The organism is Oleiagrimonas sp. MCCC 1A03011, from assembly GCF_003267965.1.
In the GTDB taxonomy this organism is placed as follows: Bacteria; Pseudomonadota; Gammaproteobacteria; order Xanthomonadales; family Rhodanobacteraceae; genus Oleiagrimonas; species Oleiagrimonas citrea.
On record NZ_MSPY01000004.1, the window covers coordinates 226,475 to 283,471 of the forward strand.

The following is a 56,997-nucleotide window of genomic DNA, read 5'->3' on the forward strand; positions in this document are numbered from 1 at the left end:
AAAAGCAGAGGGGGCCAATCGAAACCGGAAGGAACCTCGACGCCAAGACAGCGCCGGGGCGAGCGCACCCATCACGTGTTGCCGGGACCGCCTGTGCGCTGAAGCTCGCGTGCCGCCATGATGACCAGACCCACGCCGCACAAACCCATGGCGGACAGGTACCAGGACGGAATCCGCCCACTCGCGACCGCGTAGATCACGCCGGCAGCCAGCAGCGTGACCAGAGGCGTGCCCATCACCGCCAGTGCAATACCGATGAACTGACGCTTCCGGACCAATTCCACCAAGGCAGGCAAGGCGACCAGCATTCCGACAAGGACCACCAGAACCATGATGGTCATGAAGAAGCCGGCCTGCGAAAAGTCGAGCGGCCGCAGCCCTTCGATGAGCGATGCCAAAGTGATGACGGCAATGCCCAGAAACAGCGAACGGCCGGCGAACAGCGGCTTCCTGCTCCCCGGCACACCCGGTTCGCCCTGAAGCTCGATCAACTGGATCTCGAAGGTCGCCGCTAGGCTCACGGCCGAAGCCATGGAGGTGATGCCTTCGGCCTCCACGCGCTGGATCGTGCGAAGGCTGAGCCCTGATGCGATGGCCAGCTGATCCTGGGACCATCCGCGCTCAGTACGCAGTCGACGAACGGTGGAGGGCGAAATCTTCATGTCATGTTCCATGGCAAGGCTCCGGCGGCGGTTGGACCACCGGAAGTTTGCTGCTCCTGCCGGTTTACCGTGACGACACGTTGCCGCCAGTGGCCGCCGGCGGCCCGCCAGACTGCCGTGGCGGCCCTGCGCGCGGCACCCGGACACGGGGTCACGTCAACGCATCAAGCGCCGCTTCGGCTTGATCGGAAACTTGCCGCGCCAGTACTGGATCAGCAGGAACCCGCCCAGCATGCCGCCCAGATGCGCGAAATGGGCGATGCCGGCCTGCGTGCCCAGCACGCCCTGGATCAGTTCGATGGCACCGTAACCGGTGACGAACATCCAGGCCGGCAGTTCGATGGGCGGGAAGATCAGCAGCAGGCGTTCGTGCGGGAACATCATGCCGAACGCCAGCAGGATGCCGAAGATCGCACCCGAGGCGCCGATGGTCGGGTAGAACCCGCCGGTGAAGAAATGCACCACGGCCAGTTGCGCCAGCGCCGCCACGATCATGCAGACGAAGTAGTAGATGACGAAGTTGCGCGTACCCAGCGTGCGCTCGATCGCACCGCCGAACAGGAACAGGCCGTACATGTTCAGCAGGATGTGCATCACGCCGCCATGCAGGAAGCCGTACGTCACCAGTTGCCAGACCTGGAAACCGACATGCACCACATTGCCGGCCGGCGTCATGCCGGTCTGTTCGGGCCCCAGCGGCCACAACGCGAAATATTGCGACAGCATCAGGCTACTGTTGTCTTTCGCCAGCAATTGCAGCAAAAAAACCGCCACATTGGCGATCAACAGGGCCCGAGTGGCCTTGGGCAGGTCGAAGGACATGGAATCTCCAGTTGCAAACGGCCGCGAAGAGCGTATCTTGCGCGCCCACGCCGCGCCATCGCGAGGCAGGATATCTTTCATAGATGGGCACGACACCCTCGAAGTTCCAGCCCCTGGCCGACGCCATCGAGCGCGACGGCTGGTGCGTATGCGACCATCTGTTCGACCCGGCCCTGATCGATGCCCTGGCCGACGAATGCCGCGAACTCGATGCGCAATCGCGCCTCAAACCCGCCGCCGTCGGTCGCGGCGATCATCGCCGCTTCGCCACCGCCGTGCGCAGTGACCGCACCCGCTGGCTGGACGACACATTCAGCGAGCCGCAGAGCGCCTATCTGGCACGCATGCTGGAGCTGCGCGACGCACTCAATCGCCGCCTTCTTCTGGGTCTGCACGAACTGGAAGCGCATTATGCCGTCTACCCGGCGGGCGCCCGCTACGATCGACACCGCGACCGCTTCCGCGATGACGACGCACGCGTGCTTTCCGCCGTGCTCTATCTCAACCGGGAGTGGACGCCGGCCGATGCCGGCGCGCTGCGGCTGTACCTGACCGAGAACGAGCATCGCGACATCCTGCCCGCCTTCGGCCGCCTAGTGCTGTTCCTGTCGGCCGAGTTCGACCATGAGGTGCTCGCGCCAACGCGTCCGCGCATGAGCATCGCCAACTGGTTCCGGCAACGGGATGTCGGCGCGGCCTGAACCACCCGCATGACCCAGTCGTTCTGCGCGGGACGCTACGTCAATGCGCCTTGCTGGCGGCTCGCTGGGGCAGCAGCGCCACCAGCATAACGATAGCGGCCAGCAGCAATCCGGTCGCGGTGTATCGGCTGAAGTCGAGACCGCCGTGCGCCAGCGGCTTGTCGAGAAAATCGCCGACCACCGCACCCAGCGGCCTCGTCAGCACGAAGGCGAACCAGAACAGCGCGGTGCGGTTGGCCCGCGTAAAAAAGTAGGCCAGCGCAAGGACGGCCAACAGACCGGTGAAAATCAGGATGCCACCGGCATAGCCGATCCGGGCGCTGTCCGCCGTCCAGTCCCCCAGCGCCGTGCCCAGCGTCTGCGAGAACATGATCGTCAGCCAGTAGAACGTCTCGGCTCGCGGTGTGCGCACGGTGGCGACATTGATCGAACCCAGCGCGCGATGCCACACGACAAGAGAGGCGACCAGCAGGCTCGACAGCAGCAGCGTCCCACCGAGGTAGCCGATGCCCAGCGAACGATCGGAGAAATCGGCCAGTGTGGTGCCGACGGTGGTCGAGGCGATGATCGCGAACCAGTACAGCGCCGGCTGGAAACCCTTCGCCCGGATCTGCGCCACCACCGCCACCACGAAGACGCCCGCGAAGATCAGGGTACCGAGCAGGTAGCCCAACCCCATCGACATCGTCACCGCATCGCCTCCGGTCTCACCCAGGGTGGTGGCGAGGATCTTGATGATCCAGAAGCCGAGAGTGACCTCGGGCACCTTGCTCAGGGTTTGCTGCAGCGAGCGGGACATGTACATCTCCGGGACAACCATGGGTACCAAATGCCACGCATGGAATCGCGGATACCTCGTGATCGATGCGTGACGGTGCATTCAACCTAGCCACCGAAACTTACGACCCGCTCAGCACCCGCTGAACAGACACACAACGTTCAGCGAGTCCTCAACTTGCCGCGAGACATATCGTGACTGGCCGAACGGACACCGGATGCCTCGGCCTGCGGTGTTCGGAAGGCGCGCAAGGAGCCGGATTGCGGTCGCAGCCTCGCTCGACCGATCAGACCGAATCGCGTGCGCCGAAAATCGCCGTGCCGATGCGCACCTCCGTGCTGCCCTCGGCAATGGCCAGACCGAAATCGCCGCTCATGCCCATCGACAGGCGCGGCAAATCGTGGCCGGCAGTCCGGGCGCGATCACGCAATTCATGCAGCATGCGGAAACAGGCACGCACCGCCGCGTCGTCCTCGGACTGGACGGCCATGGTCATCAGACCACGCACGCGAAGGCGCGGATAGTCGCGCAGCGTGTCGAGAAAATCGATCAGCTGCGCAGGCGGCAGACCGTACTTGCTGGGTTCGGGCGAAGTCTTGACCTGCACCAGCGCATCCAGCTCGCGCCCTTCCAGCTCCAGACGACGCTGCAGGGCCTCGGCCAGATCCAGGCGATCCAGCGACTGGATCTCGGCCGCCAGTTGCGCCACGTACTTGGCCTTGTTGGTCTGCAGATGACCGATGACCACCCATTCGACACCACGATCCGGCAACGCCGCGGCCTTGTCGCGGATTTCCTGCACGCGATTCTCGCCGAAACGATGCAGACCCAGTGCCAGCGCCTGCTCGATGACCTCGGGCGGATGCGTCTTGCTGACCGGAAGAATCGTCACCTCGGACGGATCGCGGCCCGCCGTACGGCAGGCCGCGTCCACGCGCGCGCGGACGCTTTCCCAGCGCTGCGCGAGCGTCTGTTCGCTCATGATCGATCAGGCACCCTGCACGTAGTGCTGCGCCAGCACGTCGGCGACCACCATGGTCACGCGCTTGCCGGTCGGAATGTGCAGGAACTCGTTGGGGCCATGCGCATTGGAATGCGGCCCCAGCACACCGGTGATGAGGAACTGCGCGCTCGGGAACTTCTCGCCCAGCATACCCATGAACGGGATGCTGCCACCCTCGCCCATGTAGGCGGCGGGCTTGCCGTAGTAGTTCTCGGAAGCCTGCGACACGGCATCGGCCAGCCACTGCGACAGCGCCGGCGCATTCCAGCCGCCGCCGTTCTTCTCCAGCGTGAACTTCACCTTGGCGCCGTACGGCGGGTCCTTCTCCAGCAGTTCCTTGACGAACTTGCCGGCCTGCTCACCGTTCAGCGTCGGCGGCAGACGCAGGCTGAGCTTGGCCGCCGTGCCCGGACGCAGCACGTTGCCCGCGCTCTTCAGCGGCGGCATGCCGTCGATGCCGGTCACCGCCAGTTGCGGACGCCAGGTGCGATTGAGGATCAGCTCGACCAGATCGTCAGTGACCGGCCCCATGCCGTCCACGTACGGGAACTTGTCGTACACCTCCGAACCGAGAATCTCCGCGCACTGCCCCGCCTGCTCGCGGCGCTCGGCCGGCACCTCGACGTAGAGCTCTTCCGGCTTGATGCGACCGCTGGTCTCGTCCTCGAGGCGCGAGATCAGATCGCGCAGCACGCGGAAGCTGTCCGGCACGATGCCCGAGGCATCGCCCGAGTGCACGCCTTCGGTCAGCACTTCCACCGACAGCTCGCCGCCGGTCATGCCGCGCAGCGAGGTGGTCAGCCAAAGCTGATCGTAGTTGGCGCAGCCCGAATCCAGGCACACCACCAGCGACGGGTTGCCAATGCGGTCGGCCAGGTGATCGACGTAGTGCGGCAAGTCGTAGCTGCCGGACTCCTCGCAGGCCTCGATCAGGATCACGCAGCGCGCATGCGGCACGCCCTGATCCTGCAGCGCCAGCAGCGCAGTCAGCGAACCGAAGATGGCATAGCCGTCGTCGGCGCCGCCGCGACCGTAGAGCTTGTCGCCCTTGATGACGGGCTTCCACGGGCCGAGATCGTCGGCCCAGCCGGTCATCTCCGGCTGCTTGTCCAGATGGCCGTACAGCACGACGGTGTCGTCGCCCTGTCCCGGCACGTCGATGTAGATCAGCGGTGTACGGCCTTCCAGACGCACCACTTCGAGTGTCGCGCCCGGCAGCTTGTCCAGCTTGGAACGCGCCCAGCGCTCCATCAGCGCGACCGCGTCGTCCATGTAGCCATGCTCGACCCATTCGGCGTCGAACATCGGCGACTTGTTGGGAATCTTGATGTATTCGACCAGCTGCGGCACGACTTCGTCGTCCCACATGCCCTCGACATAGGACTGGATGCGGCTGCTGTCCATCATCTGCTCCACAGTTCGACAAACCCCGATTGTATCAGCCCCCGGGCAACGCACAGGCGGGGACTACCCCTCACGTAAAGCAAGCCCGACAAGCGTGATCGCCCGCGTCCGACCGTACCGTCCGGTCGCAACCGGCAGCTGTGCCGCGAACGTGGCGGCATCATGGCTCCACGACACGAGGACGTGTCCGATCACCCATTCACACACGGAGGTTTCCCATGCTGCGCAAATTCGCCACGCTCGCCCTGGCCCTGAGTTTCACCCTGCCCGCCCTCGCTGCCACGCCGGTCAACGTCAACACCGCCGATGCCGCCACCATCGCCAGCTCGCTGGACGGCGTGGGCCCGGCCAAGGCGAAGGCCATCGTGGCTTACCGCAAGGCACACGGCCACTTCAAGAGCGTTGACGACCTGACCAAGGTCAAGGGCATCGGCCAGGCGACCCTGGCGCATAACCGCAAGGACATCCGCCTGGGCGGCGGCAAGAAATAAGCGCGTCCGGCGGCGCCCCACCCCTCGCGCCGCCACACATCGGCCAAGGAAGGCCGACGATATCGGACCTGCCCGCCCGCAGGTCCAGCCGGGGATGCCCAGGACGGCGCATCCCCGGCATTGCGCACCGATCCGGGCAGGCCTAGACTCGCACGTCCGCCACCGGCCCGGATCGCGCATGATCGTGCCTCGTTATCGCATCGCCGCCTCGCGCATTCCGCACGCCGGCAAGGGCCTGTTCCTCGAAGAGTCCGTGGCAGCGGGAAGCGTGCTGACTGCACCCGACGCCATCGACCGCACCTGGGAACTCAGCGAAATCGAGGCCTCCGAAGCGCTGCAGGCGTTGTCACATGCCCGCGCACGCTGGTTCGAGGACCGCTACACACTGTCGCCGGACTGGCCCGACGAGTGCTACGTCAACCACAGTTTCCAGCCCTCCGGCCTGTGGCATCTGGGCTTCATCTTCGCCACCGCGAACCTGCCCGCAGACACCGAAATCACCGTCGATTACCGCCACCTGCTGGCGCCCGGCGAGGAAGAAGGGTTCAATGACGCCCTCACTGGTGAGAAAATCATTGGATACACATGGCCGCAGAGCCTGGCCATCTCGACCCGGGCGCTGGCCGCGCTGATCCGTTAGCTCATGACCGACATCCCCATTCTGGAAACCCCGCGCCTGCGACTGACCGCGTTGGCCGAACGGCATTTTGACGACTACGCCGAAATGCTGGCCGACCCGGAGAGCACCCGCTACGTGGGCAGCGGCGTGCCGCTGGACCGCGTCAATGCGTGGCGCTCGATGGCGATGCTGCTGGGCCATTGGACCCTGCGCGGCTTCGGCATGTGGGCGGTGGAGCGACGCGAGGACGATCAGTTCGTCGGTCGCGTCGGACTGATGTTTCCGGAAGGCTGGCCCAACATCGAACTGGGCTGGATGCTGCGCCCCGAACACCGCGGCCAGGGTTACGCCACCGAAGCCGGGCGCGCCGCGCTCGATTTCGCTTGGCGACAACTGCGCATTCCACGGGTCATCAGCCTGGTCCGCGACGGCAACGAGGCGTCGGACCGCGTAGCCAAGCGCCTGGGCGGCGAATACATCGAAGCCATCGATTTCCTGGGCAGCCCCACCCACGTGTTCGCCTACTATCCGCCGCAACGCAACGAGCCCGGCACGCCCAAGTAGATCAGCCGTAGAGCCTCGGCACTCCCGCCCCATGAAACGAGAACGGCCACCCGGATACCGGATGGCCGTTTCGTTCTGACCGCTTCGCCTGGCTTCAGGCCGGCGCCACGGTGTTGCTTCCCGGCTTCAGCGTCGCCTTGGCAACAGCGCCCATGGCCGCCACGCGCGCGGTGCGCATCCACGCCATGGAAACAATCATCAGCAGCGTCACCAGCAGCGCGAGTGAAAAGCCGACCGGTCCCACTGCGACCTGATGCATGCGCCAGAGACCCAGCAGGAAGGTGATCGCGAAGCCGGTCACGGTCACGGCGAGATACAGGCCCAGCGTGACCAGCGGACGCTTGAACACCAGGGCGATACCGCTGAAGAAGGCGCGCGTGGCCGAACGCTGGGCTGGGTCAGCGACGATCCGGCCACGACCGGCCTCGACCATGCTCTGCGCAATCACCAGCAAAACGATCAGCACCGTTCTGGCCACCATGGCGGCGAAGTCGGCCTGCGATTCCAAGATCGCCTGGTCCGCCTGATGCGAGGCCCACATGGCAGCCAGCCGACCCAGCATGAAGGCGATGCCGTACAGCGCCAGCGCCCAAAGCATGAAGCGGAACAACCGCCAGTACTCGCTGAGGCCGCCATGCATCAACTCGCCGAACCCCGGACGATGCGGACCACGCACGGCCGTCACCGACATGCCGACCAGGAACGGGGCCAGCAGCAATGTCAGCAGCATGCCCAGGACGGCCGCCGCGCTCAGGGCAGGCAGGCCTTGACGCCCCACCTGCACCAGCACGTCGGTCATCGCCAGACCGTGAAAACTGCGCGCCCACTCGCCGGCGTGCACCGAGTGGTCGAGCAGCGTCGACAACAGGCCATGCAGCGGACGCGCCACGATCGAGGCGGGAATCAGTGTGAAAAGGAACCACAGCAGCAGCAGCTTCCACTGCAGTGCGGCAGCGAGGGCGCGCGGAAACGCGCCGAATCCGACTCGTCGTTTCATGGTCATAGCGTCCCCACGAAGGTGTAGAAGGTCTGCAGCAAGGCCTGCGCGTCCGCGGTCCAGCGGCTGGAGGCGCTGCCGTCCTTCTTCACGCGGTAGCTGTCGTTGAGTTTGTTGGCGTCCAGATACAGCTCGCGTTTGGGATCGAGCTCGGCCGAAACCGCCTTCACCGGCTTGAGGAACGTGAAACGCTTCCAGCGACTGTCGTCATCCCACTTCACGGTCTCGCTGCTGCCGTCGGCGAACTTCACCTCCAGCCTGCGCGGAACCGGCGCACCGGTACGGCGCACCGTGACCGTGGTCAGCCACGGATACGGGCCACCGTGCTTGGCGTCCTTGTGCGCCTTCTTCCACGCGGCGCGCGCATCGGCGATCTGCTTGTCGACTTGCTTCTCGGTGACGGTCACGCGCTTGCCGTCCTTGACCACTGTGCCGGCCTGCGGCAGTTGCTCCGCACTGTCGACATCGACCACCCTGGCGTCCACGCGTTGCGTGCCGTAGACCTGTGAATCGAAGATCTGGTGGATCAGCGCGGGACGCCCCGTGCCCTCGGCCAGCGCGTCACGCAGATCCGCAGCACTGGGATGCCGGAACTTCCAGCGCTCGTAGTAGAGCTTCATGGCCTTGCCCATCGCCTCGCGACCGACGAGGTTCTCGATGGTGCGCATGGTCGAGGCGGTGCGCGAGTACACCGAGCCGTAACTGGAATTGGACAGGCGATCCCAGGAATTGGCATCCAGCGAATCGGCCGGGAAGTTGATACCCAGCACGCCACTGGCCCGCTCCATGGCGAAGGCGCCGAGCACCGGCTGGAACCCGAGCTTCTTCATCCACGGCTTGGTCACGTCGATGCCCTGCTTGCGATCGGCAAGCATGCGGTCGTCCCAGTACTCGTTCATGCCTTCATCGAGCATCGGCTCCTCGAACTCGTTCGAGCCGAGAATGCCCATGAAGTAGCCGTGCCCGAATTCGTGGATGGTCACGAAGTCGATCCAATACTGGCTGAAGGTGCCCTTGGTGTACTCCTTCGAATGCTCCGCCGTGAAGAAGGTCGGGTACTCCATGCCTCCCGCCTCCGTGGCGTTGTACGGCGGGATCACCGCGGTCACCGTCTTGTACGGATACGGGCCGAGCGTGTCGGAGAAGTACGTGAGTGCGTCCGTGGTGGCCTTCATGGTCGGCTCGGCCACCACCTTGTATTCGGGCGGATAGATCACCCGCACCTTCACCTTAGGACTGCCCGGACCGGTCCAGGTGGTGTCCATGGTCTTGTAGCCGGGGGCAGCTACCCAGGCGAAATCCTCGACGTCGGTCTGCTTGAAGTGGTACGTGACCTTGCCGTCCGCATCGACCGGCGCACTGGCCTCGTGACCGACTGCGCCGACGGTGTAGCCCTTGGGCACGGTCAGCTTCACGTCGTAATTGCCGTAATCGGCATAGAACTCGCTGTGATAATGGAATTCGTGCGCATTCCAGCGCACCCGCGTGGCGCCGCGCTCACCGGGCAACTCCAGCACCGCGATCTTCGGGAACCACTGCGCGACCAGGTGGAACTTGCCCCACCAGCCGGTGCGTTCGACCACGCGCGGAAGCTGGTCATGGAAGTCCATGTTCAGCGTCAGCGTGCCGTGCGCCGGCACCGCTTGCGGCAGATCCATCTCGACCACGGTGTGGTCGGTCTTCGGACCATTGTCGGGCTGCACGTACCGCCAGGTCACTTCCTGGCCGTTCTGCTGCACCTTTTTCAGATCGATGTAGCCCCATTCGCCCTTCTTCAGCTTGGCCGCACCGCGAGAATGGCCGCTGCCGGCATACATGCGGCGCTCGGTGAAGAAGGTGCTGCCCGGCCCCTCGAACGCGTTGAGGTACATGTGCAGGTAGATCTTGTCCACCGGACGGTCGCTGCGGTTGCGCCAGGTCATCACCTGGTGCGCGTCGACCGTGTGCTTGTCCGGATCCAGCGTGGCCTGGATGGCATAGGTCGTCACGCGATCGGACAGCGTGGCGTCGGACGGGGTGCGCGGTCCGCCCCAGGCGTCCGGCGCGCTGGCCGTGCGGATGTTGGCCGCGTGCGGCGACACGAATGGAATCGGCGCCAACGCGGCGGTACTGGCCGTCGCTGGGGCCGAAGCAGCCGCCGTCGGCGCGGCGGGAGGCGGTGCGGCCAGCGCCGCGGTGGACAGACCGATGCAACAAACGGCCATCCACGCCCGTGAACGAGTGCGAATCATGCGAGACATTGGCTCCCCCGATGCTCAGGATGCGTTATCCAGCGCCGCTTTTGCGGCACAGCACTTTCATACTGCGCCGATGCCTGCAAACCGGCAACGGGCCAAAGGTCATGGACCTCGTGCGGACTGGAGAAGCTATGCTTCGAAAGCAGTTCCTAAGCTTTGCCGCGTAGCGTGCGTAACCGATGTGTCCCCCACGGATGCAGAAGGTCCGCGACGCCCCCACGTCGCATTCATGGCGAGATCACAGCCATTGCGAGTCCTGGTTGCCGAAGACGACGATGCCATCGCCGCTGGCCTGAGTGCCGGCCTGCGGGAGAGCGGCCATCATGTCGACCACGTCGACTCCGGCCGCCAGGCTGATTGCGCGCTGCTCGATCATGCCTACGACTTCCTGGTCCTGGATCTGGGACTGCCCGGCATGGACGGCGCCGAAGTGCTGCGTCGCCTGCGCCAGCGCGGCAGCGAACTCTCGGTGCTGGTGGTCACGGCGCGGGACGATGTCGACGAACGGGTCCGCGTACTCGACCTGGGCGCCGATGACTACCTGGTGAAGCCCTTCGCGCTGAACGAATTCGCGGCGCGGACTCGCGCCTTGCTGCGCCGACGCACGCATCACGGCACACCCGAATTGAGCGTCGGTCGCCTGCGGCTGGATCTCCCCGGCCGCCGCGCGTGGGTCGACACCGACCCGCTGGAACTCACCGCGCGCGAATTCGGCCTGATCGAAGCGCTGGCGCTGCGCCAGGATCGGCTCATCAGCCGCGCGCAGCTGATCGAATCGCTGTGCAGTTGGGACCAGGACCTGACCGACAACGGCCTGGACATCGCCGTGCACCGGTTGCGCCGCAAATTGCGCGGCAGCGGCGCGCGCGTCCGCACGGTGCGCGGGCTCGGTTACCTGCTCGAGGAAGGCGACGACCCGAAGGGCAACGCGTGACTCCGTCCGTATCCGCTGCACCCCTGCCGACGCCAACGCGGTCGCGACCGAGCCTGCGCCGACGCCTGCTCGCGTTCCTGCTCATCCCGATGCTGGTCCTGCTGCTGCTGGACGCCATGCTGACCTACGCCGTGGCGCTGTCGTACTCCAACCATGTGCACGACCGCGACCTCGCCGGCGACGCCCAGTCCATCGCGGCCCTGCTGCAGCACGACGCACTGCCCGGCGAAATCTCCGCGCAGGCGCGCTTCCTGCTCGACTACGATCCCGCCGGCCGCAACTACTTCGACATCCGCAGTCGCCAGCACGGACTGGTCAGCGGCAACGGCCACCTGCAAGGACCGACCGTCCACGCGCACATCGGCCAGGCGCCGATCCTGTTCGACACCCGGCTCGGCCACACTCCGCTGCGCGCGGCCACGGTGGCGATTCCCGATCCGCGCCATGCGCAGGACGTGCTGGACATCACCGTCGCGGAAACCCTGCACGACCGGCACATGATCGCGCGCGAAATCCTGCTGCTCAGCGTGTCCCTGCAACTGCTGCTCATGCTTCTGCTGCTGGGACTGGTCTGGTTCGGCGTGGACGTCGGCCTGCGCGGACTGGAACCGCTGACCCGTCGCCTGGCGCGACGTGAACGCACACTGGCACCGATCGACGACAGTGATGTCCCCCGCGAACTGCTGCCGCTGACCCGCACCATCGACACCCTGTTCGGACGCCTGCGCGGACTGATGGCACTGCAGGAACGCTTCATCGCCGACGCCGCGCACCAGTTGCGCACACCGCTGACCGGGCTGTCCCTGCACGTGGAGCGGGCGCAGGCCCACGCCCACGACCCGGCACTGCGCGATGCGTTGCACCACATCGAGCGGCTCAATGCGCGCGCCGCTCGCACTGCGCGCCAGCTGCTGGCGCTGACGCGGGCGCAGACTCCGCACGAAGACGAGCAGGACCGCGCCATCATCGATCTCGGCACGCTTGTTCCCGAGACCGTCGGCGACCGCGTCCACGAAGCCATCGCCGCGGGCGTCGACCTCGGCTACGAGGGCACCACCGAGGCGACGCCGATTCTCGGCAACGCCGGCGCCTTGCGCGAGCTGCTCGACAATCTGCTCGACAACGCCCTGCGCTACGCCGGTCGCGACGGCCAGGTCACCGTCAGCCTGCGAGCGGCCGATGCCGATGGCGGTCCCCGGATCATCGTCGAGGACGACGGTCCCGGCGTCGCCGACGAGTTCCTGTCACGCCTGGGCGAACGCTTCTTCCGCACGCCCACCTCGCACGGCGACGGCACCGGACTTGGCCTGGCCATCGTGCAACGCATTGCGGAACGTCACGCAGCCAGCGTGGTCTACGCTCGCGCCCCGTCTGGAGGATTGTTGGTGGATATTCGTTTTCCTGCCATGAGCATTACGGCATGAATGCACGCAGGACCCTGTTCGTGCAGGCACGTCGCCTGCTGCTCCCTGTACTGGCCGCATCGGGTATGACGTTGCTCGGCGGCTGCATCAACACGCCCCTGCCAAAGCTCGACCACGCGCTTCCCGCCCACTGGCGGCACGCGACCGCCACACCCGCGAAAAGGCCACCGGCCGACCTGCACGACTGGTGGAAGACTTTCCATGATCCGCTGATCAACCACCTAGTCGATCAGGCGTTGACCGGCAATCTGGATGTCGCCATGGCGCGCGAGCGCCTGCTCGCTGCGCGCGCGCTGTATCAAACCCGCCATGCGCCCGTCCTGCCGAGCCTGCGCGTGCGCACGGACGATCCGGTCGATCCCGATGCCTCGTCTTCGTATTTCGTGATCGGCTTCGACGCCACCTGGGAACTGGGTCTTTTCGGCCGCGCTCAGGGCATCAGTCGGGTCGCCGCGGGGCACTTGTTCGCCGCACGTGCGACGCTGCGCGATGCACGCGTGTCGCTGGTCGCCGAAGTCGTTCGTGAAGCGATCGCGCTGCGCTCGGCGCAGGCCAGCGAGCGCTGCCTGCAACAGATTCTCCGCGCACGCCAGCGGCAGGCGGCGCTGGTGCGCCGTCGCGTGCAACTCACGCTGGCCGACCGCAGCGACCAGGCGCGCGCGGATGCCGCCGCGGACACCGCACGCGCCGCACTCGCGCAGCCGCGCATGGAGATCCAGCACGCCGCCCAACGCTTGGCACTGTTGCTCGGCAAGAACGAACCCGATCCGGCCTGGCTGCATCCGGGCGCACAGCCCCGACTCGGTCCGACCGGTCCCGTCGCAGCGCCGGCATCCTTGCTGCGCACCCGGCCAGGCATCGCGCAAGCCGAGGCGAACGTGGTGGAAGCGGCGGGCGAACTCGGCATCGCGCACGCCGACCTGTATCCGCACATCGGCTTCGGCGCCTCGATGCTGTGGTCGACGAACATCGCCACCTACAAGCACGACGGGGGCACCAACGCGATCGGCACACTGGGACCGATCATCGACATCCCGCTGTTCGACTGGGGCATGCGCATCTCGCACGACCACGCACAGTCGCACCGCCTGCGCGCTGCGGTGATGGCCTACCGCAAGGCCGTACTCGCCGGTGTCGCCGACGTCGAGAATGCGCTCGGCGATCTGCAGCAGCAACGCCAGCGCGAACGCGCCGACGCTCGTGCCGCGGATGCGTGGCGGCGCGCCAACGGCTCTCAGCGCGTGCGTCGACGGCTCGGCTTGTCCAGCGACCTCGACACCACCGATGCGCGTGTCGCCTACGAACGCGCGCGGCTCGAACTCGTGGCGGCGAGACAGGATCGCGATCTCGCCTATGTCGCGCTGTACAAGGCGCTGGGCGGCGCGCCGCCACTGCCGGCACGCGACGACCGCGCCGCCACCGCGCACCCGGAGACGCACTGATGGTCGCCCTGGCGCGCAAGACGCTGATCTACGAATGGCGGCGCTTTCTGCCCGCGGTACTCGCGGTGGGCTTCGCCGGCCTGCTGCAGTTGCTGCAGGCCGCGCTGGTGCTGGGCATCTTCGGCGGTGCGGCGGTCTACATCACCGGTTCCAGCGGCAACCTGTGGGTCGGCTACCCCGGCACGCAAAGCGTCGACCAGGGACGCGGCATCTCGCCCGACGTGGCGACGCTGCTGTACATGCAGCCGGAAGTGACCCGCGTCGAGCCGTTCCTCTGGGTCGACGGCGACTGGCGCGGCGGCGGCACCGGCGGCGTTTCGGTGTTCGTCTCCGGTATCGACCCCGGTCCGCACGGCCTGATGTTCGCCCACGCCCTGTCGCCCTCGCTGCGCGAGCGGCTGCGCGAACCCGATGCGGTCATCGTCGATCGCGCGGACCTCGACAAGCTCGGTGTCGGCATCGGCGGCAGCGCCAGCATCAACGGACACCGCGTGCACGTGGTCGGCGTCGCCAGCGGCCTGCGCGCGCTGGGCGGCGTCAACGTGGTCACCTCGTTGGACACGGCGCGACGACTGGACAGCGACCCGAGCGACGTCGGTCGCCCGACCTATCTGGTCGCCCGTCTGCGCGACCCGAAGCAGGCCGCGCAGATCGCCCGCACGCTGAACGGCCGTCACGGCTTCGGCCCCTACCGCGTGTGGACGGCCAAACACTTCGCCCGCCGCACCATGCTGTTCTGGCTGTTCGACACCGGCGCCGGCGCCGGCGTGCTGTTCCTGGCCGGCATCGTGTTCCTGGTCGGCGCCGTCATCACCAGCCAGGCGCTGGCCGCGGCGGTGATCGGCTCGATCCGCGAATACGCCACGCTCAACGCACTCGGCGTCGGCGTGCGCGCCCTGCGCTGGGTGATCCTCGAAGAAGCGCTGTGGGTCGGTGCGCTGGGGCTGGCCGGCGCGGCCATTCTCGGCAGCCTGCTGATTCTGCTGGCACGCCGCGAGGACGTGCCAGTGGTGCTGAACCTCCCGGTGACGCTTGCCTGCGTGTTCCTGGTCCTGGCGCTGGCCGTCGTCTCCGGCCTGGGTTCCATGCGCAGCCTGCGCCGCGCCGATCCCGCCACGCTGCTGCGGTGATCCGATGAATACCGTCACCTCGCCCTCGCTGGAAGCCCGTCATGTGTGCAAGTCGTTTCGCGCCGGACGCATCGTGTCGACCGTCCTGGACGACTTGTCGCTGCACGTGGACGCCGGCGAACTGACCCTGATCTGCGGCCCCTCCGGCTGCGGCAAGAGCACGCTGCTGTCGATCCTCAGCGGCCTGCAGCCGGCCGACAGCGGCCATGTCCACGCGCTCGGGGAATCCCTCGACGACATGGACAAGCGTGCGCTGGAGCGCTTCCGGCTGCTGCACACCGGCTTCGTGTTCCAGGGCTTCAACCTGTTCCCCGCGCTGACCGCCTTCGAGCAGGTTGCGCTACCGCTCGGCTACCTCGGTCTGAAGCGCGACATCGTCCGCGCCAGGGCACGGACCGCGCTGGACGAGGTCGGCCTGGGACCACGCATGCACCTGCGCCCCGCCGAGCTCTCCGGCGGCGAGAAACAGCGCGTCGCCATCGCCCGCGCACTGGCCAAGGAACCGGCGCTGCTGTTCGCCGACGAACCGACCAGCTCGCTCGATGCCGCCAACGGGCAGATGGTCATCGACATGCTGCACCGGATCGCCCGCCGCCACGGCACCACGGTGCTGTGCGTCAGTCACGACCCGCGCCTGATCGGCCACGCCGACCGCCTGCTGACCATGGAGGACGGCCGCATTCTCGAAGATCGACGCCCCTCGGCGACCGACACCGTCCACCCCATCTCCGGAGCGTCCCGATGATTCGTTCGCAGACTTCCTTCCTGTTGCTGACCGCGCTGGTCACGGGCATGCTCGGCGCCTGCTCGCACCCGCAGAACGATGCCCAGACGCCGGCTGCTCACGAGACGCCGAAGTACGCCGCCGTGGCGCGCGGACGCATCGACATCGAGGCCGGGCTGCTGCCGCTCGACGCCTCTGTGTCCGGCGTGGTCGCGCACGTGAAGGTCCACACCGGCGACCGCGTGAAGCGCGGCGAGGTGCTGGCGATACTGCACACCGACCAGGCGCAGGCCGCCGTGACCGTGGCCCGTGGCACACTGCAGCAGGCACAGGCGCAGGCACGCCTGATCGCCGCCAAGCGCAAGGCCGCCCGGCATCAGGCCGGACTGCTGGCCAAGGCCGCAGCCGCCGGCGCGGACTCGGGCCAGCACGCCGCCGCCGCCGCCGAACACGTGACCGAACTCGACGCCCAGGCTGCTTCGGCCCAGGCCGCCGTGACCGTGGCGCAGGGTCACCTGCAGCAGGCCGAACGCGTGCTGCAACTGCACACGATCCGCGCTCCGCGCGATGCCCAGATCGTCGACGTCGCCACGCAGCCAGGACAGACCGTATCGCCGCAGAGCGGACCATTGTTCCACCTGCTGCCGGACGCACCGCGCATCGTCGTGGCCGAACTCGACAGCACGTTCGCCGACCGGGTCCATGCCGGCATGCAGGCCGAGATCGTGCTCGACGACGACAGCGCGCAGTCACTGGGCCGCGCCCACGTGATCGAGGTCGGCCAGGTCTACGAGACCGCGCGTCTGGACGGCGACAGCCCGCAGCGCGGACACGCGCGCACGGTACGCTGCCTGCTGCGATTCGATCACGCCGTGGCGCGGCGCATCGGCCAGCGCGTGCTGGTGCGCTTTCTGAAAGGCACCGGCCCGAGCACGCACGGCTGAGCACGCGCGTCTGAAAGGTTGCCGAAACCGCCGCGTGCGATGTTGCGCGGGGCGCACTGCGCCGTCCGATTCCGTTCGCGAGACAACATGATCGAGAAGGTCGACTTCCTGTTCGAAGGCGGACCCCGCGGGGTGCTGCTGATCCACGGCCTGACCGGCACGCCTGCCGAAATGCGCCTGCTGGGCAAGGGGCTGCATCGCGCCGGCTTCACCGTGCACGGCATGCAGCTGGCCGGACACTGCGGCGACGAGGACGACCTTCTCGCCACCGATTGGCACGACTGGTACGCAAGCGTGCAGGACGCCGCCGATGCCCTGCAACAGCGATGCACACAGGTCTTCGTGGCCGGCCTGTCCATGGGCGCGCTGCTGGCGCTGCTGCTGGCCGCGGACCGCCCCGACCACATTCACGGCGTGGGCGTCCTCGGCGCGACGTTCCGCTACGACGGCTGGAGCATTCCGCGACTCGGTCGCCTGTCCTTCCTGCTTCCGCTGGTGAAAAAACTGGGCATCGGCCGCCACCGCTGCTTCATGGAGCAGCCGCCCTACGGCTTGCGCGACGAACGCATCCGCGCCACCGTCAGCGCGGCCATGCTGGGCGGCGATAGCGCCGCCGCCGGCCTTCCCGGCAATCCCTGGCACTCGCTGGCCGACATGTATCTGCTCGCCGCGCACACCCGTCGGCGACTGCCTCAGGTCCAGGCGCCCTGCTTCATCGCGCACGCCACCGAGGACGACGTTGCCAGTCTGCAGTCGAACGCCATGCTGGTGCACGACCGCGTGTCCGGTCCCGTGGAAATGCTGCCGCTGGAGGATAGCTACCACATGATTACCATCGACCGGCAACGCCGCCTGCTGCATGCACGCCTGAGCGCCTTCTTCGACCGCCACGCCACGGCACCGGACGCCGACGCGCCCCTGGCCAGCGTGGCCTGAGCGCCCTGCAGACTGCCTGCCATGCAACCGACCGTCTTTTCCCTGTGGCTGCTGACCGTGGTGCTGGACACCGTGGGGCAGCTGGCCTTCAAGGCCGCCGCCGGCGATCCCGAGGCGGGCGACGGCCTGGCCCGCTGGCGCCACATGCTGGCGCGACCGTGGATCTGGCTCGGCGGCGTCTGCTATGTCTTCGAATTCCTGGCCTGGATCGCCTTCCTGACACTGGTGCCGCTCGGACGCGGTCTGCTGCTGGGCTGCATCAACATCGTGGCGATCATGCTCGCCGGCCGGCTGCTGTTCGGCGAGACGCTGACGCCCCGACGCGTGACCGGCATGGTGCTGATCACGCTCGGCGTCGCCCTGGTCGGAGCCGGCCTGTGAAGCGCTTCTACTTGATCGGATTCGGCGCGCTGCTCACGTTCGACACGCTGGCGCAGATCTGCTTCAAGCTGGCCGGCATGCATGCGCTGCCGCTGCAGCCGAATCTCGCCTGGCTGCTGCGCCTGTTCACCCACCCGTGGGTGTACGGCGCCGTCATCGGCTACCTGGGCGCGTTCTTCACCTGGATGACGCTGCTCAAGCATGCGCCGATCGGCCCGGCGTTCGCCGCCTCGCACCTGGAAGTGGTGACGGGCCTGCTGCTGGCGGTGCCGATCTTCGGCGAGCACATCACGCCCGTGCAGGGACTCGGCGCCATCGCCATCGTCGGCGGCATTCTCGTTCTGGCCAAGGGCGAAGGCGATGCCGCACCGGACTGACCGCCGCGAGATCCCGCCCACAGCCGGGCTGCCGCTGCAGTTCGGCGACCTGTACGGCCGCGCGGACCCACTGCCCCATGCTCTTGCCCCCTTCCTCGGCACCGCCGACGCGCTGACGACCTGCTCGGGCACGGCCGCGCTGGTCGTGGCGCTGCGCGCGCTGGCTTCGATCAGTGAACGCCGCGAAGTGATCGTGCCGGCCTACACCTGCCCGCTGGTCGCCATTGCGGTCGCCCACTGCCATCTGCAACTCGTGCTGTGCGACACCCTGCCCGGACACTTCGCGCTGGACCCCGAGTCACTACAGCGGCTCGCCGGCCCGGAGACGCTGGCCGTCGTGCCCGCGCACCTGGGCGGATGCCCGGTCGATCTCGGCGAGGTGTGCGCCATCGCCCACGCCGTCGGCGCACGTGTGATCGAGGACGCCGCGCAGGCGCTCGGCGCCCGCCACGCCGACGGCACGCCCGCGGGCATGGCGGGCGACATCGGGCTGTACAGCCTCGCCGCCGGCAAAGGACTGAGCACCTACGAAGGCGGACTACTGGTCACGCGCGATGCAAACCTGCGCGACGTGCTGCACGCCAACGCGCGGGACACGCTGCCGCAGCGCTTCGGATGGGAGTTCCGGCGCAGCATCGAACTGCTCGGTTACGGGCTGCTGTACCGCCCACGCGGCCTGCGACTGGCCTACGGCGCGCCGCTGCGCCGCGCCCTGCGTCGCGGCGATCCGGTCGACGCGGTCGGCGACCGGTTCCCGATGGAGATCCCGCTGCATCGACTCGGACGCTGGCGTCAGCGCGTCGCAGCGCGCGCGGCCAAGCGTCTGCCGGCGTTCCTGCATCGAACACGCACGCAGGCCATGCAGCGGCGGGCACGTCTGGGCGCCCTGCCCGGCCTGCGCGTGCTCGACACACCACCCGGCGCACAGGGCACCTGGCCGTTCTTTCTGCTGCTGTGCGATGACGCGGCCACGCGCGACACGATCATGGCTGCCCTGTGGACGAGCGGTCTCGGCGTCAGCCGGCTGTTCATCCACGCGCTGCCGGACTACGCCGATCTGACAACGATTCTGCCTGCGGCGACCACACCGCACGCACGGGACTTCGCCGCACGCAGCTTCACATTGACCAACAGTCCATGGCTGGACGACGCACGCTTCGAACGCGTCGTCCGACAACTGCGCGCCAAACTAAGCGGGTGACCGCGCAGGCTCAGCCCGCGCGCCGGGCGGCGTCGATGACCGTCAGCAGACGCCGGTTCACCGCATGCTGCTGTGCCTGCCAGGCGGCCAGGTCCGCGTCCGAAACCGGCGGCTGCCGATCCAGTGCGGACAGGACGCGCTTCCACCACTGCGCGTAGCGCGCCATCGACACCTCGCCGGTGACGTCGCTACCGACAAGACGACCGTCCAGCGCGCGGATCGCCGCATGCAGATCGTGTTCGCGCAGACAGCCCTGGTCCCAGTTGGTGCGTGCGTCCTCGGGACTCAGCACGTCCTTGTCGATGGACAGATAGACCGGCGTCTCGCTGCGCGCCATCTCCGTACGGAAAGTCTGCAGCAGCGACGGCACGTCCGCGAAGTTGCGGAACGCGGCGCCCAGCCCCACCGCACGCGCCCAACCGGTGCGCGCGCCGATGGACCAGTAGGTCAGGCGCCCCCGCCGCAGCGGACCGAGATGATTTTCCCAGGCATGGACCGGGCCGATGTCCGACGAAGTGATACCGACTACGTGCACGTGCAGCACGTTGGGCAGCTGCGTGACATCGCGCACCCACGAACCGCAATGCACGCCGAAGGCGAACCGCATGTTGTCGGGATGGTTGTCGAAGACCACCACCTCCAGCGGCCCATGCTGCAACGCGGCGCGCTCGATCAGCGGCAGGCTCAGGTGATGGAAGTCGCCGCTGCCGGTGAAGAACGTACCGCCCTCGCGCGGCAGCAGCTCGCCCAGCCGCTGCGCGAAGCCGCGCAGCTGACGCCGGCTGCAAGCGAAACGCAGCGGCGCGTTCCAATGCGCGAGCGGCACCACCACCGCCTGCGGCAGGGTGTCCACGGAGCCATCCAGATCAAGCACCACCGGGCGCATGCGCATGCTTTTCCTCGTACCAGTGACGGTCGCTTTCGAAATGCCGCGAGAGCCGCTTCAGCGCCCCGCGCAGCAAAAGATTTCGCGGACGCACCGCGTGCCGCGTGAAGGTCATGCGGGCGCCGAGATGGGCCTTCACCTCCGGGTCGGTCCAGCCGGCGATGTAACGACGCAGGCCCTGCGTCCGCGCGTATTCGAGATTGTGCATCCAGCTCACCGCGTACAGATTGCATTCGCGCGCCTGCGGATAGGCGAAGCCCACGTACTTGTCGACCAGCGCATCGCCGTGGCGATAGCACAGGTTCCAGCCGATCATCTCGCCCTCGCGCCGGTAGACGAAGACCACGCCGCCACTGTCGCCGTCCTGGAGCACGTCACGGAAGAACGCCTCGGTCAGGCGGTCGAAATGGATCTCGCTCTGCGCATAGACGGCGGCGTACAACCGCATGAACGCAGCGCGCACCTGCGGATCGCCGAAGCGCGGATCGCCCGTCGCCACGGTCTCCACCTGCAGTTGCTCGCGAGCGCGCAGTTTGCGGCGAATATCCTTGCGCGCACCTTTCGACAGGCGCGCCAGATACGCGTCGACGTTTTCGAAATCGATCGGCACCCAGGCCAGCGCCTGCCCTTCCAGCAGCACGAAGCCACGGTCGGCACAGGCTTCGGCGAAGGCATCGCACCAGGCGTTGCCGTGCGCATCGAGCAGCGGCGAATCCTGCGGAATGTCCTTGACGATGAGGAACGGACATTCGCGTCCGTGCGTGTCGACGAGTTCCCCTGCCAGCGCGGCCGGATCGGCAGACGCCGGCAACCAGGCGTACTCGCTGACCGTGGTGCCGACGAAACGCGTGCGCGGCTGCAGCCAGCGCGACCAGCGCCGATAGCCGGGCAGACCGCTCACTCGCGCGCGCAGCGCCGGGTCGGCGGTGGTCAGGAGGTCGAACGGCGCGACGAAGCCCGGCATGCCGCCGACGACCGTGTCGGCGGCGAAGTCTTCCGGCGGATGCCGCAGGAAATGCCGCACCAGGGCCTCGGGTTCCAATTGCGATACGAAAGGCATGTGCAAGATTGCCTGACTAGATTGCGGGATACACGACGGCTACGCCGCCGTCCTTGCGCCACTGCGGCGCGGATGCGGCGGCACGGCGGTCCCCGCTGGGAGTCCCCACATGAACGCATCCGTACAAGAGCAAGTTTTCAAGATCATCGCCGAACACGGCAAGGTCGACGTCGACCAGGTCACCCCCGAGTCGACACTGAAGGATCTGAACATCGCGTCCCTCGAAGCGATCGAGATCATCTTCGACATCGAGGAGCACTTCGACATCAACATGCCCGACCGCGACCCGGACTTCGACGCCGACTCGGCCAAGGGCCTGGTCGACGCGGTCGAGGAAGCGCTCGCCGCGAAACAGGACGGAGCCGCCGACGCCGGCGCCAAGGCCTGACCCGGACGACCGTCCGCCCCCTCCGAAAACAGGAAACGCACATGCGACGCATCGTCATCACCGGCATGGGCGCGATCAGCGCTTGTGGCATGGGCGCCGAGCCGCTCTGGCAGGCCATGCGCGACGGCCGCAGCGCGATCGCGCCGCTGGTCTCGCCCGATCCCGCCGCGCAACTGCGCATGAAGGTCGCCGCGCAACTGCGGGATTTCGACCCGACCGCGCATTTCGACAGCGCGCGCCTCGGCCTGCTCGACCGCACCGGCCAGATGTGTCTGGTCGCCGCGCGCGAGGCAGTCGCCCAGGCCGGCATCGACTTCGGCCGCGACGGTCTGGCGGCGCGCACGGCCACGGTGATCGGCACCGGCGTCGGCGGCGAGATCGCTCGCGACGAGCAGGGCCGGAAGGTCCACGGCGAGGGTTCCTCGCGCGTGCACCCACTGTCCATCGTGCGCATGATGCCGAACGCGCCGGCCAGCCATCTCAGCATCGAGTTCGGCGTCACCGGACCGGCCTTCGGCGTGGTCAGTGCCTGCGCATCCTCGAACCACGCCGTGATCCAGGCCGCCGCCATGCTGCGCAGCGGCCTCGTCGACGCTGCGTTGGTCGGCGGCACCGAATCGTGCTTCAGCCTGCCCGGCCTGCGCGCCTGGGAAGCCATGCGTGTAGTCGCCGACGACACCTGCCGGCCGTTCTGCAAGCAGCGCCGCGGCATGGTGCTGGCCGAAGGCGCGGGCGTGTTCGTGCTGGAGACGCTGGAGCATGCCCGCGCGCGCGACGCGACGATCCTGGCCGAGTTGGCCGGCTTCGGCATGAGCGCGGACGCCGGCGACATTGTCGCGCCCTCGGCGGACGGCGCAGCGCAGGCCATCCGCGCCGCACTCGACGACGCCGGTCTGGCGCCGGAGCAAGTCGGCTACATCAACGCCCACGGCACCGCGACGCCGGCCAACGATCCGACCGAGACGCGCGCCATCCGCCAGGTCTTCGGCGCGCATGCCGAACGGCTGGCCGTATCCTCGACCAAGGGCGTGCACGGCCACGCACTGGGCGCCGCCGGCGCGCTGGAACTCATCGCGGCCATCGGCGCGCTGCGCGAAGACATCCTGCCACCCACGGCGAACTTCCTCGACGCCGATCCTGCCTGCGACCTGGACTACGTGCCCAACACGGCGCGCGCGCAGCGCGTCGACGCGGTGCTGTCCAACTCGTTCGCCTTCGGCGGTCTCAACGCCGTACTGGCGCTGCGCCGCTGCGAGGACTGAGCGCCGGCCTGCACCACTGCACAAAGCAAGGCCCCGGCGCGAACGCCGGGGCAGACTTGCAGCGGACTCCCCCATCATGCCTTGCACCGGGCGCGCTCAGGCAGCGCGCTTGGCCTTGGTCAGCAGCTGGTCCAGCAGCGCGATGCCGAGGTCGATCTCCTCGGTGGTGATGTGCAGCGACGGCGCCAGCGTGATGACATTCTTGTAGTAGCCGCCAATATCCAGCACCAGACCGATCTTCTTGCCGTTGTGCTCCAGCTCGCCGGCCAGACCGATGTCGACCATGCGATCGACCAGCGCCTTGTTCGGCGTGAAGCCGTCCTCGGTGCAGATCTCGCAGCGCAGCGCCAGACCCAGGCCGTCGACGTCGCCGATCTCCTTGTGCCGCTTCTGCAGGTCCTGCAGACCCTCCAGGAAATGCGCGCCCTTGGCCATGACCATGGCTTCGTAGTCGGTCTCGTGCATCATGCGCAGCGCCTCCAGCCCGACCGCGGTGCCCAGCGGGTTGGCGTTGAAGGTCGAATGCGTGGAACCCGGCGGGAACACCTCGGGATTGATCAGCTCTTCGCGCGCCCACAGGCCCGACAGTGGATTGAGGCCATTGGTCAGCGCCTTGCCGAAGACGATCATGTCCGGCGTCACGCCGAAGTGCTCGATGGACCACAGCTTGCCGGTGCGGAAGAAGCCCATCTGGATCTCATCGGACACCATCAGGATGCCGTACTGGTCCAGTACCTTCTTCAGGCCCTTGAAGTAGTTCATCGGCGGAACGATGTAGCCGCCGGTGCCCTGCAGCGGCTCGATGTAGAACGCCGCGTACTCGCACTCGCCGACCTTCGGGTCCCACACGCCGTGGTACTCGGTCTCGAACAAGCGCGCGAACTCGGCCACCAGGTGCTCGCCGTACTCTTCCTTGTCCATGCCCTTGGGGCGGCGGAACGGATACGGATACGGCAGGAACATCGCGCGCTCGCCGAAGTGGCCGTAGCGGCGGCGGTAGCGGTAGCTGGAGGTGATCGCCGACGCGCCCAGGGTACGGCCGTGATAACCGCCCTCGAAGGCGAACATCAGGCTCTTGCCACCGGTGTAGTTGCGCACGATCTTCAGCGAATCCTCCACCGCCTGCGCGCCGCCGACGTTGAAGTGCACGCGCCCCGGCAGACCGAACTTGCGCTCGGCATCGACGGCGATGGTCCGGGCCAGCTCGATCTTCTCGCGGTGCAGATACTGGCTGGCAACCTGCGGCAGGTGATCGATCTGGCGCTTCAGCGCATCGTTCAGACGCGGATTGGCGTAGCCGAAGTTCACCGCCGAGTACCACATCTGCAAATCCAGGAACGGCGTCCCGGCGGTGTCGTACATGTAGCTGCCTTCGCAGCGGTCGAACAGCTTCGGCGGATCGGTGTAGTGGACGGTGTCGCCGAAGGAGCAGTATTTCGCCTCGTCGGCCAGCAGGGCCTCGTCGGTCTCGGTCGCGGTCTCGGGGACCCGCATTGCAACGGTATTCATGCCAGATGGACTCGCAGGGGGAAGAGTTCGGGGAAGGTGTCGCCGAGCCGCTCCGGCAGCGTGTCGAGCAGTGCGCACGCGTCGGAGAAATCGACGATGGTCCGGTGCGGGATGCCCGCGCGCCGGCAATGGGAAATCAGTTTCTTCTTGGCGAACACGTAATCGGCGATGCCGGCGACGCAGAAGTCGGACTGGCCGTCGCCGATCATCAGCACCTTTTCGTGGCCGCGCGCGATCGCGCACTTGCACGTGCCGCTGGCGGCGGCGCAGGCGGCGTCGGCATGCGGCGAGTTCAGTTGCCAGCCGCGCTCGCCGTCGTGCAGCAGGCGGTTGGCGCGAACCGGAAGGTCGCCCAGGCCGTGGCGCGCCAGGATGCGGCGGATCGCGTAGTCCAGGCCGTCGCTGACGACCTGCACCGCCATGCCGCGGCACTGCGCCTCGGCCACGAAGCCGGGAAAGGCGGGATCGATGGGCAGGGCATCGAGCGCCGCGTCGACCTCGTCCAGCGAGGCGTCGATCAGCGCGATCTGCGCCGTCATGCACTCGCGCGAACCGATGGCACCGTCACGCCAGCGCGCTTCGATCGCCTCCCATTCGGGAAGCGCGAAACGACTCAGCAGTGCATCGGTGACATCGTCGAGGGCGATGGTGCCGTCGAAGTCACACAGAATGGTCCAGTCGTGCAAGGCAGCGGTTCCGCAGCAGTTCGATGGGCTTTCAGCCTAGAACCGCATTCTTTCGACGCCCTTTCCCGCTCCTGCCGCCGCACAGAAGTACTCAGCCCGTCTTCAGCCGAACCGTCGCGCAGCGTGAAACGGACGCGATTCCCTGTCTAGCAGCCGTCCGCATGCTCGAACCCTGCCTGCTCCACGCAGCATCGACCGTCACGGACGAAGCACGTCCACGACGAAACCATGCGCGTGCCGCCCGCGCGACGGATCTCAGTCGAAACGGTCGTCCCGCGTCCAGATCACGCCGTCTTCCTGCTTGACCGGGAAGCAGGCGATCGGCTCGTAGGCCGGCGGACAGGTCGGCTTGCCCGAACGCACGTCGAAACGTGCACCGTGCCGCGGGCATTCGACCTCGAAACCGTGCACCTCGCCACCGGCGAGGTCGCCGCCATCATGCGTGCAGGTGTCCTCGACCGCGTAGTAATCGCCGTCGATGTTGTAGACCGCGATCGGCGTGTCGCCGTCCCACACCACCTTGAACTCGCCCGGCAGCAGTTCGCCGCTGGGACCGACCTCGATCCACTCGCTCATGCGGCATACTCCGCGGAAAGGGGCTTGGACAGCCATTCGAAGCGCAGATCGTCGCGCTTGGGGATGCCGAAGCGTTCGTCGCCGTAGGGGAACGGCGCGTGCTCGCCGGTGCGCCGGTAGCCGCGACGCTCGTACCAGGCGATGAGGTCGTCGCGCACGTCGATGACGGTCATGCGCACCTCGCGGCAGTGCAGGTCGTCGCGCAGACGGCGTTCGGCCTCGGCCAGCACCGCGCGCCCCAGGCCGCCGCCCTGGCGTCCCGGCTGCACGGCGAACATGCCGAAGTAGCCGAAATCGCCCTTGCGCTCGATGTGGCAGCAGGCCAGCAGTATGCCGTCCTGCTCGGTCAGCAGCACCTGGCTGCCGGCGCGTTCGATGTCGGCGGCGACGCCCTCGGGATCGATGCGCTGGCCGTCCAGCAGGTCGGCCTCGGTGGTCCAGCCGACGCGACTGGCGTCGCCGCGATAGGCCGATTCCACCAGCGCCACGATGGCGGGGATGTCCGTACGCTGCGCGGCGCGGAAACTGAGGGAAAGCTCGTTCGTCATAGCCGCCATGATAGCGTCCGCGCGGCCGGATCGGCCACGCGGACGCTGTGCGGTCAGAATCCGGACGGACGCTCGTGCGCGACCTTCAGCTTGCGCTCCATGGCGCGCCCGACGCGGGCGATCACGCCTTCCTCGAACAGGCGGCCAACCAGCGTCACGCCGTACGGCACGCGACGCGGCGGCGAGAAGCGCGGCAGCGGATGTGCCGGATCGGGCGCCCAGTCGCTGCGCGCCTGCGAGATGTGCACGAAACCGGTGCGCAGGGTCAGCGACGGCTGCCCGGTCATGTTGCTGATGACCATCATGTCGTCGCGCATGGACGGAATCAGCAGCAGGTCGACTTCAGACATGAGTTCCGCCATCGCCTGGGCGACCTTGCGCCGCAGACGGTCGGCCTGCACGTAGTCCACCGCCGACAGGAAGCGCGACTCACGGAACAGGTTCGGCCAGGCGTCCGGCGTCTGTACGGTCAGCTCGGCGTCCTTGCCGCTCAGGGTCAGCTCCTCGAACGCCGCCGCGGCCTCGGCGAACAGCAACAGGTTGAGCGAGTCGTAGGGCCAGTCCGGCAACGAGACCGGCTTGGTTTCCAGTCCCAGTTCGCGCAGGGTCTTCACGGCGTCGCGATCCAGCTCGGTGGCCGGAGCTTCCTTCATCCAGTCCGGGAAGTAGCCGACCTTCAGCCCCTTCACCGACGCGCCGGCGTCGTAGTCCAGTCGGCTCGGCACACTGTAGACGTCACCCGCGTCCGGTCCGGTGATGGCGTGCAGGATCAGCATGGTGTCTTCGACCGAACGCGTCAGCGGGCCGAGCTTGTCCATGGTCCAGCACAGCGTCATCGCGCCGGTGCGCGGCACGCGGCCGAAGGTCGGGCGCAGACCGGTGACGCCGCAGCGCATCGCCGGATCGATGATGCTGCCCTGGGTCTCGCTGCCGATGGCGAAGGCCACCAGACCCGCGCCGGTCGCCGAGCCCGGCCCCGCGCTGGAGCCGCCGGAGCCCTCTTCCGGCACCCACGGATTCATGGTCTGCCCGCCGAACCAGATGTCATTCAGCGCCAGCGCGCCCATGCTGAGCTTGGCCACCATCACCGCGCCGGCGTCGTGGAGCCGCTTTACCACCGCCGCGTCTTCCTTCGGCACGCGGTCGCGGAACGGCTCGGCGCCGTAGGTGGTGCGGATGTCCGCGGTGTCCAGCAGGTCCTTGCCGCCCCAGGGAATGCCGTGCAGCGGACCACGGTACTTGCCGGCGGCGATTTCGCGATCGGCCTGACGCGCCTGCTTCAGCGCGTGGTCTTCCAGCAGCGTGATGACGCAGCGCAGCTTCGGATTGAAACGCTTGATACGCGCGATGTAGATCCTGGTCAGGCGCTCGGACGTGAGCCTGCCGCTGCGGATCCACTGGCTCAGCTGGACTACGCTGGAGAAGGCGATGTCCTCGTCGCGCGTCGGAAGCGGGCCGGCGTCGTCCATGGCTGGCTGGAAACGGTCCGCGGCAGGGCCGACCGCATGACCGGGCAGCTGCGGATTCCATACCGTGGCCGGCGCCAGACTGTCCTCCAGCGCCACCTTGTTCGGCCCCGTGCGGCGCTCCAGTACGCCCGCCATCGACGTGCGCCAGCTCGACGCGGCCTGTTCGCGCTGCGCCGGAGTCATGCGGACCCGCACCAACTTCTCGGCCTGCGCGAAGGTCATGTCGGTGACCTCCGGACCGGCACCGGCGCCGTCGTTGAAGGTCGGCGCCGTGCCCGGCACATTCTTCGTGGTGGCCTGAGCCTGGAGCTTGAAGGCAGCGAAGGCGCCCAGCACGCCGATGGGCAGGCGGGTCAGAAACTGGCGACGCGATTTCATGGACATTCCCCAACAGGGCGCGTCCGCTGCTCCAGCCACGCATGCCGGCCGCTGGACGACGCGCCGGTGATCGGTGGCGTCCATGTGCTCCCTGGACTGCGTGCTTCCGGCCGGCCTCGAGCTTCAGAGCATAGCGCATGCCCGAGCCGCTGGACGCCCGATGCGGATCAGGCCAGCAGCTTGCGCACCTTGGCCAGCGCCTCGATGAAACGGTCGATCTCCTCGCGCGTATTGTAGAACGCCATCGAGGCGCGCGCCGTGGCCGGCACGCCGTAGAAGTCCATCAGCGGATGCGCGCAATGATGCCCCGAACGCACGGCCACGCCCTCGAGATCGAGCATGGTCGCCAGATCGTGCGACTGCACGCCGTCGATCAGGAACGAGATCACCGCCGCCTTGTGCGCGGCCTCGCCGAAGATGCGCAGCCCCGGCACCTGCTTGAAGGCCTCCGTGGCGTACTCGAGCAGCGCCTGCTCGGTCGCCGCGACCCGTTCCATGCCGAGGCCGGAGAGGTATTCGGCGGCCGCGCCCAGACCGATGAACCCGGCGATGTTGGGCGTGCCGGCCTCGAACTTGTGCGGCGGATCGGCGAACTCGGTGCCGGAGAAGCGCACCTTGCGGATCATGTCGCCGCCACCGAAGAACGGCGGCATGGACTGCAGATGCTCGGGTCGGGCCCACAGCACGCCGGTGCCGGTGGGGCCGGCCATCTTGTGTCCGGTGATGGCGTAGAAATCGCAGCCGATCGACTTCACGTCCAGCGGCAGATGCGGCGCCGCCTGCGAACCGTCGATCAGCGAAGGGATGCCGCGCTCGCGGCAGGCCCTGGCCAGCTCGCGCACCGGATTGACCGTGCCCAGCACATTGGAGACATGGGTGAACGCGGCCAGCTTCACGTCCGGCGTCAGCTGCTCGACGAACTGCTCGACGATCAGCTCGCCCGCCTCGTTGATCGGTGCCACCTTCAACGTCGCACCGGTGCGTTCGCACACCAGCTGCCACGGCACGATGTTGGCGTGGTGCTCCATGGTCGTGACCAGGATGGTATCGCCGGGCTTCAGGCGCGGCAGCGCGAAACTGTAGGCCACCAGATTGATGGCGTGCGTGGTCCCGGAGGTGAACACCAGCTCGTCGCGGCTGTTGGCGCCGAGAAACTTCGCCAGAATGTCGCGCGCGCCTTCGTAGGCGGTAGTCGCTTCCTCGCCGAGCGCGTGCACCGCGCGCGCCACGTTGGCGTTGAAGCGGCTGTAATAGGCATCGACCGCATCGATCACCGCCTGCGGCTTCTGCCCCGTATTCGCGCTGTCCAGATACACCAGCGGCTTGCCGTGAACTTCGCGCGCGAGCACCGGGAAATCGGCGCGGATGGCGGACGGATCGAGCGGCTGGACCGGAGCTGGAGCTGACTTGGCGTTCATGACGGACTCGTGTGGGGAAACGGGAAATCGACCTACGGCGCGACGTCGCGATCACCGTGACTCTTCGGCGCCGACACGACGAGGAAGCGTACCGCAGCGCCGGACGCGTTGCGCAGACAATGTGTCGCACCCGGCGGCACGTGCAGTCCCTGCCCGGCACGGAGCCGATGATCAACGCCATCGAGCTCCATCGTCGCCTCGCCTTCCAGCACGTAGAAGAACTGGCGCGCACGGGCATGGCGATGGCGCGTCTCACTGGCCCCGGACGGCATGCGTTCCTCGATCACGCTGAGGTCGTCGCCGGCCAGCAGATGCCAGCCGTCGCAATCGCCGCCCCAGCGGTAGTGCTCGGCCACGCGCGCATCGATGACGGGCGTGGCCGAGCTCACGCCGCGGTCTCGCCGCCCGGAAGGCGTTCGGCCAGACGCTCGCCCAGATGTTCGCGCAGGGCTTCGTTATCCAGGTCGTCCAGCGCTGCGCGACAGAACGCCAGCGTCAGCAGCGTGCGCGCCGCCACCGCCGGAAGTCCGCGCGAGCGCAGATAGAACAGTGCGCGTTCGTCCAGCTGACCGACCGTTGCGCCATGCGCAGCCATCACTTCGTCGGCGTAGATTTCCAGCACTGGCTGCGTGTCGATCTCGGCATGCGGCGACAGCAGCAGGTTCTTGTTGCTGAGCGCGGCGTCGGCGCCGTCGGCGCCCTCGGCCACGGTGATCGCACCGTGGAACACGCCCCGGCCGCGCTGATCAGCCACGCCGCGCCACAGCGCATCGCTGGCGGTGTGCTTCGCCACATGCCGGATGTCCAGACGCGTGTCCAGATGCTGCCGACCGCCCGGCAAAAAGACGCCGCGCGTGTCCAGCCGCGCGCCTTCGCCGCGCAGTTCGGCGTCCAGCTCGCGGCGCACCAGACTTCCGCCCAGCTCCAGCGCGTGCACGCGCGCGTGCGCATTGGCATCCAGGCGCACGCGATCGCGGCGCATCAGCAGCGCGCCATCGGCGGCTTCCTGCAGACCGATCCACGCCAGTTTTGCCCTGGCATGCAGCACGATGTCGCTGACCTGCGTGCCCAGGTGCTTGTGCGGGCCAGTGCCGACATGATGCTCGATCAGCGTCAGCGACGCGTCCTCACCCAGCTCGACGATGTTGCGCGCATGCCAGGCCAGGTCCTCGTCGGCCGGCGTGCCGATCTGCACCAGATGCACCGGCGCGTCGATGCGCGCGCCCTGCGCCACGCGCAGCACCATGCCGTCGCCGGCGAGCGCCGCGTTGAGACGTGTGAAGGCATCGGCCGCCTGCTCACCGCCGCGACTGAGGAAGAAGCGCAGCGGTTCGGCATCCTCCACGAGCGCCTGAGACAGCGGATGCAGGCGCAACCCCTCCGGCAAGGCGTCCAGCGAGGACAGGTCGGCACGGAACACGCCATGCACGAACACCAGACGCGGACCGTCCACGCCGGGCAGGACGAAATCCGAGATATCGACCGCACGCGCGGCGGCCTCTGCATCGCCGGTCAGGAACGCGCGGCGCTCGAGCGCACGCAGCGCGGTGTATTTCCAGGCCTCGTTGCGCGCACCCGGAAGCCCCTCGCGCACGAAGGCCTCCAGCTGCTCGCGACGCAAGGCATCCAACCAGGGCAGACCGGCACCGGGCAGGCGCGCCAGCACGTCTGGAGCGCGCTCGGCCTGGGCTTCGACGAACGGCGACGCCATTACGCCGCTCCCGCCGGTTCGCCGTGCTCGGCGACCCAGGCATAGCCATGCTCTTCCAGCTTGTGCGCCAGGGTCTTGTCGCCGCTCTCGACGATGCGGCCGTCGGCCAGCACATGCACGAAGTCCGGTTCGATGTAGTCGAGCAGACGCTGGTAGTGCGTGATCAGCAGGAACGAACGCTGTGGGTCGCGCTGTGCGTTGACGCCTTCGGCGACCTGCTTGAGCGCATCGATGTCCAGACCCGAATCGGTCTCGTCCAGGATCGCCAGCTTCGGCTCCAGCAACGCCATCTGGAAGATCTCGTTGCGCTTCTTCTCGCCGCCGGAGAAACCTTCGTTGACGGCGCGGTTGAGCAGGTCCGTCGACAGATTCATGACCTTGAGCTTCTCGCGCACGAGCTTGAGGAACTCCATCGAATCCAGCTCGCTCTCGCCGCGCGCCTTGCGCTGCGCGTTGTAGGCCGCGCGCAGGAAATAGGTGTTGTTCACGCCGGGAATCTCGACCGGGTACTGGAACGCCAGGAACACGCCGGCAGCCGCGCGTTCTTCCGGCTCCAGCGCCAGCAGGTCCTGGCCCATGTAGGTCACCGAACCCTCGGTGACTTCATAGCCGTCGCGCCCGGATAGCACATTGCCCAGCGTCGACTTGCCGGCGCCGTTCGGCCCCATGATGGCGTGCACCTCGCCGGGCCCGATCTCCAGCGAAAGGCCCTTGAGAATCTCTTTGCCCTCGACGCGGGCGTGCAGGTTTTCGATCGTCAGCATGTTCGTCTCAATTCGAATGTTCGTTGTCGCCACGGCCTCAAAAGACCTGCAGATAACTCGCCAGCGCCCGCGCGCGTGTCCTGGGCAGCGCAATGCGCTTGCGCATCGCGATGACCGGCCAGATCGTGCCCGAACGGTGTCCGTACAGATCGCTCAGCGCGTCGAACTGCGCATCGCGGTATTTCAGCCACTGCCGCTGCGCCACGCGCATCGACTCCTTCGCGGCGGTGTCGATATCGGCGTCCTTCGACGCCATGAAGCGGCGGTACCACAGATTCATCTGCGCATCCCAGCGATGGTAGGCCTCGCCGTAACAGCCCTCGATGTCACGCGTGCTGACCGCCTTCTTCAGGCAGGCATCCAGCAATCGATCGATCGGCTGCGTCTTCAGTCCGTCCAGCACCGTCACCGACTTGCCACTGACCGGATCGACCAGCACCGTGCCGGTCTTCTCCGAATATGCCAGCTGCAACGCCTTGCCCTTGGGCCAGGCATCGACCTGCTTCCAGGCCAGGCCGTCGTAGATCACTTCCAGATTCATCGTGTCCGTGCCGTTGCGCAGGACGACGCGCGACGGATCGTGGTCGGCCTCGAACTGCACGGACTGCTGCCATGCCCATGCTCCGGACGTCGCGGCATGGCTACCGGACGACATCGCACACGCTGCAAACGACAGCATCATGGAGAGCCATGTTGTTTTCATCGCACCGTCCCCGTTCACAGCAACTGGATGCCGAAGTGCTGTACAGCCAGCGCGCCGACGCGTCCGCTGCGGCACGCGGTCTTGGTGATCGCCACCAGCACCGCGACCGTGACCAGATACATGGCGATCAGGTACGGCATCTCAGCCCACCGCGCCTTCCAGCGAGACTTCCAGCAGCTTCTTGGCCTCGACCGCGAATTCCATCGGCAGCTCGCGGAAGACCTGCTTGCAGAAGCCGTCAACGATCATCGACACCGCGTTCTCCTCGTCCAGTCCGCGAGCGCGGCAGTAGAACAGCTGGTCGTCGGAGATCTTCGAGGTGGTGGCCTCGTGCTCGACGATCGCCGTCGGGTTCTTCACTTCCATGTACGGGAAGGTGTGCGCGCCGCAGGTCTTGCCGATCAGCAGCGAGTCGCACTGCGTGTAGTTGCGCGCGCCCTCGGCGCCCTTCTCGACCTTCACCAGCCCGCGGTAGGCGTTGGAACTCTTGCCCGCACTGATGCCCTTGGACACGATCTTCGAACGCGTGCCCTTGCCGACGTGAATCATTTTGGTGCCAGTGTCGGCCTGCTGGTGATGATGGGTCAGCGCCACCGAGTAGAACTCGCCCACCGAGCGGTCGCCCCGCAGCACGCAGCTGGGATACTTCCAGGTGATCGCCGATCCGGTCTCGACCTGGGTCCACGAGATCTTGCTGTCGTCGCCGCGGCAGTCGCCACGCTTGGTGACGAAGTTGTAGATGCCGCCGACGCCGTTCTCGTCGCCCGGATACCAGTTCTGCACGGTCGAATACTTGATGCTGGCCTTCTCCAGCGCGACCAGCTCGACCACCGCCGCATGCAGCTGGTTCTCGTCGCGCATCGGCGCGGTGCAGCCTTCCAGGTACGAAACGTAGGCCTCGTCCTCGGCGATGATCAGGGTGCGCTCGAACTGGCCGGTGTGGCCGGCGTTGATGCGGAAGTACGTGGACAGCTCCATCGGGCAGCGCACGCCCTTGGGAATGAACACGAACGAACCGTCGGAGAAGACGGCCGAATTCAGCGCCGCGAAGTAGTTGTCGCCGGTCGGCACGACCGTGCCCAGGTACTCGCGCACCAGTTCCGGATGTTCCTTGATGGCTTCGCTCATCGAGCAGAAGATCACGCCGGCCTCGGCCAGTTCCTTGCGGAACGTGGTGCCGACAGACACCGAGTCGAACACCGCGTCCACGGCCACGCCGGCCAGACGCGCGCGCTCATGCAGCGGCACGCCGAGCTTGTCGTAGGTCTCCAGCAGCTTCGGGTCGACCTCGTCCAGCGACTTCGGCCGATTCTTCGGCGCGGCGTAGTAGCTGATGGCCTGGAAATCGATCGGCGACAGCTTCAGCTTGGCCCAGTCCGGCATCGGCATGGTCAGCCAATGGCGATAGGCCTCCAGTCGCCATTCGGTCATCCACTCGGGCTCTTCCTTCAACGCCGACAGCGCGCGGATGATGTCCTCGTTGAGGCCCGGCGGCAGGCTGTCGGTTTCGATGTCGGTAATGAAGCCCGCGCCGTAACGGCGCGAGAGCGCCTCGACGACCTCGGGGTTGTTCTCGCGAAGCGTGGCTACGTTGTCGCTGCGTTCGGCAGTCATGTGGGGGATTTCCGTGATTCGGCGGGCCGCGGCGCGAACTGCACCGGCTGCGGCGCCGGTTCCAGCATCTCGGCCAGGGTCATGGCGCGCAGAGCCTGCGCCACCACCGTGTTGATGCGCTGCCAGTTGCCGCGCACTGTGCAATAGGATTCGTGGTCGCAGCTGCCGACGCTGACACTGCACTCGGTCATGCTCAGCGGGCCTTCCATCGCCTCGACGATCTCGGCCAGATTGATACGCCCGGCCTCGCGCGCCAGTCGGTAGCCGCCGTTGGCGCCGCGGAACGACTCCACCAGTCCGGCATGACCAAGCGTCTTCAACAGCTTGCTGACCGTCGGCAATTCCAGGCGCGCTTCCTCCGCGATCTGCACGGCCGAAAGCACCTCGCCCGGCTGCGAGGCCAGGCAGGTCATCACCACGGTGGCGTAATCGGTCAGGCGGCTGACACGGAGCATGCGGAATCGGCGGCGGCTAAAACGTACCAAAATGGTACGGATTGCGCCTGCACGGGTCAATCGAAACTCCGCCCCAGCTTGGTGCAAGCATCCCCCGACTGGGCGCACAGCATGGTGCAAATCGGTTGCGCACCGCGCGACGATCATCGCAAACCATTGATTTCATGGATTGAGATGCGTGGCACACCTCGTGCAAGAGCGGCTGCAGACGCTACCGCCACCGGGGAACAACGATGAAATGGGTCACCGTCATCATCAAGCCGTTCAAGCTCGACGACGTGCGTGAAGCACTCGCCGAAGTCGGCGTGCAGGGACTGACCGTCACCGAAGTGAAGGGCTTCGGTCGACAAAAGGGCCACACCGAGCTCTATCGCGGCGCCGAGTACGTGGTCGATTTCCTGCCCAAGCTGAAACTGGAGATCGCCCTGAGCGACGAGCAGTTGGAGCGAGCCATCGAAGCGATCGTCGGCGCGGCGCGCACCGGCAAGGTCGGCGACGGCAAGGTGTTCGTGTCCGACCTCGAACAGGTGATCCGCATCCGCACCTCCGAAACCGACATCGACGCGCTGTGAGCGCACGCCGAGGACATGCCATGAAACGCCGCCCCCTCTCCGTCCGCGCCGCGCTGTTCGCGATGCTGCTCACGCTCGCGCCGGCCGCGCTGGCGCAGCCTCCGACGCCCACGCTGGACACCGGCGACACCGCCTGGATGCTCACCGCCACCTTCCTGGTGCTGATGATGACCATCCCCGGCCTGGCGCTGTTCTACGGCGGCATGGTGCGCGCCAAGAACGTGCTGTCGGTGCTGATGCAGTGCTTCGCCATCACCGCCCTGGTCAGCGTGTTGTGGGTCGTCTACGGCTACAGCCTGGCCTTCGACACCACCGGCATGATCGCCGACACCGTGAATCTGCACTCGGCCATCGGCAGCTTCAAGCAGGTCATGCTGGCCGGCATCCAGCCGTCGAGCCTGTACGGCACCGTGCCGACCAGCGTGTTCGTGATGTTCCAGATGACCTTCGCCATCATCACGCCGGCGCTGATCGTCGGTGCGGTGGCCGAGCGCATGAAGTTCACCGCGCTACTGTGGTTCGTCGCCCTGTGGTTCACCATCGTCTACGTGCCGATGGCGCACATGGTCTGGGGCGGACCCGGCTCGCTGCTCGGCGGCTGGGGTGTGATCGACTTCGCCGGCGGTACCGTGGTGCACATCAACGCCGGCATCGCAGGACTGGTCGCCTGCCTGGTGATCGGCAAGCGCCACGGCTACCCGCACGTGGCGATGGCGCCGCATAACCTCGGCTACACGCTAATGGGCGCGAGCATGCTGTGGCTGGGCTGGTTCGGCTTCAACGCCGGCTCGGCAGTCGCCGCCAACGGCTCGGCCGGCATGGCCATGCTGGTCACGCAGATCGCCACCGCCGCCGCCGCGCTGGGGTGGATGGTCGCCGAATGGCTGCGCCACGGCCGCCCGAGCATGCTCGGCATCGCCTCCGGTGCGGTCGCCGGCCTGGTCGCGGTCACACCCGCCGCCGGCACCGCCGGACCGGGCGGCGCACTGGTGCTTGGCCTGGTCACCGGCATCATCTGCTTCTTCTCCGCCACCAGCCTGAAACGCAAGCTCGGCTACGACGACTCGCTGGACGTGTTCGGTGTGCACGCCGTCGCCGGCATCGTCGGCGCCCTGCTCACCGGCCCGCTGGCCGCTGCGGCATTCGGCGGCTACGGCGACATCGCCGGCCCGTGGTCGCAGCTGTGGATCCAGTTCAAGGGTGTCGCGTTTACCGTCGTCTGGAGCGGCGTGCTGACCCTGGTCATCCTCAAGCTGATCGGCTGGACCATCGGACTGCGCGTCGACCAGGAAGAAGAGCAACTCGGTCTTGATCTCGCGTTGCACGAAGAGCGCGGATACAACCTGAGCTGAAGACATTGATTCACTTACAGCAACGACGCTGGCATCCGCATCGGGTGCCAGCGTGTAGCACATCGCCGATTCGATGCCGGATCGCGCAAGGCTATGCCTGAGATGAAAGCCGCACGCACTGCGTAAGCAGCACCCGCTGGCGCTTCAGGCGCTGTAGCTGGCTTCATTCTGGATGTCGGAGTAGCTCAGGCTGCCGGTCGAGAACAGGTTCTTGCTCGGATCGGCCGTACTGGCGATCACGCCGCCGGTCAGGTCGGTGTGGTGGCCTACGTAGATGTTGTAGCCACCGTCGCCCGCGGCGATGCCGCTGGTCTGAGTGACGCTCTTGTACTTCGAGTCGGTCTGTCCGGCGCTGGCCGAGCCACTAACGCCCGCGCCGCCACCGCTGAAGCCGTAGACGACGGTCACGCTGCCCAGCCAGTTATTGCTGGCGTAGTCGTTGGTGTCCTGCTCGCTGGCGATGTTCAGATCGTGGCCAATATCGGCCAGCACCGTGTTGCCGGTCGCCTGCGCGCCCTTGATGGTGGCGTCGTGGCCAGCGATGAGGCTCAGCGTGTCGTCGGCGTTGACCTGGGTGTCCAGGTGCGTGGTGCCGTTGCCGTGAGTGCGGCCCTTGCCGCCACTGACGGTGGCGTAGATGCCGGTGGTCTGGCCGATACTGACGCCGACTTCGCCGCCGGCATTGGCCTGCGACTGGTGCTGCGTGTGCTGTTCGGCCTGGCTCAGAAGGTTCAGATCATGGCTGGCCGAGAGACCCACATTCTGGCCGTGGACCTGGCTGCCGATGACATCGAGATCACCGTTCGTCGCGGCGATGGTGACGTCGCCCCGGCTCTTGATATGACTGCCGTAGGCGACGTCGTCGTGGGTGTCGCCGTGGCTGTTGTACGTGCTGGCGCCGATGCCGAGCCAGAAACCCCGAACTCACTTATTCAAACGCTCATAAGTGCACCTGGAACCGTTATTGAAAGATGCGCGCGGACAGGCGCCGGACAAGTCGCCACTGTCCGCGGGAAGCATGCGCGAGAGGCTGGAAAGCGGGCAGCCATGAGCAAGAAATCGCCAATCGTGATGACTTTGGGAAGGCAAGAAGCGAGAACTGAGCAACTCATCACCAGCTCGACACACCGGTTCCCGAAAAACAGCACCTCGGGAACAGGAAAGTCACGTGCGGACAGTGCGGACGGGGCAACTTGCTCGTCGTCACAACCGAAATCTTTTGCTCTTGGCGGAAAGCAAGAAAGCAACTGCGCGCGAAAACCGGCAACGTGAAATCAACGCGGGAAAGAGAGCCCAACATTGAACTTATCACACATGAAACCCTCGGAAGCCGGATTTTGAGGTGTTCTGTCTACGGACCAATATCGAAGGGACGGAGCCTGCTCGGCAATCATCGAGCGAAGCCTCGGGTTCAATGCATCTTTCATGTGCACGACCTGCTTCGCTTGCGTCCACCCTTCGGAAATTTTCTCAACAGCGTTACCGTCATCCAAGGCCAGCTGAACTGCCTTTTCGACAAACGGTGAAGCAATGTTCATCTCAATGCCCTAAGTTAATGGTCTTGATCAACTTCAGATTTTTCTGATACCAGCGGATAAAGAATTGGTTCGCACCTCCAGGTCCAAGCGCTGGATTTTCTTTCACCACTCCTGTTGGGACATGAATGTCATCTAGGACTTCGTACATTCCCATCTGCGGTCTATAGCCAAACACAGGGTGCGGAGAAACTTGGAGGCTCTGGAACAAATTCGCACTGTTAGAATTGGCATCAGTCAAGGCTTGAAGATCCGTGTAATACGCCGATTGACCAGGCAATCCTCCGTAAACGAGGCTTCCCTTGGGCAAGGTCGTCATGCTCCAGCTATCTGCCTGATAGCCCCACTGAACCTGATCGCTTTTAGCGACAAAAATGTCGAAGTTCGAGCTAGCATGAGCAGACTGGCTCTCGGCAATGTTTCCGGTCACCCGCTCGATCATCTGCAGTACGTTGCCACCGCCTTGGGTGACATTCGCGCTTCCGTACAGCGCCTGCAAATTCTCCAGCGTCAACGAGTCATTGCTGCCCAGCGATTGCCACAGCGGTGTTTCGTAGACGCTGCCCGCCGCTTTACCGGCGCTCAGTAACCCGCCTCCTTCAGCTGCGGCGGGTGCTAGGAGCAACAGCGATTGTCCCACCGCCTGCTTGTACTTGCCATCGGCGATGGAGATGCCAATGGCCGCCGGGGGTGTGCTCAATTCGAGTACGGGCTTCAGCATTTGCAACCAAGAGACTTCATGAATCTCGCTCTCGGTCAGACTCTCCCCTCGACCCACCTTGCGATACAACGCATCCAGCGTCGCTCGGTCGCGCATGTCGTCCGCCACCTGGAGGTATTCCTGCTCGCCGAACTCACTTCCGCTCAGGTCCGTCCGCAGGCCATAGTTCGCCCCAAGGCCCAGTTCCGCCGCGTGATGCTCGGTGTACTCGCCCCGGTACAGCTCGCTGTACAAATTCCAGTTATTCTTTTCCGCTTGCGTCGCCGTGAAGACCTGCTCACCGTTCGGCAGGGCGTAATTGGCCGCATGCGTTGCCAACCATGCCCGGGCTTCACCGTCATCCGGACCCAGCTCGGTTGCCCACTGGTTGTCGACTTGCCTTAGCGCTTGCTCCATGAGCAATTTCTCGGCATCCCGTTCGGAAATTGAATCGTCGGGATGGGCCGCGTTGTAGTCACTGGCATACTCTTTGGCCAGTTCTCCCACGATCAGCGACAGCTCAGCCGGATGCAATTGGCGGTTGTACTGCTCACCATTCAGCGCCGTCACTGCACCCGATCCACCACCGGCTGCCGCACCGACGCCCAGGCTGGCCAGATTCATCAGGCTCCGGCCCTTGACTGAATTCGGATCGATGCCGTGATCGTGCAGGTACTGCTGCATCTGCGCACTGGCCGCTTCGCTGGCGGTGGCACCAACGGCGCCTTGCAGGGCATTACCGCCCCCCAATGCTGCGGTACCCGCACCGATCATGCCGTGCAGGATCGTCTTGTATTCGCCACCGTCGCCCCAGGCCTTCATGCGGGCTTCGGCATCGGCCTCCTCCGCACTTCCTTCAGCTGCGTTGTACTTGTCGTTGACGGCCTTGTTGTACTCGTGCTCCGCAATCGCGCCCACGGTACGCATGCCGACATAACCGGCGACCTGGCCTGCTTCCTGGTTCTCAGCCACCTTCTGCGCATCGAAGATGGTCTTCAGGCCCTGTGCGTCGATGTCCGGGTTGCGATCCAGGCCCGACAGGTTTTGGCCCGGATTGTTGCGGATATCGATGGTGCCCTGCGCGATGCCGGCGTGGGTGACGCTGCTTGAGCTCTTGCCCTGTGGGATGCTTCCGCTGGGCGCAAAGCCGCTCATGCCATTGCCGACCTGGCCGGTGCCGTAGCCGCCGCCGACGCTGGCGCTCCAGGCGCTGTAGCTGGCTTCGTTCTGGAGGTCGGAGTAGCTCAGGCTTCCCGTCGAGAACAGGTTCTTGCTCGGATCGGCCGTGCTGGCGATGACGCCGCCAGTCAGGTCGGTGTGATTGCCTACGTAGATGTTGTAGCCACCGCCGCCCGCGGCGATGCCGCTGGTCTGGGTGACGCTCTTGTACTTCGAGTCGGTCTGCCCGGCGCTGGCCGAGCCGCTAACGCCCGCGCCGCCGCCGCTGAAGCCGTAGACGACGGTCACGCTGCCCTGCCAGTTGTTGCTGGCGTAGTCGTTGGTGTCCTGCTCGCTGACGATGTTGAGGTCGTGGCCGATGTCGGCCAGTACCTTGTTGCCGGTCGCCTGTGCGCCTTTGATGGTGGCGTCGTGGCCAGCGATGAGGCTCAGCGTGTCGTCGGCGCTGACCTGGGTGTCCAGGTGCGTGGTGCCGTTGCCGTGGGTGCGGCCCTTGCCGCCGCTGACGGTGGCGTAGATGCCCGTGGTCTGGCCGATGCTGACGCCGACTTCGCCGCCGGCGTTGGCCTGCGACTGGTGCTGCGTGCGCTGCTCGGCCTGACTCAGCAGGTTCAGATCATGGCTGGCCGAGAGACCCACATTCTGGCCGTGGACCTGGCTGCCGATGATGTTCAGGTCACCGTTCGTCGCGGCGATGGTGACATCGCCCTGGCTCTTGATATGGCTGCCGTAGGCGACGTCGTCGTGGGTGTCGCCGTGGCTGTTGTACGTGCTGGCGCCGATGCCGATGCGCAGGCTAACGCCGGAGCCGTTGGCAGCACCTTGCTTTCCATCCGCATTGGCACCGGTGACCTTTCCGTTTTTGTCGTAGCTGGCGTTGCCGGGAACCACCTGGCCCTGATAGCCCTGCACGCCGAACTTGCTGCCGGTGTAAGCATCGTGCGCTGCATACGCTCCTTGCACTGCGTAAAGTGCCTTCAGGCGTTTGTTTTTGGTCCGACTGATGGCCTGCCCTGAGGCGTAGGCCGACTCCGCCTGACTGACCACACCGCCGGTCAAGCCCGCCATGATCCCGCCGGTGTGCTGCGACTGCGACTGGTGCGTGTCGACACTGCCCATCGCGGCGTCGATGGTGACGTTCTGGCCGACGATGGCGGTGCCGGTCTGGCTGAGCACGTCGCTGCCGGTGATATGCACGTCGTGGCCCGCCGTGAGCGTGACCGCGCCGTCGCTGCTGCCGATCAGGCTGCCGGTCGGGGTGACGTCGGTTTCGCTGGCCGTCTGCGTGCCCTTGGACACGCCGAACATGCCGTGCAGGCCGCTGCGCTGGGCGCCGGTGGTGCGGTTCTTGAAGCTGTGGCTCTCGCTGTGCGTGCTGGTCGCGGTGCCGATGGTCAGGTCGTGGCCGGCGGCCATCACCACGTCGTGGGTGGCGCCGACCTGCGCGCCTTCGGTGGTCAGGTCGTGGCCGGCGGCGATGCTGACGCTGTCGCCGCTGATGGCAGTGCCATAGGCGGTGCGGTCCTCGCTGGTGTCGGTCTGCGACGTGCTGTGGCGGGTGAACAGGTCGCCCTTGGAGGTGCCGGTCAAGATACCCATGCCGCCACCGCGCTTTTTGGTCGTGCGCTGGTGTTGTTCGTCATGGGTGTCGGTGGCTGCGCCGAGGTCAACGTCGTGGCCGGCGCCCAGCACCACGGCCTGGTCCGCGCCGATCTGCGCGCCCTGCGTGGTCAGGTCGTGGCCGGCGGTGACGCTGACGTTGACGCCACTCAGGGTGGTGCCGACGGCGACGCTGTCCTGGGTGGCGTCGTGGGTGGTGGTGCTGGAGCTTGACAGGATGCCGCTGTGCGAACGCTGCGTGTCGCGCGAGGCATCGTGCTGCTCGTTGCCGGCATTCAGGTGCACGTCGTGACCGGCTGCCACGCTGACATTGCCGTGGGCGCTGTACGCGTCGGTCGCCGTGAGATTAGCGTCATGGCCGGCCTGGACGACCACACCGTTGGCACCCTGCAAGCTGGTGCCGCGCAGGGTCTCATCGCGGTGATCTTCGCTCACCGCCGTGCGGCCTTCGGCGTGGTGGGTCAGGCTGTGGTCGACATCGGTGACGGTCTGCAGGTTGATATCGTGACCCGCACCCAGCGCCAGTACATTGCCGGACTGCAGCTGCGCGCCCTGACTGTCGAGGTCGTGGCCGGCGATGGCGGTCAGATTGCCGCCCGCGGAAATCTGGGTCACCACGTTGCGGGTGGTGTCGGTGTGGTCGTAGTGCGGACCTTCCTGACCCGTGGTGCTGGCGACGGCATTGAGGTGGATATCGCCGCCGACCAGCAACTGGGCATCGCCACCGGCGTTGATCGAGCTGGCGGTGATGTTCATGTCGTGACCGGACGACAGGCGCAGCCCCGCACCGGCGGTGATCGGCGCAGCATCCAGGTTCAGGTCGTGCCCTGCGCCCACGCTCAGGTTGCCACCGGCATGGATGCCACCCGGCAATGCGCTGGGCGCAGACAGATCCGGCAGCGCGCCGACCGGCGAAAGATCGACATTGCCCAGCGCGACCGCCGCGTCCAGGCCGCTGCGGATATCGTTCCCCGCGACCACGCTGACGTTGCCGCCGGCGCCGATGCTTCCTCCGTTGAGAATGTCCTGCGCGGCGTCGATGCTGAGGTTCCCGCCGGCACCGATGCTGCCGCTGTTGAGCAGGTTGTTCGCCGTCAGACTGGCATCCTGCCCGGCCTGGATGCTGCCGCCGTTGGTGAGCTGCCCACTGGCATCCAGCACCACGTTCTTGCCGGCGATCTGCGCCCCCTGCTGCGCCAGCGCCTGGGCGTGCGCGGCGCTCAGGTAGACCACCGGCACCAACACCTGCTGGCCGTCGACGTCCTCGCTGACCAGCCAGACCATGTCCTCGGTCAGATCTGCCATCTGCTCGGCCGTGAGCGCCACGCCCACCGTGAGGTCGAAGGACGAGGCCTGCTGAATACCGTTGTCCATCAAGTCGCGATATTGCGCCAGGGCATCGGTATCGCCGGACAGATAGCGATGGCCGGTCAGTTCGGTGATCTGGTCAAGCACCTGGCGCTGCTCGTAGAAACCGTCGCCGAGGCGCTTGTCCACGTTGGACGGGTCGAGTCCGAGGTGATCGAGCAGGTAATCGCTGCTGATGAATTTCGAATAGTCGGCGAAACGCGGATCGGTCTCGACCAGGTAGCGACTGTTCGGGTCCTTGTTGATGTTGTAAAGACCCGATTGCGGCAACTGGATCGTCGCGCCAGGACCGGTCACGACCTGCGGCGCGGCACCGGTTCCCGCCGAAGGAAGCGTGACGGAGCCCGCACCCGCACTTCCCGCACCGACGCTGCCGACGGCCGTGCCGGACGCACCACCGACATGGCTGCCGCCTGCATTCGCACCCAGACTGACCGCGCCGTGCACCGGCTTGCCATCGGCACCGACAGCGGTGTTATCGATGTTGTGCGCGGTGATGCTGAGATTCTGTCCGGCCGTGATCGACGCAGGCGCGTCATCGCCGGGGTTGATGTGAACCCAGGACGGCACCTGACCGGCAGCGAGCGATATCGTGACCGGTCCGGAGACATTCGGCGCGGCCCCCATCGGGTCGTAGGTTTCCCAGCTGCTAGGCACCCAGCAGCGGTGTTTGCCGTTGATCGGCGCGCAGACCTGCGTGTTGTGCAACTCGCCTTCGAAACGAACCTGCCACTGCGCCGAGCGCTGTACCCTGGCGGTCGGTTCCCAGGCGATATTCTTCACCGAACTCTGATTGGTGCCCGACTGGCCGTTGATGGTCAGGTTGCGGCCGGCGGCGATGGTCGACTTGTCGTTGAGCACCGAGCCGTCGATGTGGATGTCGTTGCCGGCCAGCAGCCGGCCTTCTGCGCTGGTGCGCAGCAGGCGCTCGACCGAGACCACGGTGTCATCGAGCAACCCCTGGAACGTGGTCGCGCTGCCGACGCCATAGGGGTAGCCGATACAGCGGTAGTGATCGTTGTTGCGTCCCCCGCAGTACGCGTCGGCCGCAGCCACTTCGGCGGCGCTGACGACCTGCATCGGGTCCACGATCGGCAACTGATGCGTGGTGTCGGGATCGTCGTAGCGATAGCGGACGAGGGTCTGGTTGCGCGTATTCTGCGCCTGCTCGGTGCCGCTGAGCGTGTAGGTTTCGGTTTCGAATACCCGGCGCTCGTTGGTGAACTTGTTCGTGGCAAGACGAACCGTTCCATCGGCCTCGATATCGCCGGAGCGATTGGTGATGGCGCCGGTCGCATGCATGGCACTGTCGGCCGCGAGCACCATATCGCCAGTGGTGAAGATGGTTGCGTCTCGATTGAGGAGCGTGTCGCGCACGTACAGCGCGACGCTGTCGGTCGCGGCGATCAACGCGCTCTGATAGGCGGCGTTGCCGGTCGTGGTGCCGAGGTCCGCGCCGTTGGTGAGACCGTGAACGTACGCAGTGATGCGACCGCCGATGATGGTGCCGGTGTTGTTCAGCTGTGCGGCATGCAGCGTGATGTCGTCGCCTTCGATGCGACCGGCATTGCTCAGCGTCTGCGTCGCAACCAGCGTGGTGTCGGCGCTGTTGATCTTCGCGCCCGCCTGGTTGTGGATGTTGTTCGCGTGCACGGTCAGCGCCGAGACCGCTTCCAGATTCGCGCCGGCGGCATTGGTGAAGTCCCCGCCGAAGTCCAGCGAGAGATCGCGGTTGGCCTTGAGCGTGCTGCCGCTGCGGTTGGTGTAGCTGCCGGGCAGATGCAGGCTCAGGTCGCGACCGGCAACGATGCGACCGCTGCCGCTCAGACCGGAGAATTGCAGGGACACATCGCGACCGGCGTCGAGATCGCCGCCGGCATTGCCCACGCCGCCCAGATTCAAACGCAGATCATGGGCCGCGCCGAAACTGCCGGAGGCATTGCTCAGCGATGCCCCGGCATGGTTCCAGTCGATGTCGCCAGCGGCATAGACAGTGCCCCCGGCGTTGTCGAAACCGCTCAGGTCCAGACCAAGATGCTGGCTGGACACCAGCCGGCCAGACTGGCGGTTGTCGAACTGGCTGGCCTGCACATCGACATCGCCTTGCCCACCCAGCGTGCCGCCGCGATTGTCGAGGGCATGCTGAAGACGGAGTTCGGTCGCGCCCGTGCCGCTGTTGGCCAGACGCCCGCCCTGATTGTCCAGCGCCGATGCCGTCACCGTGAGCGTGGCGGCATCGTCGCCCGAGCCGGCCTCGATGCGGCCCTGCTCGTTCTTGAGCGTGCCGCCCGCATCGATCTGCATCGATTGCATGGCCTGCAGGGCGCCATGGCTGTTGTCCAGCGTGCTCTGCGTCACCGTGGACAGGGCGCTGCCGGCGTAGATCTGGCCCGCGTTGGACAGCGTGTCCGCCTGTACCTGCACGCCGCCATTGCTGCCGATGAAACCGTTCGCGCCGTTATCCAGCGCACCGTTCGTGGTCACGCGCAACAGCGCGCTGCCCACGCCCTTGATCTGCCCACCAGTGTTGCTCAGCGATCCGGCCTGCACGGCCAGCGCATTCGAGGACTGCAACACACCGCCGTCGTTTTTCAGCTGATTGGCTACAGCGGCGCTCAGACTGCTGCCCATCAACGAACCGCCGGTGTTGTCGAATTGGTCTGCATGCACCTGTACGGCATCGGCGAAGCTCAGCGAACCGGCGGCATTGCCGAGCTGCCCACCCGCCTGCAACACCAACGAACCATTGCCGGCGATCTGACCGCTGCCGTTGTGCAAGTTGCCGGCCGTCGTCAACGTCAACGCACCATGGCCAGCGTGCTGGATCAGGCCGTGACCGTTCTCCAGCGCGCCGGCCTGCAGATCGAATGCCGCCGCATTGACCGCCAGCGTGCCGTAGGCGTTGAGAAAGGTCCCGGTCGCATGCAGGACCGCGTCGTCCGTGCCGGTCTGAAGAATCTGGCCGTTGCGATTGTCGAGTCCGGCCACATCGAGATACAGGGTTCCCGCGCGCAACGTACCGCCGTCGGCGCTGTTCGTACCGCCGTTGATGAAATCACCCGCAGCCTGCATGGTGGCCAGGCTTCCCGCCTGCACCCGTGCGCCGCGCGTGACGATGTCGCCCGCATTGGTCACCAGAGCCAACGCGCTGCCGGCCAGCGTGCTGGACCCGGAAAGATCCAGCGTTGCGCCGGACATGGACAGATGGGCTCCGGCCAGGTTCTTGCCGCTGGCGTTCCAGCCGTGCGTGACATCGACGCTCAGATCGCCGCTGTCGGCCAGCGAGCCATCTTCCTGCAGTCCCGCTGCAAGCGTGCCGCCGTTTGCACCATGATCCGCCGTAAGCGCCACGTCCCCCTTGGCGGCCATGACACCGCTGTTGTCCAGTGCATCCGTCGCGCCGGCATCCAGGGTTCCACCGGCGTAGACGGTCCCCGCATTGGTCAGCGTCCCGTCGCTCTGCAGGTGCATATCGGCATCGGCGCGAAGCTGACCTCCGGCACGGTTGCCAAGTGCATCGTTCGCCAAAACGGAAAGGTCGTTGGCCGCCTGCACGGCACCCGCGTTGTTCACGGTGCCGGCATGGATGGCGAGGGATGTCCCGGCCTGTACATCGCCGGTATTGTCCAGCGTCTGCGCTACATCAACCTGCGCGGATCGCGTCGCCTGAACACGACCGGCGTTGTCCAGCATCGCGCCGTTCAGGCGCAATGCGCCGGCGGCATACACCTCCGCATTCGCCGCATTGCTGATGCCGCCGTCAACCGACACATCCATGTCGCCATCCAGCGCATAGAGCTTGCCGCGGTTGTCGAGGCTGCCGCCGTGCAGCGCCAGCGATGTGCCGGCCTGAATGACGTGGCTCGTGAAAAGCGAACCGCCAGCGTCCAGCTGCATGCTGTTTCCGGAGAACACGATGCCCGTGTTGGAGAAATCCCCGAGCGTGTGCAGAGCGGCATCGGTGTTGGCACCGATCGTGCCCGCGTTGTCCAACTCCGCTGCTTGCAGGTTCAGTGCTCCGCCGTCCGCCTGAAACGTGCCTGCATTCGTGACCGAACCGGATACGGACGCATCCACTGCATGCCCCGCCTCCATGTCGCCCTGATTGTCCAGCCCGGCGAGATCGAGGGTGATCGCGCCGCCGGCATAGGCGACCGCATTCGCGTCCTGTGTCAGCACGCCGTCGGCATGAAGAACGAGGTCACCGTCCTGCGACTGCAGCATGCCGCCATTATGCACCGCGCCGCTCACGTCGAGATGCAACGACTGTTCGCCGTACAACAGTCCCGTCACATTCAGTGCACCCGCAGATATACGCGCGGCCTGTGCCGCGGCGCTGCCTGCGATATCGACTTCCTGCGGGGTATCGATATGCAGCGCACCGGTCGCCGAAACCGAACCGTTCAGCACCACGCTGCCGGTATTGGTCAACGTGAAATCGCCATTCTGCGCGGCGATCTCGCCTTCGTTGTTCACGCCGACGCCGGCTTCGGTACCCACCAGATGAATCACGTTCGCGTACATGCCGCCCAGCGCGGCCACATCGATGCCGACGCCGGGCGCATCGCCTTCGCCGTCGATGCGTTGCGCCGACAGGTCGCCGTACGCGATCCGGTTGGCGCCGACGACCACATTCAATCGTTGCGCCCAGAGCTTGGCGTTGAGATCGACCGTGCGCGCAAGCAGATCGACGCGGTCAATGCCGCTGGCGTCCAACCCGCTGCCGCCGATATGGATGCCGCCACGTACCACGCGGAAGGCCGCCAGGCTTCCATCGCCGCCGAATACCGGCGTACCCGTGGTCAACACGCCGCGCGGCGTGTTGATGAATCCGCAGCCGTTACAGCTGATGCCATTGGGATTGGCAATGATGAGCTCGGCCGGAGAACCGGCGACTTCCATGTAACCGTCGAGCTGGCTGGCCTTGGTCGACGTGACCTCGTTGAGAATGATGCGCGCGGAGCCGCTGTTGCTCAGCTTTGCGTTGCCGTAGATGTAGCCGGCCAGTTGTGTCTTGGAGATCTGGGCGCTGTTGTTGAAGATCAGGCCGCGCGAATCGACATCCAGTTGATCGTAGGTGTTGTGCGAAACCCCCTTCGCATTCGGCGCCACGATATTGACCACCGGCGTACCGTTGGCGGCGTGCACGACCTGAGGCTTGTGACCATCGTGCACCGCTGGCGCGACCTGCGCCTGGACGGCGGCAGGCCATCCGATGGTCCAGACCAGCATCGCGGTGTACAACGCACGTATGACGCGGCAGCGCATGGACTGCGGCGGCATGATCCGGTTCAAAAACGATTGCACGTGCGTTTCGGCCTTCATTCTGTATCTCCTTGCGTCCGCAGAGCGCATGGCCGCGAACAGCCCCCTGTCGCGACGTCACCGGGCGGGCCGTCCAGACCGCCCCTGTCGTGGGCACGCCGCTTTTCACGGCTGCCGTTGTCCTAGTACTGGTAGATCAGTTGCATCCCGGCTGCCGGAGTGCGCGTGGAAAAACCGCGCGGCGCACGCAGTGCACAGCCGGCGAAAAAGTCCCAATGGAAACCGTATTTGCCACCACGCGTGCCGATGAAGGCGCCGCCGAGCGTGTGCCCACCGTTATCGGGCGCGCTCGGCCCGCCGACCTGCCCGAGGTCGATGCCGCCGTAGAGGCTGGCGCCGCTGTGTCCCAGGGGAAAGGTCAGACTGTTGCGCCAGAAGTAGCCGCGCTCGGCGCCCAGGGTCCGCTCGCCGTCGAAGCCGCGCACGGTGTAGCGACCACCGATGGTGATGAAGTTCTCAGCGTAGAGACGGCTGCGGGTGTCCTGGGCATGCAACGTGCTGGACCACAGCCATGGACGTTCGCCCCACGTGAACGGCAGGCTCAGACTGACGTCCAGCGTATTGATGATGTAGTGGAATGTCGGCGCCCCGGAGGCATGTCCCGATGCATCGCGCTGTCCGCCGAACCAGGGCACACCTCGACGCTGGGCAAGACTGAGATCGAGCTGCGCCCGCCCCAGGTATCGTCGCTGCAGAATGGCCAGCTCCACCGCGCGCGTATGCCGCCGCTGGACTTCGATTTCCACGCCTTCGATGCTGCTGTGCGCAGTACGGCTGCTGAGCGAGAGGCGTAGTGAAGTCCGGCTGGATGCATTACGGAAGACCATGCGCGTCGCGGAAAGGGACTGGGTGCGCGACCGCCCAGTGCTCTCGAAGGTCTGCTGCGCGCCCTCGATCTGCTGGTGATAGCCGTATCCGGAGGAATCGAAGGCGAAGGTCCAGTTTCCCCACGGCACGCTGTAACGGAAGCTGTTGCTTCGGGTGCCCTTGCGCCATGCGTTGGGACCGACGTAGTACCCCACGTTCATGCTGAAAAGGTCGTTCATGCCGAGGGGCTGGTCGACCGCCAACTGCACGCCGCCCTGCTGCTTGCCTGTCGCTTCGGAGCCGGAGTCGTCGTAGTTGAAGCCGACGCGCATGCGGTGCGTGCGTTTCACGTCGAGCACCAAATCCGAGGTGCCGGGCTGTGCACCGGGAGCAATGTTGATACGCACATCCTGCGAAGGCACCCGCTTCATCTGCTCGAGTCCCTGCTCGATGGCACGCAGATTCAGCAAGTCACCGGGACGCAACGGGAACGCGCTGCGCCAGTCGGCATGCACGGATCCCGATGCGAAGCGGATGCGCCCGACCCGACCTGGAATCAGCAGAAGATGCAGCGCGCCGCCAGAAAGGTTCTGCTGTGGAATCAGCAACCGCGTGGTCACGTATCCGCGCGCGAGAACCAGGTCCGAAGCCCGATGCACGATCTGCTGCAACCCCTGTTGCCCGACGCAACGTCCGACGTAGTGCTGCAGATAACGCGAAACCCAGGAGAACGCCGCCAGATCACGCCCCTTCAGCTGCACGGCATGCAGCTTGAAACACGGCGTTTCCCGTGGGAGGTCGAGCCGATGGTAGTCCGTGTTACGCGATGTCTGGAGTCGGACATGCGGTTCGCTGCGCTCACGCGCCCGTTGCGCCGCCTCACGCTGATCGCGCTGACGCTGTTCCTGCTGCTGTGGATTCGCGACCTGCTGCGCCGAGACCGGGCACGCGAACACGCATGCGCCAAGCAGAACGCATGCCATACCCGTGCGCAAGATAATGGGCTTCGAACGACCGCATGCGTGCCGTTGCGAAGCCGAGCCCCCTGTGTGCTGCATGGCTCCTGCCGTTCAATCCGTTCTTGTTATCACCGCACATCGTGTGCGGCGTCTGTCCGGCGACCATTTTATACGATGATCGATATGTAACGCGATCCTTAACCGCCTCCGAGCGTATGGATCACGTGTACGAATACCGCCATGAAATGTGTCGGAATCGGCCTACAAGGCAACGAACCAGGGAACCCTCACGGGAACCGAGAGCCGTTCCGCCACGATTCCCCTGACTCGACGAACCATCGGCCTCAGCCCGAACGCCCGTAGATGTCCTCGAAGCGCACGATATCGTCCTCGCCTAGGTAGCTGCCGGACTGCACTTCGATCAGCTCCAGCGGCACCTTGCCGGGATTCTCCAGGCGGTGCTTGGTGCCGACGGGGATGAAGGTCGACTGGTTCTCACCGAGGATGAACACGTCCTCGCCACGAGTGACGCGCGCGGTGCCGCTGACCACGATCCAGTGCTCGGCGCGATGGTGATGCATCTGCAGGCTGAGCGACGCCCCCGGCTTCACGGTGATGCGCTTGACCTGGAAGCGCTCGGCCATGTCGACCGAATCGTAGGAACCCCACGGCCGGTAGACCTTGCGGTGCAGCACGGCCTCGCTGCGCGCATCGCCCTTCAGGCGTTCGACGATCTGCTTGACCTCCTGCACGCGATCGCGACGCGCGACCAGCAGGGCGTCGTCGGTGTCGACCACGACGGTGTCGTCGAGACCGATCATCGCCACCAGGCGACGCTCGCTCCAGGCGTAGCTGTTGCGGCAATCGACGGCCATGACGTCGCCGTGATAGGCGTTACCGTCGCGGTCCTGCGTGGCCACTTCCCACAACGCGGCCCAGGAACCGACATCGTTCCAGCCGGCCTCGATGGGCAGCACCTCGGCGGCATCGGTCTTCTCCATCACCGCGTAGTCGATGGAGTCGGACGGACAGGCCTCGAAGGCGTCCTTGTCCAGACGCAGGAAATCGCAATCGCGTGCGGCCTTGTCGAAGGCGTCGCGACAGGCCGACAGCATCTCCGGCCGATGTTTCTCCAGCTCCTGCAGGTAGCGCGAGGCGCGGAACAGGAACATGCCGCTGTTCCAGAAGTACGCGCCGGAGGCCAGGTACTGCTCGGCCGTGGCCGCATCCGGCTTCTCGACGAAGCGCTCGACCGCGCGCACGCCCTCGCCCGGCGCGGCCTTGATGTAGCCATAGCCGGTCTCCGGCGAGCTCGGCACGATACCGAAGGTAATCAGCGCGCCGTCCTCCGCGCGCGGCACCGCCGCCTGCACGGCCTCGCGGAACGCCGCCTCGTCGGCGATGACGTGATCGGAGGGCAGCACCAGAAGCAGCGGATCCGCACCCTCGCGCGTGGCCTGAAGGGCCGCCGCGGCAATGGCCGGCGCGGTGTTGCGGGCAGCCGGCTCCAGCACGATGGCGGACGGCTCGCAACCGACCTGACGCAATTGCTCGGCGACCATGAAACGGTGCCGCTCGTTGGTCACCACCAGCGGCGCGCCCTGCGCCATCATCGGCGCCACGCGCAGCCAGGTCGCCTGCAGCATGGAGTGCTCGCCGGACAGCGCCAGGAACTGCTTGGGGTAACCCTCGCGCGACAGCGGCCAGAGCCGCGTACCGGAACCACCGGACAGCAGAACAGGGATCAGGTCATTCATGCGTACAACATTTCCGTTCTTGAATGCAGTCAGAGCCGGCCGTCGACATCCTCGACCGGGAACAGTCCCTTGACGTCGTAGAGCACCGCGCCCGGCTTGCCGAAGGCGCGTACGCCCTGGGCGCCCAACTCGGCAAACTGGCGATGGGCCACGGCCAGAATGATGGCATCGTAGCCGCCCGCCTGCGGTTCGGCCACCGGCGCGATGCCGCACTCGGTGCGCGCTTCCTCGGCGTCAGCCCAGGGATCGTAGACCTCGACACAGGCATGCGCGTCCTTCAGTTCGTGGATCACATCGACCACGCGCGTGTTGCGCAGGTCGGGGCAGTTCTCCTTGAACGTCATGCCGAGCACCAGGATGCGCGCATCGACGATATGCATGCGGCGCTGGGACAGCAGGCGGATCACGCGATTGGCGACGTATCGCCCCATGCCGCTGTTGATGCGGCGCGCGGCCAGGATCAGGTCCGGATGGTAGCCGCTGACCTGGGCGCGATAGGTCAGGTAGTACGGATCCACGCCAATGCAGTGACCGCCGACCAGACCGGGGCGGAACGGCAGGAAATTCCACTTCGTGCCGGCCGCCGCCAGCACCTGCTGGGTGTCGATGCCCAGGCGGTGGAACAGCATCGCCAGCTCGTTGACCAGAGCGATGTTGACGTCGCGCTGCACGTTCTCGATGACCTTGGCCGCCTCGGCCACTCGGATCGACTCGGCCCGATGCGTGCCGGCGCGGATGATGCGGTTGTACAGTGCATCGACGAACGCGGCGATCTCGGGCGTGGAGCCGGAGGTGATCTTGCGGATGTCGCTGACGCGATGCTCTCGGTCGCCCGGATTGATGCGCTCGGGGCTGTAGCCGCAGGCGAAGTCCTCGTTGAAACGCAGCCCCGACGCCTGCTCCAGAATCGGCACGCAGACTTCCTCGGTGGTGCCCGGATACACCGTGGACTCGTAGATCACCACGTCGCCGGCCTTGAGCACGGCACCGAGCATGGCGCTGGCCTCGCGCAGCGGCGTGAGATCGGGACGCTGCGCCTCGTCGATGGGTGTCGGCACGGTGACGATGAAGACATTGCAGGCACGCAGGTCCTCGCGATCCGCGCTGAAACGCAGTCCCGACGCCGAGGCCAGTTCCTCGGCATCAACTTCCAGCGTATGGTCGCGGCCGCCGCGCAGCTCCTCGACGCGCTCGGCCCGGATGTCGAAACCCAGGACCTCGTCCTGCCGCCCGAACTCGATCGCCAGCGGCAGGCCGACGTAGCCGAGACCGACGATCGCGATACGTGACTTTTCAGACCTTTGCATGGCGCATCCTTCGCTGAAAGTGGCAAGAGTACATGAAGCGCGCCCCGGTCGAGACGCATGGACTCGGCAGCATCGGTGCGAAACGCTATCCTCGTCCCCATTACCGCTCCGCGAAGTCCCATGCCCGCCCTTCCCGACACCGAACGCTGCCGCCAATGCGCCCGCTGGACACGCAGGGCGCTGGATGACGACGACGCCACGCTGGAGATCGCCTCGGCCGACGCCAGCTTCCGCAGCTACTACCGCGTGCACAGCGGCGGGCGCAGCCTGATCGTGATGGATGCCCCGCCCGGCCAGGAGGACATTACGCCGTGGCTGGACATCGGCCGCCGCCTGCGCGCGGCTGGCCTGCACACGCCGGAAGTGCTGGCCGACGACGCCGGACAGGGCTTCGTGCTGATGAGCGACCTCGGCAACACGCACTACCTGGACGTACTCGCCGACGACAACGTCGACGCCCTGTACGGCGAGGCCATGGAGACGCTGCTGCGCATGCAGACCGGCGTCGATCCGCAGGGCCTGCCGCCTTACGACGAGCCGTTCCTGGTCCGGGAAATGGAGCTGATGCCGACCTGGTTCCTGGAACGGCATCTGAGCCTGACGCCCGACTGCGGACAGTGGGACGTGCTGGAACTGGCCTTCCGCCACCTCGTGGTCAGCGCCCTGGCGCAGCCTCGTGTGTTCGTGCACCGCGATTTCCACAGCCGCAATCTTCTGGTCACGCCCGACCGAAGCCCCGGCATCATCGATTTCCAGGGCGCACTCGTCGGGCCGCTGACCTACGACCTCGCTTCACTGCTGCGCGACTGCTACATCGTCTGGGACCGCGAACACGTGGAAGCCTGGACCGAACAATGCCGGCTGCAATGGCGCCAGGCGGGACATCTCGACGCCGACGTCGACGCGGCGCGCTTCCGGCGCTGGTTCGACCTGATCGGTCTGCAGCGGCACATCAAGGTACTGGGCATCTTCTGCCGCCTGCACTACCGCGACGGCAAGGACGGCTATCTGCACGACCTGCCGCGCGTGCTCGACTACGTACTCGACGTCGCCGGCCGCTACCCGGAGCTGCACGACTTCTGCGAACTGCTGCGCCGCGCCGTCGGCGACCGCGACGTCGCGCAAGCCCGCGTCGGGGCGGCGACCTGACGTGCGCGCACTGATCTTCGCCGCCGGTCTCGGCACGCGCATGCGGCCGCTGACCGACCGCACGCCCAAACCGCTGCTGCCCGTAGGCGACAAGCCGCTGATCGTCTGGCATCTGGAAAAGCTGTCCGCCCTGGGCGTGCGCGAGGTCGTTATCAACACCGCGCACCTGGGCGCACAGTTCCCGCCGGCGCTGGGCGACGGCACGCGCTGGGGCCTGCGCATCCACTACGCCCACGAAGGCGACACGCCGCTGGAAACCGGCGGCGGCATGCTGCACGCCCTGCCCCACCTGGGCGACGCACCGTTCCTGGTCGTCAATGGCGACGTCTGGACCGATTTCGACTTCGCGCGGCTACCCGCTTCGCCACGCGACCTCGCACACCTGGTACTGGTCGACAATCCGCCGTTCCACCCTGCGGGCGACTTCCGGCTGGACGCGGAGGGGCGCATGCACGAGGAAGGCGAACCGCGCCTGACATTCGCCGGTATCGGCCTGTACCGTCCGCAGCTGCTCGACGACTGGCGGCGCGTGATCGGCGACGAAGACGGTGCGGCCATGCAACCGCCGCGCTTCGCCCTGGCGCCGCTGTTGCGTGCAGCCATGCGCGAGGGGCGCATCGACGGTCAGCATCATGTCGGTCGCTGGACCGACGTCGGAACGCCCGAACGCCTGCGCGCGCTGGACGCGATGCTGCGCAGCTGATTCAGGGGCTGTCCGCCCAGCCGTTGTGCATCTCCGGCGCGAACCCCGCCGCCTTGCGATCGGCCTCGCGGATGCGCTGCATGCCCGGCAGGTAGCGCATCTCGAAGTACACGCTGTCGCCGTCGCACGGCGCCTGCTGCGCCAGGGCCTCGCGGATCGAATCGGCGGCCAGCGGCCGCGCCGCGAAGCGTTCGTCTCCGGATGTCTGTTCGAACAGCTCGTACACCACACCATGCGCCAGACGCGCCTTGCAGCGCTGCAATGGCGCCATGTACAACGCGCGCTCATGATGCGTGAGCCGTCCAGTGCCCGCGCCATCCTGCACCCACACGCGCACGCCGGTCGCATCCAGCTCGCGCAGCAGTCGCGCATAGGCCTCCGGTGCCATGTGTCCGGCGAAGAACGTGCTCACATACACCGGCGCCCGGTGCAGGGCCTGCAAGGCGCGCACCTCGGTACGCAAGTGTTCCAGCAACACGGCACGCGCATCGCCTTCCCGCCAGCGCAGATCGTCGACTTCGATCGGCAGGTACCACGCAAGCACGGCGTCGGAACCCAGTTCCCGCAGCCAGGTCCGCGCCAGGGAGCGATCCGTCTCGGCCAGCTCGCGAAAGTAGGTGCCAAGCTGCTCCGGCGGCGCCTTCTGCCGCGTGAAGAACTGCGGATCGGCGCCCAGACCGAGCACCAGCTTCAACCCCGACGCACGCGCTTCGCGCAGTCTGTTCGCCAGCCAGCTGCGTTCGCGTGCGCCCGTGAAGGCATCGCCATAGGCCACCCACTGCACGGCCAGCGTGTCGAAGCCCATCGCGCGAATGCGCTGGAAGAATTTCGGCCAGTCCGCATCGGGCACGGCGAGATCGGCGCGTTGCGGCTGATAGAACAGCACCTTGGGTGCCGCCCAGGCACCAACATGGATGCAGCTCGCCAACGCGAACAGCGCGACCAGGACAAGGCGCCGGCTCACCAGTGTTTCCCCACGGTCAGATACACGGCGTTGCGCTCCGGCAGATAGCTGGTGAATGCATGCTGGACTTCGACCCCGATGCTGAAGCGATGCCGGTAGGCGTCGTACCGGCTTTCGCCGTACCAGACGTTCCAGCGCACGCCCACGCCGACGCGCACGTCGCGTCCGAAGCCGGCGCCGTGGGCGCGGTCGAGGCCATTGAACTGCGCGTGCGCGTAAGGCTCCAGCGTCTGGCCGGCGGCAAGACGGCGATGCACACTCACGCGGTAATCCACGGTGACGGCGGTCTGCGTGCTGCGGAAGTAGTGCGCCAGGTCCAGGTACAGATTCTGCGTCGCCCACCAGCGCGTGCCCGGCCGCCAGTCCTGGTTGTAGCGATCGCGGAACGCGGTGGAATAGCTGAAGCGCGCCATGGTGTCGCTGCGCGTGTCCGGATGGTTGTCCAGTGGTGCCTGCTGCTCCAGCGAAAAGACCGCGTTATGCCTGCGCCACGGCTTCCAGT

General features: G+C 66.4%; 50 protein-coding genes (1 of these 50 running past the window's edge). 20 read left to right on the top strand and 30 right to left on the bottom strand.

Annotation, left to right across the window (positions count from 1 at the left end):
- Positions 1-71: 71 nt before the first annotated feature.
- Positions 72-662, bottom strand: coding sequence for a helix-turn-helix transcriptional regulator (locus BTJ49_RS10350; protein ID WP_113065393.1), 591 nt, complete (start codon positions 660-662; stop codon positions 72-74).
- A 156-nt stretch (positions 663-818) separates the two neighbouring features.
- The gene (locus BTJ49_RS10355; protein WP_113065314.1) at positions 819-1,484 is read right to left on the bottom strand and encodes a rhomboid family intramembrane serine protease; all 666 of its coding nucleotides are present in this window, start codon (positions 1,482-1,484) and stop codon (positions 819-821) included.
- An 83-nt stretch (positions 1,485-1,567) separates the two neighbouring features.
- Between BTJ49_RS10355 and BTJ49_RS10360 the strand changes: the two genes are divergently transcribed.
- Positions 1,568-2,185: a 2OG-Fe(II) oxygenase gene (locus tag BTJ49_RS10360; protein WP_113065315.1), complete on the top strand. Its 618-nt coding sequence runs from the start codon at positions 1,568-1,570 to the stop codon at positions 2,183-2,185.
- A gap of 40 nt (positions 2,186-2,225) precedes the next feature.
- On the opposite strand, the gene BTJ49_RS10365 is transcribed toward BTJ49_RS10360, so the two are convergent.
- The 3 genes from BTJ49_RS10365 to BTJ49_RS10375 all read right to left on the bottom strand — a co-directional run bounded on the left by BTJ49_RS10365 (position 2,226) and on the right by BTJ49_RS10375 (position 5,370).
- Entirely contained in the window at positions 2,226-2,984 is a 759-nt protein-coding gene (locus tag BTJ49_RS10365) for a hypothetical protein (protein WP_113065394.1), read from the bottom strand.
- Positions 2,985-3,249: 265 nt separating this feature from the next.
- Positions 3,250-3,945: a YggS family pyridoxal phosphate-dependent enzyme gene (locus tag BTJ49_RS10370; protein ID WP_113065316.1), complete on the bottom strand. Its 696-nt coding sequence runs from the start codon at positions 3,943-3,945 to the stop codon at positions 3,250-3,252.
- Positions 3,946-3,951: 6 nt separating this feature from the next.
- On the bottom strand, positions 3,952-5,370 hold the full coding sequence (locus tag BTJ49_RS10375) for a M20 family metallopeptidase (RefSeq protein WP_113065395.1): 1,419 nt from the start codon (positions 5,368-5,370) through the stop codon (positions 3,952-3,954).
- A gap of 218 nt (positions 5,371-5,588) precedes the next feature.
- Here BTJ49_RS10375 and BTJ49_RS10380 point away from each other — a divergent pair, with 218 nt between their 5' ends.
- From BTJ49_RS10380 to BTJ49_RS10390, 3 genes are all read left to right on the top strand, one after another.
- Positions 5,589-5,861 carry a helix-hairpin-helix domain-containing protein gene (locus BTJ49_RS10380; protein ID WP_113065317.1) on the top strand — a complete coding sequence of 91 codons (273 nt, stop codon included), beginning with the start codon at positions 5,589-5,591 and terminating at the stop codon, positions 5,859-5,861.
- A 178-nt stretch (positions 5,862-6,039) separates the two neighbouring features.
- Positions 6,040-6,501 carry an SET domain-containing protein gene (locus BTJ49_RS10385; protein ID WP_113065318.1) on the top strand — a complete coding sequence of 154 codons (462 nt, stop codon included), beginning with the start codon at positions 6,040-6,042 and terminating at the stop codon, positions 6,499-6,501.
- Between the two features lie 3 nt (positions 6,502-6,504).
- Positions 6,505-7,044: a GNAT family N-acetyltransferase gene (locus tag BTJ49_RS10390; protein WP_113065319.1), complete on the top strand. Its 540-nt coding sequence runs from the start codon at positions 6,505-6,507 to the stop codon at positions 7,042-7,044.
- Between the two features lie 94 nt (positions 7,045-7,138).
- On the opposite strand, the gene BTJ49_RS10395 is transcribed toward BTJ49_RS10390, so the two are convergent.
- Positions 7,139-8,041, bottom strand: coding sequence for a hypothetical protein (locus BTJ49_RS10395; protein WP_146742320.1), 903 nt, complete (start codon positions 8,039-8,041; stop codon positions 7,139-7,141).
- A gap of 2 nt (positions 8,042-8,043) precedes the next feature.
- On the bottom strand, positions 8,044-10,245 hold the full coding sequence (locus tag BTJ49_RS10400; protein WP_113065321.1) for a M1 family metallopeptidase: 2,202 nt from the start codon (positions 10,243-10,245) through the stop codon (positions 8,044-8,046).
- A gap of 280 nt (positions 10,246-10,525) precedes the next feature.
- Between BTJ49_RS10400 and BTJ49_RS10405 the strand changes: the two genes are divergently transcribed.
- The 10 genes from BTJ49_RS10405 to BTJ49_RS10450 all read left to right on the top strand — a co-directional run bounded on the left by BTJ49_RS10405 (position 10,526) and on the right by BTJ49_RS10450 (position 19,771).
- Positions 10,526-11,212 carry a response regulator transcription factor gene (locus BTJ49_RS10405; RefSeq protein WP_113065322.1) on the top strand — a complete coding sequence of 229 codons (687 nt, stop codon included), beginning with the start codon at positions 10,526-10,528 and terminating at the stop codon, positions 11,210-11,212.
- Positions 11,209-12,636, top strand: coding sequence for a sensor histidine kinase (locus BTJ49_RS10410; RefSeq protein WP_240601809.1), 1,428 nt, complete (start codon positions 11,209-11,211; stop codon positions 12,634-12,636). The genes BTJ49_RS10405 and BTJ49_RS10410 overlap by 4 nt, the downstream gene beginning before the upstream one ends.
- Positions 12,633-14,078, top strand: coding sequence for an efflux transporter outer membrane subunit (locus tag BTJ49_RS10415; RefSeq protein ID WP_206098394.1), 1,446 nt, complete (start codon positions 12,633-12,635; stop codon positions 14,076-14,078). Before BTJ49_RS10410 ends, BTJ49_RS10415 begins: the two co-directional genes overlap by 4 nt.
- Positions 14,078-15,208, top strand: a complete 1,131-nt coding sequence (locus BTJ49_RS10420) for an ABC transporter permease (protein ID WP_113065324.1) — start codon at positions 14,078-14,080, stop codon at positions 15,206-15,208. The genes BTJ49_RS10415 and BTJ49_RS10420 overlap by 1 nt, the downstream gene beginning before the upstream one ends.
- A gap of 4 nt (positions 15,209-15,212) precedes the next feature.
- Positions 15,213-15,953: an ABC transporter ATP-binding protein gene (locus BTJ49_RS10425; RefSeq protein ID WP_113065325.1), complete on the top strand. Its 741-nt coding sequence runs from the start codon at positions 15,213-15,215 to the stop codon at positions 15,951-15,953.
- On the top strand, positions 15,950-16,876 hold the full coding sequence (locus tag BTJ49_RS10430; protein WP_113065326.1) for an HlyD family efflux transporter periplasmic adaptor subunit: 927 nt from the start codon (positions 15,950-15,952) through the stop codon (positions 16,874-16,876). Before BTJ49_RS10425 ends, BTJ49_RS10430 begins: the two co-directional genes overlap by 4 nt.
- A gap of 87 nt (positions 16,877-16,963) precedes the next feature.
- Positions 16,964-17,812, top strand: a complete 849-nt coding sequence (locus BTJ49_RS10435; protein ID WP_113065327.1) for an alpha/beta fold hydrolase — start codon at positions 16,964-16,966, stop codon at positions 17,810-17,812.
- A gap of 21 nt (positions 17,813-17,833) precedes the next feature.
- On the top strand, positions 17,834-18,193 hold the full coding sequence (locus tag BTJ49_RS10440; RefSeq protein WP_113065328.1) for an EamA family transporter: 360 nt from the start codon (positions 17,834-17,836) through the stop codon (positions 18,191-18,193).
- The gene (locus BTJ49_RS10445; RefSeq protein ID WP_206098395.1) at positions 18,190-18,570 is read left to right on the top strand and encodes an EamA family transporter; all 381 of its coding nucleotides are present in this window, start codon (positions 18,190-18,192) and stop codon (positions 18,568-18,570) included. The genes BTJ49_RS10440 and BTJ49_RS10445 overlap by 4 nt, the downstream gene beginning before the upstream one ends.
- Positions 18,554-19,771, top strand: coding sequence for a DegT/DnrJ/EryC1/StrS family aminotransferase (locus tag BTJ49_RS10450; protein WP_113065329.1), 1,218 nt, complete (start codon positions 18,554-18,556; stop codon positions 19,769-19,771). Before BTJ49_RS10445 ends, BTJ49_RS10450 begins: the two co-directional genes overlap by 17 nt.
- 10 nt (positions 19,772-19,781) lie before the next feature.
- Here BTJ49_RS10450 and BTJ49_RS10455 read toward each other — a convergent pair whose 3' ends face one another.
- Both BTJ49_RS10455 and BTJ49_RS10460 read right to left on the bottom strand, forming a co-directional pair.
- Positions 19,782-20,657 (bottom strand): arginase family protein, encoded by an 876-nt coding sequence (locus BTJ49_RS10455; protein WP_113065398.1) that lies wholly within the window; start codon positions 20,655-20,657, stop codon positions 19,782-19,784.
- The gene (locus BTJ49_RS10460) at positions 20,638-21,717 is read right to left on the bottom strand and encodes a GNAT family N-acetyltransferase (protein ID WP_113065330.1); all 1,080 of its coding nucleotides are present in this window, start codon (positions 21,715-21,717) and stop codon (positions 20,638-20,640) included. Before BTJ49_RS10460 ends, BTJ49_RS10455 begins: the two co-directional genes overlap by 20 nt.
- 109 nt (positions 21,718-21,826) lie before the next feature.
- Between BTJ49_RS10460 and BTJ49_RS10465 the strand changes: the two genes are divergently transcribed.
- The gene (locus tag BTJ49_RS10465) at positions 21,827-22,105 is read left to right on the top strand and encodes a phosphopantetheine-binding protein (RefSeq protein ID WP_113065331.1); all 279 of its coding nucleotides are present in this window, start codon (positions 21,827-21,829) and stop codon (positions 22,103-22,105) included.
- 41 nt (positions 22,106-22,146) lie between these two features.
- Positions 22,147-23,367, top strand: coding sequence for a beta-ketoacyl-[acyl-carrier-protein] synthase family protein (locus BTJ49_RS10470; protein ID WP_113065332.1), 1,221 nt, complete (start codon positions 22,147-22,149; stop codon positions 23,365-23,367).
- A gap of 96 nt (positions 23,368-23,463) precedes the next feature.
- Here the strand turns inward: BTJ49_RS10470 and BTJ49_RS10475 are convergent, their stop codons facing one another.
- From BTJ49_RS10475 to BTJ49_RS10530, 13 genes are all read right to left on the bottom strand, one after another.
- Positions 23,464-24,876 (bottom strand): aminotransferase class III-fold pyridoxal phosphate-dependent enzyme, encoded by a 1,413-nt coding sequence (locus BTJ49_RS10475; protein WP_205300787.1) that lies wholly within the window; start codon positions 24,874-24,876, stop codon positions 23,464-23,466.
- Positions 24,873-25,562, bottom strand: a complete 690-nt coding sequence (locus tag BTJ49_RS10480; protein WP_113065334.1) for an MtnX-like HAD-IB family phosphatase — start codon at positions 25,560-25,562, stop codon at positions 24,873-24,875. Before BTJ49_RS10480 ends, BTJ49_RS10475 begins: the two co-directional genes overlap by 4 nt.
- A gap of 255 nt (positions 25,563-25,817) precedes the next feature.
- Entirely contained in the window at positions 25,818-26,138 is a 321-nt protein-coding gene (locus tag BTJ49_RS10485) for a non-heme iron oxygenase ferredoxin subunit (protein WP_113065335.1), read from the bottom strand.
- Positions 26,135-26,695: a GNAT family N-acetyltransferase gene (locus BTJ49_RS10490; RefSeq protein WP_113065336.1), complete on the bottom strand. Its 561-nt coding sequence runs from the start codon at positions 26,693-26,695 to the stop codon at positions 26,135-26,137. The genes BTJ49_RS10485 and BTJ49_RS10490 overlap by 4 nt, the downstream gene beginning before the upstream one ends.
- A 44-nt stretch (positions 26,696-26,739) precedes the next feature.
- Positions 26,740-28,533 carry an amidase gene (locus BTJ49_RS10495; RefSeq protein ID WP_206098396.1) on the bottom strand — a complete coding sequence of 598 codons (1,794 nt, stop codon included), beginning with the start codon at positions 28,531-28,533 and terminating at the stop codon, positions 26,740-26,742.
- Between the two features lie 167 nt (positions 28,534-28,700).
- Positions 28,701-29,951 carry a cysteine desulfurase gene (locus tag BTJ49_RS10500; RefSeq protein ID WP_113065338.1) on the bottom strand — a complete coding sequence of 417 codons (1,251 nt, stop codon included), beginning with the start codon at positions 29,949-29,951 and terminating at the stop codon, positions 28,701-28,703.
- 32 nt (positions 29,952-29,983) lie between these two features.
- Positions 29,984-30,340 carry a cupin domain-containing protein gene (locus tag BTJ49_RS10505; protein ID WP_113065339.1) on the bottom strand — a complete coding sequence of 119 codons (357 nt, stop codon included), beginning with the start codon at positions 30,338-30,340 and terminating at the stop codon, positions 29,984-29,986.
- Positions 30,337-31,662 (bottom strand): Fe-S cluster assembly protein SufD, encoded by a 1,326-nt coding sequence (gene sufD / locus BTJ49_RS10510; RefSeq protein ID WP_113065340.1) that lies wholly within the window; start codon positions 31,660-31,662, stop codon positions 30,337-30,339. Before sufD ends, BTJ49_RS10505 begins: the two co-directional genes overlap by 4 nt.
- Positions 31,662-32,426 (bottom strand): Fe-S cluster assembly ATPase SufC, encoded by a 765-nt coding sequence (sufC, locus tag BTJ49_RS10515; RefSeq protein WP_113065341.1) that lies wholly within the window; start codon positions 32,424-32,426, stop codon positions 31,662-31,664. Before sufC ends, sufD begins: the two co-directional genes overlap by 1 nt.
- Positions 32,427-32,463: 37 nt before the next feature.
- Entirely contained in the window at positions 32,464-33,108 is a 645-nt protein-coding gene (locus BTJ49_RS10520) for a lysozyme inhibitor LprI family protein (protein WP_168184713.1), read from the bottom strand.
- A gap of 35 nt (positions 33,109-33,143) precedes the next feature.
- Positions 33,144-33,269 (bottom strand): hypothetical protein, encoded by a 126-nt coding sequence (locus tag BTJ49_RS16045; RefSeq protein ID WP_255420379.1) that lies wholly within the window; start codon positions 33,267-33,269, stop codon positions 33,144-33,146.
- A 1-nt stretch (position 33,270) separates the two neighbouring features.
- Positions 33,271-34,743 (bottom strand): Fe-S cluster assembly protein SufB, encoded by a 1,473-nt coding sequence (gene sufB / locus BTJ49_RS10525; protein WP_113065343.1) that lies wholly within the window; start codon positions 34,741-34,743, stop codon positions 33,271-33,273.
- The gene (locus BTJ49_RS10530; RefSeq protein ID WP_113065344.1) at positions 34,740-35,198 is read right to left on the bottom strand and encodes an SUF system Fe-S cluster assembly regulator; all 459 of its coding nucleotides are present in this window, start codon (positions 35,196-35,198) and stop codon (positions 34,740-34,742) included. Before BTJ49_RS10530 ends, sufB begins: the two co-directional genes overlap by 4 nt.
- Positions 35,199-35,431: 233 nt before the next feature.
- Here BTJ49_RS10530 and BTJ49_RS10535 point away from each other — a divergent pair, with 233 nt between their 5' ends.
- The gene (locus BTJ49_RS10535; protein ID WP_113065345.1) at positions 35,432-35,770 is read left to right on the top strand and encodes a P-II family nitrogen regulator; all 339 of its coding nucleotides are present in this window, start codon (positions 35,432-35,434) and stop codon (positions 35,768-35,770) included.
- Positions 35,771-35,790: 20 nt separating this feature from the next.
- Positions 35,791-37,122, top strand: coding sequence for an ammonium transporter (locus BTJ49_RS10540; protein ID WP_113065346.1), 1,332 nt, complete (start codon positions 35,791-35,793; stop codon positions 37,120-37,122).
- 144 nt (positions 37,123-37,266) lie between these two features.
- Here BTJ49_RS10540 and BTJ49_RS10545 read toward each other — a convergent pair whose 3' ends face one another.
- The 6 genes from BTJ49_RS10545 to BTJ49_RS10565 form a co-directional block, all read right to left on the bottom strand.
- Complete coding sequence (locus BTJ49_RS10545; protein ID WP_113065347.1) at positions 37,267-38,025, bottom strand: hemagglutinin repeat-containing protein; 759 nt, start codon at positions 38,023-38,025, stop codon at positions 37,267-37,269.
- Positions 38,026-38,396: 371 nt separating this feature from the next.
- Complete coding sequence (locus BTJ49_RS15530) at positions 38,397-38,660, bottom strand: hypothetical protein (RefSeq protein ID WP_146742321.1); 264 nt, start codon at positions 38,658-38,660, stop codon at positions 38,397-38,399.
- Position 38,661: 1 nt separating this feature from the next.
- Positions 38,662-48,831, bottom strand: a complete 10,170-nt coding sequence (locus BTJ49_RS10550; protein ID WP_168184714.1) for a hemagglutinin repeat-containing protein — start codon at positions 48,829-48,831, stop codon at positions 38,662-38,664.
- 140 nt (positions 48,832-48,971) lie between these two features.
- On the bottom strand, positions 48,972-50,612 hold the full coding sequence (locus BTJ49_RS10555) for a ShlB/FhaC/HecB family hemolysin secretion/activation protein (protein ID WP_168184715.1): 1,641 nt from the start codon (positions 50,610-50,612) through the stop codon (positions 48,972-48,974).
- Between the two features lie 347 nt (positions 50,613-50,959).
- Positions 50,960-52,372, bottom strand: a complete 1,413-nt coding sequence (locus BTJ49_RS10560) for a mannose-1-phosphate guanylyltransferase/mannose-6-phosphate isomerase (RefSeq protein ID WP_113065350.1) — start codon at positions 52,370-52,372, stop codon at positions 50,960-50,962.
- A gap of 29 nt (positions 52,373-52,401) precedes the next feature.
- Positions 52,402-53,679 carry a nucleotide sugar dehydrogenase gene (locus tag BTJ49_RS10565; RefSeq protein WP_113065351.1) on the bottom strand — a complete coding sequence of 426 codons (1,278 nt, stop codon included), beginning with the start codon at positions 53,677-53,679 and terminating at the stop codon, positions 52,402-52,404.
- Positions 53,680-53,799: 120 nt separating this feature from the next.
- Here BTJ49_RS10565 and BTJ49_RS10570 point away from each other — a divergent pair, with 120 nt between their 5' ends.
- Positions 53,800-54,828 (top strand): phosphotransferase, encoded by a 1,029-nt coding sequence (locus BTJ49_RS10570; protein WP_113065352.1) that lies wholly within the window; start codon positions 53,800-53,802, stop codon positions 54,826-54,828.
- Position 54,829: 1 nt separating this feature from the next.
- Positions 54,830-55,531, top strand: coding sequence for an N-acetylmuramate alpha-1-phosphate uridylyltransferase MurU (gene murU / locus BTJ49_RS10575; protein ID WP_113065353.1), 702 nt, complete (start codon positions 54,830-54,832; stop codon positions 55,529-55,531).
- Position 55,532: 1 nt separating this feature from the next.
- Here the strand turns inward: murU and BTJ49_RS10580 are convergent, their stop codons facing one another.
- Together BTJ49_RS10580 and BTJ49_RS10585 are read right to left on the bottom strand one after the other, a co-directional pair.
- Entirely contained in the window at positions 55,533-56,495 is a 963-nt protein-coding gene (locus tag BTJ49_RS10580) for a DUF4434 domain-containing protein (RefSeq protein WP_168184716.1), read from the bottom strand.
- On the bottom strand, positions 56,492-56,997 hold the final stretch of the coding sequence (locus tag BTJ49_RS10585) for a tetratricopeptide repeat protein (RefSeq protein WP_113065355.1). 2,419 nt of this gene lie beyond the right edge of the window; 506 of the gene's 2,925 nt are visible here — the last part of the coding sequence; the start codon falls outside the window, past its right edge; the stop codon is at positions 56,492-56,494. The genes BTJ49_RS10580 and BTJ49_RS10585 overlap by 4 nt, the downstream gene beginning before the upstream one ends.

What these genes read in the sequence shown, in the direction of transcription:
- BTJ49_RS10450 (WP_113065329.1), top strand. Translation starts at nt 18,554, where the DNA reads ATGCCGCACCGGACTGACCGCCGCGAGATCCCGCCCACAGCCGGGCTG.
- BTJ49_RS16045 (WP_255420379.1), bottom strand. Translation starts at nt 33,269, where the DNA reads ATGCCGTACCTGATCGCCATGTATCTGGTCACGGTCGCGGTGCTGGTG.
- BTJ49_RS10415 (WP_206098394.1), top strand. Translation starts at nt 12,633, where the DNA reads ATGAATGCACGCAGGACCCTGTTCGTGCAGGCACGTCGCCTGCTGCTC.
- BTJ49_RS10425 (WP_113065325.1), top strand. Translation starts at nt 15,213, where the DNA reads ATGAATACCGTCACCTCGCCCTCGCTGGAAGCCCGTCATGTGTGCAAG.
- BTJ49_RS10375 (WP_113065395.1), bottom strand. Translation starts at nt 5,370, where the DNA reads ATGGACAGCAGCCGCATCCAGTCCTATGTCGAGGGCATGTGGGACGAC.
- BTJ49_RS15530 (WP_146742321.1), bottom strand. Translation starts at nt 38,660, where the DNA reads ATGAACATTGCTTCACCGTTTGTCGAAAAGGCAGTTCAGCTGGCCTTG.
- BTJ49_RS10535 (WP_113065345.1), top strand. Translation starts at nt 35,432, where the DNA reads ATGAAATGGGTCACCGTCATCATCAAGCCGTTCAAGCTCGACGACGTG.
- BTJ49_RS10365 (WP_113065394.1), bottom strand. Translation starts at nt 2,984, where the DNA reads ATGTCCCGCTCGCTGCAGCAAACCCTGAGCAAGGTGCCCGAGGTCACT.
- BTJ49_RS10390 (WP_113065319.1), top strand. Translation starts at nt 6,505, where the DNA reads ATGACCGACATCCCCATTCTGGAAACCCCGCGCCTGCGACTGACCGCG.
- BTJ49_RS10470 (WP_113065332.1), top strand. Translation starts at nt 22,147, where the DNA reads ATGCGACGCATCGTCATCACCGGCATGGGCGCGATCAGCGCTTGTGGC.
- BTJ49_RS10565 (WP_113065351.1), bottom strand. Translation starts at nt 53,679, where the DNA reads ATGCAAAGGTCTGAAAAGTCACGTATCGCGATCGTCGGTCTCGGCTAC.
- sufB (WP_113065343.1), bottom strand. Translation starts at nt 34,743, where the DNA reads ATGACTGCCGAACGCAGCGACAACGTAGCCACGCTTCGCGAGAACAAC.
- BTJ49_RS10490 (WP_113065336.1), bottom strand. Translation starts at nt 26,695, where the DNA reads ATGGCGGCTATGACGAACGAGCTTTCCCTCAGTTTCCGCGCCGCGCAG.
- BTJ49_RS10380 (WP_113065317.1), top strand. Translation starts at nt 5,589, where the DNA reads ATGCTGCGCAAATTCGCCACGCTCGCCCTGGCCCTGAGTTTCACCCTG.
- sufC (WP_113065341.1), bottom strand. Translation starts at nt 32,426, where the DNA reads ATGCTGACGATCGAAAACCTGCACGCCCGCGTCGAGGGCAAAGAGATT.
- BTJ49_RS10355 (WP_113065314.1), bottom strand. Translation starts at nt 1,484, where the DNA reads ATGTCCTTCGACCTGCCCAAGGCCACTCGGGCCCTGTTGATCGCCAAT.
- BTJ49_RS10385 (WP_113065318.1), top strand. Translation starts at nt 6,040, where the DNA reads ATGATCGTGCCTCGTTATCGCATCGCCGCCTCGCGCATTCCGCACGCC.
- BTJ49_RS10435 (WP_113065327.1), top strand. Translation starts at nt 16,964, where the DNA reads ATGATCGAGAAGGTCGACTTCCTGTTCGAAGGCGGACCCCGCGGGGTG.
- BTJ49_RS10495 (WP_206098396.1), bottom strand. Translation starts at nt 28,533, where the DNA reads ATGAAATCGCGTCGCCAGTTTCTGACCCGCCTGCCCATCGGCGTGCTG.
- BTJ49_RS10560 (WP_113065350.1), bottom strand. Translation starts at nt 52,372, where the DNA reads ATGAATGACCTGATCCCTGTTCTGCTGTCCGGTGGTTCCGGTACGCGG.
- BTJ49_RS10570 (WP_113065352.1), top strand. Translation starts at nt 53,800, where the DNA reads ATGCCCGCCCTTCCCGACACCGAACGCTGCCGCCAATGCGCCCGCTGG.
- BTJ49_RS10455 (WP_113065398.1), bottom strand. Translation starts at nt 20,657, where the DNA reads ATGCGCCCGGTGGTGCTTGATCTGGATGGCTCCGTGGACACCCTGCCG.
- BTJ49_RS10400 (WP_113065321.1), bottom strand. Translation starts at nt 10,245, where the DNA reads ATGGCCGTTTGTTGCATCGGTCTGTCCACCGCGGCGCTGGCCGCACCG.
- BTJ49_RS10395 (WP_146742320.1), bottom strand. Translation starts at nt 8,041, where the DNA reads ATGAAACGACGAGTCGGATTCGGCGCGTTTCCGCGCGCCCTCGCTGCC.
- BTJ49_RS10370 (WP_113065316.1), bottom strand. Translation starts at nt 3,945, where the DNA reads ATGAGCGAACAGACGCTCGCGCAGCGCTGGGAAAGCGTCCGCGCGCGC.
- BTJ49_RS10360 (WP_113065315.1), top strand. Translation starts at nt 1,568, where the DNA reads ATGGGCACGACACCCTCGAAGTTCCAGCCCCTGGCCGACGCCATCGAG.
- BTJ49_RS10465 (WP_113065331.1), top strand. Translation starts at nt 21,827, where the DNA reads ATGAACGCATCCGTACAAGAGCAAGTTTTCAAGATCATCGCCGAACAC.
- BTJ49_RS10520 (WP_168184713.1), bottom strand. Translation starts at nt 33,108, where the DNA reads ATGATGCTGTCGTTTGCAGCGTGTGCGATGTCGTCCGGTAGCCATGCC.
- BTJ49_RS10500 (WP_113065338.1), bottom strand. Translation starts at nt 29,951, where the DNA reads ATGAACGCCAAGTCAGCTCCAGCTCCGGTCCAGCCGCTCGATCCGTCC.
- BTJ49_RS10350 (WP_113065393.1), bottom strand. Translation starts at nt 662, where the DNA reads ATGAAGATTTCGCCCTCCACCGTTCGTCGACTGCGTACTGAGCGCGGA.
- BTJ49_RS10440 (WP_113065328.1), top strand. Translation starts at nt 17,834, where the DNA reads ATGCAACCGACCGTCTTTTCCCTGTGGCTGCTGACCGTGGTGCTGGAC.
- BTJ49_RS10460 (WP_113065330.1), bottom strand. Translation starts at nt 21,717, where the DNA reads ATGCCTTTCGTATCGCAATTGGAACCCGAGGCCCTGGTGCGGCATTTC.
- BTJ49_RS10430 (WP_113065326.1), top strand. Translation starts at nt 15,950, where the DNA reads ATGATTCGTTCGCAGACTTCCTTCCTGTTGCTGACCGCGCTGGTCACG.
- sufD (WP_113065340.1), bottom strand. Translation starts at nt 31,662, where the DNA reads ATGGCGTCGCCGTTCGTCGAAGCCCAGGCCGAGCGCGCTCCAGACGTG.
- BTJ49_RS10530 (WP_113065344.1), bottom strand. Translation starts at nt 35,198, where the DNA reads ATGCTCCGTGTCAGCCGCCTGACCGATTACGCCACCGTGGTGATGACC.
- BTJ49_RS10475 (WP_205300787.1), bottom strand. Translation starts at nt 24,876, where the DNA reads ATGAATACCGTTGCAATGCGGGTCCCCGAGACCGCGACCGAGACCGAC.
- BTJ49_RS10420 (WP_113065324.1), top strand. Translation starts at nt 14,078, where the DNA reads ATGGTCGCCCTGGCGCGCAAGACGCTGATCTACGAATGGCGGCGCTTT.
- BTJ49_RS10540 (WP_113065346.1), top strand. Translation starts at nt 35,791, where the DNA reads ATGAAACGCCGCCCCCTCTCCGTCCGCGCCGCGCTGTTCGCGATGCTG.
- BTJ49_RS10485 (WP_113065335.1), bottom strand. Translation starts at nt 26,138, where the DNA reads ATGAGCGAGTGGATCGAGGTCGGTCCCAGCGGCGAACTGCTGCCGGGC.